We start from the raw sequence: 56818 nt of genomic DNA on the forward strand, positions 1-56818 counted from the left end.
CTGGCGGCGCTGCGGGCGCGCTCGATCGGGTTCGTCTTCCAGCAGTTCTTCCTCCTCGACGGCATGACCGCGCTCGACAACGTCGCGACCGGGCTGCTGTACGCCGACGTCGCGCCGGGCGAGCGGCGGGCGCGGGCCCGCGAGGCGCTGACCGCGGTGGGCCTCGAGCACCGCCTGGACCACTCGCCGTCCAAGCTCTCGGGCGGCGAGCGCCAGCGGGTCGCGATCGCCCGCGCGCTCGTCGGCCGGCCCGCGATCCTGTTCGCCGACGAGCCCACCGGCAACCTCGACAGCCGCACCGGCGCGGGCATCCTCGCGCTGCTGCAGGAGCTGCACGCGGCGGGCTCGACGATCGTCACGATCACGCACGACCACGCGATCGCGGACGCCTTCCCGCGCCGGGTGCAGATCATGGACGGGGTCGTGGCATGACCGCCGCGGACGTCCTCCGGACCGGCGCGCTGGGCCTGCGCACGCGGCGCGCCCGCGCGGCGCTGTCGGCGCTCGGGATCGCGATCGGCGTGGCGTCGATGGTCGCCGTGCTCGGCATCAGCGAGTCCTCGAAGGCCGACCTGCTCGCGCAGCTCGACGAGCTCGGCACGAACCTGCTGCAGGTCGCGCCCGGCCAGTCCTTCCTCGGCGAGGACTCGACGCTGCCCGAGTCCGCGTCGGCGATGCTCCGGCGCGTGAACGGCGTCGAGTCGGTCGCGGCCACCGCCGCCGTCGGCGAGGCGACCGTGCGCCGCAGCCCCGCCATCGACGAGGCCGAGACGGGCGGCATCGGCGTCGTCGCCGCCGACCCGGCGCTGCGGGACGCCGTCGGCGCCAGCGTGCGCCGCGGGCGCTTCCTGGACGCCGCCACCGGCCGTTACCCGGCGGTCGTGCTCGGCGCCCAGACGGCCGCGACGCTCGGCATCGACGACGCCGACTCGCGCGTCTGGCTCGGCGGGCGCTGGTTCACCGTCATCGGCATCCTCGACCCGGTCGCGCTGGCCCCGAGCCTCGACACCGCGGCGCTGATCGGCTTCGCGGCCGCGAAGACGTACTTCGACCTGGACCCGAACCCGAGCACGGTCTTCGTCCGCGCCGACCAGGAGCGCGTCGAAGGCGTCCGCGACCTGCTGGGCGCGACCGCCAACCCGGAGCGGCCGGAGGAGGTCGACGTCTCGCGCCCGTCCGACGCGCTGGAGGCGCGAGCGGCGGCCAAGACCGCGTTCACGTCGCTGTTCCTCGGCCTCGGCGCCGTCGCCCTGCTGGTCGGCGGCGTGGGGATCGCGAACGTGATGGTGATCTCGGTGCTGGAACGCCGGCCGGAGATCGGGCTGCGGCGCGCGCTCGGGGCCACGCGCCGCCACGTCGGCACGCAGTTCCTGACCGAGTCGCTGCTGCTCGCGGGCGCGGGCGGCGTGATCGGGACCGCGCTGGGCGCGGCCGTCACCGCGGGCTACGCGCTCAACGAGGGCTGGATCGTGGCCGTGCCGCTCGTCGCCCTCGGCGGCGGCGTGCTCGTCGCGGTCGTCGCGGGCGGCGTCGCCGGCCTCTACCCGGCCCTGCGCGCCGCCCGCCTCTCGCCCACGGAGGCGCTCCGTTCCTAAAGAGGGACAGTCCCTCTTTAGGTTCAGGGCACGTTTTTGGCTTGTCACCGTCGCTCACCCCGGCGGGTGTTCCTAAAGAGGGACAGTCCCCTTTAGGTTTGGGGGGTGCTCCCGCCCGGGCCGAAGGCTCCCAGCGCGTTCCAGACGATCGAGTGGATCGTGCGGCCGACGCACTTCCTGCGCCAGGCGCAGGCCAAGTACGGCGAGCCGTTCACGATCCGCACGGCGTGGTCGGACGCGCCGATGGTGCTCACGAGCGACCCCGAGGAGATCAAGCGTGCCTACGCGGCGCCGCCCGACGTGCTGCAGGGCGGCGACGCGGCGGACTTCCTCGAGCCGTTCGTGGGCCGCAACAGCCTGCTCGTCCTCCATGGCGACGAGCACCTCAAGCAGCGGCGCCTCGTGCTGCCGCCCTTCCATGGTGAGGCGCTGCGGCGCTGGTCCGACACGATCAGCACGCTCGCCCACGCGCACCTGGACACGTGGCCGACCGGGACGCCCTTCCGCGCGCTCCCGCGGATGCAGGAGCTCACGCTCGAGATCATCCAGCGCGTCATCTTCGGCTCCCAGGACGCCGAGCTCAAGCACGCGCTGCGCTCCGCGCTCGATCTCACGCAGAGCACGCCGAACCTGATCGCGATGTCGCTCGTCCAGCGCGACTTCGGCCCGTACGGGCGCTTCCTGAAGGCCGTCGAGCGCATCGACGAGCTCGTCTACGCGCGCATCGACCAGCCCAGCGAGACCGAGTCGATCCTCGACCTGCTCAAGCAGTCCGGCGCCACCCGCGAAGAGCTGCGCGACCAGCTCGTGACGCTGCTCGCCGCCGGTCACGAGACCACCGCGACCGCGCTCGCGTGGGCGCTGGAGCGGCTCGCGCGTCACCCCGCGGACCTCACCGCCGACCCGCAGCCGTTCATCGACGAGGTGCTCAGAACCCGTCCCGTGCTGTCGATCACCGCCCGCAAGACGCTGCAGCCGTACACGCTCGCGGGCCACACGCTGCCGGAAGGCGTCTACGTCGCGCCCTGCATCTACCTCGCGAACCGCCGCGGCAAGCCGATCCCGTTCGGCGGCGGCACGCGCCGCTGCGTCGGCGCGGCGTTCGCGACGCTCGAGCTGCGCGAGGTGTTACGAGCCGTGAGCGGCCGGTTCCGCCTGCGGCCGCCGCGGGCGCAAGGCGAGCGGATGCGCCGTCGCAGCATCACCCTCGCGCCCGCACGAGGCGCGGAGATCATCGCCGACCCGCTAGCGTGAGTCGGCGCGATGACCGGCTCGTTCTGTCGCCACAACCGGCCCACCAACAAGTGCTCGATCTGCTCGCGGGAGCTCGACGACCGCCTCCGTGAGCAGGCGCCCATCAAGTACGTCACCGTGCGCAAGCCCGGGGCGACGTCCACGCCGCGTTCCCAGCGCGCTTCCGGTGGGAGCTCACGCAGTGCGTCCGCGAAGTCCAGCAGCTCCAACCGCGTCGTCACGCGCAAGCTCGCGCGCGCGGCGGATGACGGCTACCGCAACCCGCTCGTCCCGGGCCTGCGGGCCACGGCCGACGCGGAACGGCTCGCCGGCGCGCTGACGCAGGCGGCCGCGCGGCTCGAGCCGCCGGGGCCGCACCCCGCGATCGCGACCACGCCGGACCTGGACGACGCGACCTGGCTCGCGTTCCTGATCGCGCTCGCGCCCGACCTCGAGGACGTGCTCGTCGAGGCGCAGCCGACCTGGGCCGAGAAGGACCTGTCCGCGCTGCCCGCGGCCAAGCAGAAGACGGCCAACGCCTACCTCGCGTGGGTCGAGCGCGCCGGTGGGCAGCCGCAGGCGTTCACGGGCGAGGAGGTATGGACGCCGCAGCGCCGCTTCGACCGCGTGTTCGAGCGCCTGGCGCTGCCGGGCTTCGGCCGCACCGCCCGCTTCGAGCTGCTCACGACGCTGGGCGCGGCCGGCCGCTACCCGCTCGAGGCGGGCTCGCTGCACTTCATCGAGGACGACGCCGCGACGCTGGCCGCCAAGCGCGCGCTGGTCTCCGGCGACCGGATGCTGCTGGAGCGCCGCGCGAAGGCGCTGGCGGAGGCCGCGGATCTGCCGATCGCGGCGCTCGACCGCGGCCTGGCCGTCTGGGGCACGCCGGGCGAGCACGTGGACCTCACCGCGGACCCGGCCCCGGGCGTCGCCGCCGCCCTCAGTCTCCGGTAAGCGTTGGCGCTGACGCCGCTCTCAGCTCTCGCGCCGAGCGCCTCGCGCGTGCTGGAGCGGCTCGCGCCGCCCCCGGAGGCGATCGACGAGCCGCCCAAGGCACGCCCGTGGAAGCTGCTCATCCTCGCCTGCTTCGCGCTGGCGGGCCTGAGCCTGCTGCTGCCGTCCGTCCCCACCTACGACCCGTGGGCGTGGATCATCTGGGGCCGGGAGATCGCCAACGGCGACCTCGTGACCACCACCGGCCCCAGCTGGAAGCCGCTGCCGGTGATCTTCACGACGCCGTTCAGCTTCGCGGGCGACGACGGCGCGCCGCTGCTGTGGCTCGTGGTCGCGCGCGCCGGTGGCATCCTCGCCTTCGCGATGGCGTTCCGGCTGGCCGCGCGGCTCGCCGGCCCGGTCGCGGGCGTGATCGCCGCGAGCGCGCTGTTCCTCGCCGACGAGTTCATCCGCAACTTCTTCCGCGGCAACTCCGAGGGCATCCTCGTCGCGCTCTGCCTGTGGGCGGTCGAGCGCCACCTCGACGGCCGCCGGCGGGACGCGTTCTGGCTCGGCATCGGCGCGGCGCTGCTGCGGCCCGAGGTATGGCCGTTCATCGCGCTCTACGGCCTGTACCTGCTGGTCGTCGAGCGCAAGCTCTCCACCGTCCTGATCGTCGGCGGCGGCGGGCTCGGCCTCCTGATCCTGTGGTTCCTGCCCGAGTACCTGGGCTCCGGCGACTTCCTGCGGGCCGCCAACCGCGCCCGCCAGCCCAACCCGGACTCGGCCGCGTTCGCGAAGTATCCGTTCCTGGAGGTCTTCAACCGCAGCGCGTCCGTGCTGTCGGTCCCGGTCTACGTCGGCGGGACGATCGCGTTCGTCGTCGCCGCGTTCCGAAGAGACGGGCTCTACCTCGCCATGGCCGCGATCGGCACCGTGCTGATGGTGGCCGTCGCCGCGATGACCCAGGCCGGGTTCGCCGGCAACCTGCGCTACGTCGCGCTGCCCGCCGCCCTCGTGTGCGTGCTCGCCGGTGCGGGGTGGGTGTGGTTGGTCCGTGCGGCCCACGAGCGTGCGGGACGGGTTGTCGCGATCGCGCTCGCCGTCGTGGTCGCCGCGGGCTCGGCGCCGTTCATCATCGAGGACGTGCGCGAGCTCGACGAGGCCGCGTGGCGCATCGACCAGGAGGCCCAGCTCTACGGCACCGTCCCGGAGGCGATCGAGGCCGGCGGCGGCCGCGAGAAGCTGATGTCGTGTGGCACCGTGTACACCGGCGCGTTCCAGACGCAGGCGGTGGCGTGGTACATGCATCTGCACGAGATGGAGTCGGAGATCTTCGCCTTCCCGCCGGGCACGACGATCGCGCCGTCCTACTCCGCGCTGTCGAAGGACCCGCGCTTCCCGACCATCGCCAAGACCCGGAAGTGGGTCATCGGCTCCTCCTGCGCCCGCTGAGCCATGGCCACCTACGCGTCCCGCCCGCCCGCCGTCGCCGCCCTCGCGCGGCGCGTCCGCGACTTCCGGCACGCCTGGATCGCGGTCCCGATCGGGCTTGCCGGGCTGATCGCGCTGTCACTGACGCTGCGCACGTCGCAGCTCGGAATCGGCTTCTGGATCGATGAGGGCCTGTCCGTCGGGATCGCCGACCGCGCGCTGACGGACATCCCGGCCGCGCTGCGCAAGGACGGCTCACCGCCGCTGTACTACATGCTCCTGCACTTCTGGCTCGGGATCGCGGGCGACTCCGAGGAGGGCGTGCGCTCGTTCAGCCTCGCGTGCGCGCTGCTCGCGATCCCCGTCGCGTGGTGGGCGGGCCGGACCGTGTGGGACACGCACAAGGCGGGCTGGATCGCGGCCGCGCTGATGGCCTTCAACCCGTTCCTGAGCCAGTACGCGCAGGAAGCTCGGATGTACGCGATGGTCGCGCTGCTGGCGATCCCGGTCACGGTCTGCTTCCTGCGCGCCTACGCGCTGGACACCGAGCGCCGAAGGCCGTGGGTGATCGGCTTCGCGGTCTCCGAGGCGGTCGCGCTCTACACGCACAACTGGCCGATCTTCTTCGGCGCGTCGGCGGGCGTCGCGTTCCTGGTCCTGCTCGCCCTCAGCGATCGCCGCCGCGAGCTCCTCCGGGACGGCGTGCTCGGCTTCGGCGGCGCCGCCCTGCTGTATCTGCCGTGGGTCCCCACGACGCTCTACCAGGCCCAGCACACCGGCGCCCCGTGGGCCGACGCGCCCGCGTTCAGCTCGCTGCTCGGCGTCCCCGGCGTGATCCTCGGCCGGCTCCCGGAGATCGTCTTCCTGATCTGCGCCGGCGCCGGCCTGATCGCGATCTTCCGCACCCGCCCGCTGAGTGCGCACGGCCGCGCCGCGCTCGCGCTGTTGATCATCGCCGTGCTCACGCCGACGCTTGCCTGGCTGCTCTCCCAGAGCTCACCCGCCTGGGCCAACCGCTACCTCGCGGTCGCGATCCCGCCGTACCTGCTGCTCGCCACCGGCGGCTTCACCTACGCGCGCCGGCTCGGCGTCTTCGGCCTCGTGCTGGTCGTGATCATGTGGGCGCAGGACACGGCGCCGGTGGAGAAGAGCAACGTGCGCGCCGTCGCGCACACGATCGGCCCGAGCCTGGCACCCGGCGACCTCGTCATCTCCACCCAGCCCGAGACGATCCCGCTGCTGAACTACTACCTGCCGGACGGGCTGCGCTACGCGACGCTGACCGGCGAAGAGACCGACTTCGGCGTCTGGGACTGGCGCGACGGCGTCGAGCGGCTGGAGCGCACGAGCGCCGAGGAGAACCTCGCGCCGCTGATCGCCTCGCTGGAGCCGGGCACGCGCGTCGTGCTGGTCGAGCCGATCGTGTGGACGCTCAACCGCTGGCGCGCGCCGTGGACGAAGCTGATCCGGATCCGCTCGAAGGAATGGGCGCAGGCGCTCTCCAACGACCCCACGGTCCCGATCACGTCGATCCAGCCGACGAACTTCACGCCGCCGCGGCCGAATCCGGTGCGGGCGACGGTGATGGTGAAGACGCGCTAGGCCGGCTCACGCAGCACGATTCCGGCGGCCACCGATCACCGCCTGGAGCCACGTGGCGACCGGTCATGGGCCTCCGGCCCACTTCCGGTCACCCCGCGGCCCCAGATCGGCGCCGGTGACCACCGGCGATCGCACGTGCGTGCCCTCGCCGGCCACGGGCAACGTGAACGCGAACTGCGCGCCGTGCTCGGAGTCTTCGAGGACGAGCGTGCCGTTCATGCGCTCGGTCAGCTCGCGGCCGATCGCCAGCCCGAGTCCGAACCCGCTCACCTCGCTGGTCGCCTTGCCGCGGTGGAAGCGCTCGAAGATGTGCTCGCGCTCCTCGGGCGGGACGCCCGGGCCGCGGTCGGCGACGCGCACGATGACCGTGTCGAAGCGGTGGTGGGTGGAGATCAGGATGGGTTCGCCGGCCGGCGCGTAGCGCAGCGCGTTGTCGATCAGGATGCGGACGACGCGCGCGCAGGCCGCCGGGTCGCCGATGCCCCAGCAGGGCCCCGGCGCCTCCACGTCGAGCGCGGTGGCGCGCTCGGACGCGTGCAGCTCGAACTCGGCCGCGACCGCGCGCGCGATCTCGCCCAGCTCGACCGGCTCCGAGCGCAGCTGCACGGCCGCGTCGAGGCGCGACAGGTCCAGCAGCTCGGACGCCAGCACCGACAGCCGCCGCAGCTCGACCCGCGCGCTCGCCACCTGCTCGCGCGCGTCCTCGAGGTCCACGCCGCCCTGCAGGTCCTCGTCGAGCAGCTCCATCGTGCCCGAGAGCATCGTCAGCGGCGTGCGCAGCTCGTGCGAGGCGGTGGAGACGAACGAGCGCCGCGCCGCCTCCTGACGGCGCAGCTCCTCCTGCATCCGGCCGATGGCGCGCGCCAGGTCGCCCACCTCGTCGCGGCCGCGGTCCACCGGCGCGGGCGCCTCCGGGCCCTCCTGCGTGATCCGCAGCGCGGACCGCTGCAGGCGGCCGAGACGGCGGGTGAGCGTGCTCGAGAGCGCGAGCCCCAGGCCGATCGCCACCGCGAGCCCGACGCCCGCGGCCGCCAGGAGCCGGTTGCGCACGAGCGAGGCCGTGCTGGTCGCCTCGGCCAGCGTCCGCTGCGCGACCACGACGCCGATGATCTCGGAGTTGTCGTAGACGGGCATCGCGAACGTGGCCACGTCGTCGCGCAGCCGCAGCTGCGAGACCCCGACGCGGCGCGCCTCCAGCGCGACCGTCATCGGTTCGCGCAGCGAGGTCCGGCCGCCGGTGTCGAACAGGAAGGCGGGTGACTTCGGCGGGTCGTCCGTGTTGGTGAACGAACCGTCGGTGACGAACACGCGCGCGCCGCCCGTCCGGTCACGCAGCTCATAGGCGATCGTGATCAGCTCGCTCTCGCGCCGGTCACGGGCCGCCGCGCCCACATCGACGCGCGGAGCCCTGGGGTCCCGCTTCGCCCGCTCCGCCGCGTCCCGGACATCCTTCGGCGCGCCCAGCTTGAGCTTGTCGCGGAACTCCGCGCGCAGGTCCTCGGTCGTGTCCTCCAGCTGCTGGGTGCCCTGCTCGCGCAGCTGCGACTGCAGCGGGGAGAGCGTGATCGCGGCCGCGACCACCAGCGTCACCGCACTCGTGGCCACGAAGGCGAGCAGCAGCCGCCCTCGGAGCCCGGCGAGTGCGCTGCGGATCATGCCTCTCGGAAGCGGTAACCCTGGCCCGGCACGGTCAGGATGAGGCTCGGCTCCTCCGGCCGGGCCTCGAGCTTCTCGCGCAGGTGGCGGATGTGGACGTCGATCGCGCGCGGATCGCGGTACGCGGAGTCGCCCCAGATCGCGCGCAGCAGCTCCTGGCGGTTGAACGCGTAGCCCGGGCGGCTCATCAGGCACCCGAGCAGCTCGAACTCGCTGAAGGTGAGCCGGACCGGGTTGTCGTCGACGGTCACGCGCCGCAGGTCGCGGTCGAGCGTGACCGGGCCGACGCGCACGTTGCCCTCGACGACGCGGCCCTGCGCGCGCCGCAGCACGGCGCGGATGCGCGAGCGCAGCTCGGCCAGGCCGAAGGGCTTGGTCACGTAGTCGTCGGCGCCGGCTTCCAGGCCTTGGACGGCGTCGGCCTCGCTGTCAAGCGCGGTCAACATGATGATTGGCACCACGTCGCGCCGGGAACGCAAGGTGCGAGCGACGTCGTAACCGGTCGGGCCCGCGCCGAGCGCGACGTCGAGCAGAACCACGTCATAGGCACGTTCGGACGCGGCGTCGAGGGCGGTCTCCCCGTCGCCGACGGCGGTCACGCGGTGGCCCTCGCGCTCGAACGAGCGCGTGAGCATCTCCCGCAGCGGGCGGTCGTCGTCGACCAGCAGGATGTCCAAAGCGCTGCTCGGCTGCACGGCCCGAGAGGTTAGAGCCTGGGCTTAAGGCCTGTTAGCGGCCTTTAGCAAGGCCCGTGAAATCGCGTTGGCGTGGGCATGGTGGGAGCCATGTCCACCGTTGACATCACGCCGGCCGACGCTCCGCGTCGTCCCCGGCCCGAGAAGCCGGTCGCTGTCCTCGGCGGCGGCCCCGCCGGCCTCACGGCCGGATATCTCCTCGCGAAGGAGGGGCGTCCCGTCATCGTGTTCGAGGCGGAGGACATGGTCGGCGGCATCGCCAAGACCGAGGTCCGTGACGGGTACCGCTTCGACCTGGGCGGCCATCGCTTCTTCACCAAGGTCAAGGAGGTCGACGACCTCTGGCACGAGGTGATGAAGGAGGAGTTCCTCAAGCGCCCGCGCCAGTCGCGCATCTACTGGCGCGGCAAGTTCCTCGACTACCCGCTGAACGGCCAGGACGTCATCAAGAAGCTCGGGCCGTTCGAGCTCGCGATGTGTCTGGGTTCCTACATGATCGCGGCGCTCAAGCCGAAGGGTCGTGAGGACAACCTCGAGCAGTGGGTCTCCAACCGCTTCGGCAAGCGGCTCTACAACCACTTCTTCAAGTCCTACACCGAGAAGGTGTGGGGCGTGCCGGCGAACGAGATCCGCGCGGAGTGGGCGGCCCAGCGCATCAAGGGCCTGTCCTTCTTCTCGGCCGCCAAGGCCGCGTTCTTCGGCAACAAGGACAACATCAAGTCGCTCATCAACGAGTTCCACTACCCGCGCTTCGGCCCGGGCCAGATGTGGGAGACGATGGCCGACGAGATCATCGCCAACGGCGGCGAGGTCCGGATGAACACGCCGGTCACCGCGCTCGAGATCCGTGACGGCAAGGTCGTCGCGATCGAGGCCGGGGGCGAGCGCATCGAGCCGTCCGAGGTCATCTCGTCGCTGCCGCTGCGCGCGACCGTCGGCATGGCCGGCGCCGCCGCGACCGGCGCGGTCCAGAGCGCCGCGCAGGGCCTGCGCTACCGCGATTTCCTGACCGTCGCGCTCGTGATCGACGGCGATGACCTGTTCCCGGACAACTGGATCTACATCCACGAGCCCGGTGTCGAGGTCGGCCGCATCCAGAACTTCCGCTCCTGGTCGCCGTGGATGGTCCCGGACCAGTCCAAGGCGTCGATCGGCATGGAGTACTTCTGCTTCAAGGGCGACAAGCTCTGGGAGGCCTCCGACGAGGACCTCGTCGAGATGGCCAAGCGCGAGATCGAGCAGCTGGGCCTGGCCAAGGCCGAGAAGGTCGAGCGCGGCTTCGTCACGCGCGTCCCGAAGGCCTACCCGATGTACGACGCCGACTACGGCGAGCGCGTCGAGGTCATCAAGAACTGGCTCGAGGGCATCGGCAACCTCCAGCAGGTCGGCCGCAACGGCCTGCACCGCTACAACAACTCGGATCACTCGATGCTGACCGCGATGCGCGCGGTGGACAACATCATCGCCGGCACGAACCACGACCTGTGGGCGATCAACGCCGAGTCCGCGTACCACGAGGAGCAGCAGGAGCCCTCGCAGCCGTACAAGCGCGTTCCTACGACGCAGTACGAGCGCGAGCCGCTGGTCGAGTCCTCCAAGGAAGAGGCCGCGGCCTAGTCGCTCGAGGCCAGGGCCGCCGCATGGCGGCCCGGCTCGCGGTACATCGCCTCGGCCGGGCGCATGGCCGCCATCGCCTTCATGGCCCCGCAGCGCCCGCTCCTCCTCCGGCTGGGCGCGCACGTCCTCGAGGTAGCCGTCGTGCAGCACGCCCGCGATGCGCTCGAACGGTGAGTGGCTGACCGCGACCTCGCGGCGCGGCGCTGCGGCGCCGCCATGGGCACCCACCCCCCGATTCGACGCGGCGGTACGGGACGCGGGCTACGAGATCGTCATCGCGGGCGGTCGGATTCAGACCGTCTAGACGCATGTCCGATTGGCCCCTTCTCAGTGCGGTGCCATTCTGAATCCCACGCTTTGGAGGGCGTTCGGACGACAAGCTGCAACCTCACGGAGGGGGAGCGGACGGATTCGCAGAATGACGGCCGTGTCACACGACACGGCCGTTTTTCGTTAAGGATGCGCGCATGTCCATCGCTGATCTCGCCGCGTCCGACGCCGAGCGCCAGAAGCACATCGTCGACGTGTTGGTCGACGCGTTCGCGGACCTGATCGAGCGCGACCCACGCGCCTTCCGCGGCAAGTTCCGCAAGATGGCCGCGGATCCGTTCGCGTTCTACCGCGGCAGCGCGCCGCTGTTCTACTCCGACATGGCGCGGCTCGACGATCCGTGGGTCGACGAGGCCACCTCGCGCGTGTGGATCCAGGGCGACCTGCACGCCGAGAACTACGGCACCTACATGGACTCGGCGGGCGTGCTCGTGTTCGACGTCAACGACTTCGACGAGGCCTACATCGGCCACTACACGTGGGATCTGCAGCGGATGGCGGCGTCGCTGGCGCTGCTCGGGTTCCGCAAGGCGCTCAGCGACACCTCGATCTCCCGCCTGGTCGAGACCTACGCGCGCGCCTACGCCGAGACCGTGCAGCTGTTCGCCACCAGCGAGGTCGACCGCGACTTCCGCCTGACGCTCGACAACACCGATGGCCCGCTGCTGTCGGTGCTGCAGGTCGCGCGGGCCGAGACGCGTGTGCAGCTGCTCAACGCGCTGACCGTGTTCGAGGGGGCCGACCGGCGGCTCGCGTCCGGGGCGGGCGCGCGCGAGCTCGAAGACGCCGAGCGCGAGGCCGTGCTCGCCGCCTACGAGACGTACCTGGACACGATCCCGGAGGCCAAGCGCCAGCAGTCGATCTCGTACGCGGTCAAGGACGTCAAGGGCCGCGCCGGCGTCGGGATCGGCTCGGCCGGGCTGAAGGTCTACACGCTGCTCGTCGAAGGCCGCACGCAGGCGCTCGAGAACGACGTGATCCTGTCGATGAAGCAGGCGGGGACGCCCGCGGTCAGCCGCGTCGTGACCGACGAGAAGATCCGCGCCTACTTCGAGCACGAGGGGCATCGGACGGCGGTCTCCCAGCAGGCGCTGCAGGCCCACGCCGACCCGTGGGTGGGCTGGTGCGAGCTCGACGGCGTCGGCCAGATCATCAAGGAGGTCTCGCCCTACGAGGCCGACCTGGACTGGGACATGGTCACCGAGATCGACGAGATGCGGGCGCTCGTCCACGACCTGGGCCGCGCCACCGCGAAGGTGCACTGCGTGTCCGACGCCGGCTCCGAGCACCCGCTGGTGGACGTCAACGTCGAGGCCAAGATCACCGACGTCATCGGCGGGCGCCACGACGAGTTCGCCCGCGACCTCGCGCGCTTCGGCGCCGAGTACGGCGCGCTCACGCGCGAGGACCACCGGCGCTTCGTCGACGCCTTCCGCAACGGGATGATCCCGGGCGTGGAAGCCGACTAACCGGCGCGCACGGTCTGCCGGACGTCGGCTCCGGGGCCGCGGACCAGCACCGAGATCCGCTTCGCTGTCCCGTAGGCGCGGCGCAGCTTCACCACACGGCCCGGCCCGGGCTGCAGGCGCACGGTCACGCGCCGGAAGCTCGGCGCGCTGATCGTGACCCGGCACGGCTTGTCCGTGCGCAGCGCGATCGAGAGGTAGCGCCGCTTGGCCAGCTGGCGCTGGCCGCTGATGCGCATGGAGACCGTGCACGGGCGGGTGTCGGCGGTGCGCGGGACCGGCGTCGGCGCCGGCGTCGCGGCGGCGGGCTGGACCAGCGGGGACGCGGTCGGCGTCTCGACCGGCTCCTCCGCGGGGGTCTCCGTCGGCACCTCGGTCGGCGTGGGCGTGGGCTCCTCGGGCTCTCCGGGTTCGTCCGCGCACGGCGTCGACTCGCCGTCCGTCAACCGCGACACTGCGCCTTCGAGGCTCACGACGAGCAGCCGCCCGCAGCCGTCCTCGCCGAACGACGACGGCGAGGACACGGGCACGTCGAGCTCCCGGGCGGTGGTCGGATCGGCCAGGTCCACCGCACGCAGCTTCGACTTGCACAGGTCCCCGTAGACGTAGTCGCCGTGCAGGGTCGGCAGCCCGGGGTCGCGGACGACGTAGCCGCCCGTGATCGAGCAGAAGCCGTCGGTCTGCGGGTGCTCGACGGCCGGCATCGCGCTGCCGGTCGCGCAGCCGGCGTCCGGCCGCGGGCCGGTCTGCGAGCCCTCGAAGCACGGCCACCCGTAGTCGGCTGCGAGCCCGACGTTGATCTCCTCGACGGCCTCCTGGCCGACGTCGGCGATGACGATCCGCCCGTCGGGGGCGAACGAGAAGCGCCACGGGTTGCGCAGGCCGCGGCTGACGATCTCGGTCGTGCCCGTCGCCACGTCGATGCGCAGCATCTTGCCCAGGCGCGACGTCAGATCCTGCGCCTGCCGTTCTTCATCGTCTCTACCGCCGCCGTCGCCCGTGCCCGCGTACAGCCGGCCGTCAGGGCCGAACTGCAGCTGCCCGCCGTTGTGGTTGGAGCGCGGGTGCGGGATCGTCACCAGCACGCGCTCGGAGGCGGGATCGGCGCCCGTGTACTCGCGGACCTCGATGTCGCCCGCCCCAGCCGCGGTCACGTAGGCGTAGAACTTGCCGGTCAGCGCGTGGTCGGGCGGGAACGCCAGCGACAGCAGCCCGCGCTCGCCGCCGGCGAGCACTCGCGGGACGGTCATGAACGTCGTCGCCGCGCCGTCGCGGATGACGGCGATCCCCCCGCCCCGCTCGGCGACGAACACGCGCTGCTTGTCGCCCGCCGGCGCGCCGGCCCAGACCGGCGAGTCGAACGCCCCGAGCGGGACGAGCGACGGAGCGGCGCTCGCGGGCGTGGCGAGGGCGGCGAAGGCCGCCGCAGTGGCGAGGAGGCGCCTCATCCGCGAATCCGAACGGTACGAGACTGCGTGCGGGTGTTGCCGGCCGCGTCCACCGCCGAGACCCACAACGCGACGCGCAGCGACTGGTTGCGCCGCAGCGCCGCGCGCACCTTTCGCAGCCCGCGCGAGGTGAGCCGCACGCGCGCGACGCTGCGCTTGCCGGCCGCGACGTCCACGGTGGTCGAGCGGAACTGCGCGACGCCCTTGATCGACGCCCGCACGCGCACGCGGCACGTCTCGTTCGTGCGCAGCGAGAGCGAGAAGCGCTTCAGCCGTCGCACACTGCGGGTGCCGCTCGCGCTCGCCCGGATCGTGCACGCGCGCGTGTCGGGCGTGACGGCGGGCGGCGCCGGAGGCGCGGGCGGGACGGGCGGCGCCGGGCACGCCGAAGGGGCGCCGTCGACGAGCCGGTAGACCGGCCCGCTCAAGGACACGACGAACAGCCGCCCGCACATGTCCTCGCCGAACGAGCTCAGTTGCGGGACCTCGAGGCCGACCGGCGCGTCGGAGGCTGGGTTCGTGATGTCGAAGGAGCGCAGCTCCGGGCTGACGAAGTCGCCGTAGAGGTAGCGGCCGACCAGCGTCGGCAGGCCCGGATCGCGCACGACGTAGCCGCCGGTGATGGAGCGGAACGCGCTGGTGTTGCGGTCCTGCTCGAGCGCGGGAGCGGCCGACCCGGTGTCGCAGCGCGGATCGCTCGTCCCGGTCGTCAGGGTGCCCTCGCGGCACGGCCAGCCGTAGTTGGCCGCGAGGCCGACGTTGACCTCCTCACGGGCGGCGTTGCCGACGTCGGCGATCACGATCTGCCCCGTCGCGCGGTCGAACGAGAACCGCCACGGGTTGCGCAGCCCGGACGCGGCGATGGCCGGCGTGCCGGAGTTGACGTCGAGCTTGATGATCTTGCCGAGCAGCGAAGCCGGGTCCTGCGCGGCGAGCGGCGTGTTGCCTCCGTCGCCGGTCGCGACCCACAGCAGCCCGTCCGGCCCGAACTGCAGCTGGCCGCCGTTGTGGTTGGTGGCGCCGGCGGGGCGCGGGATGCTGAGCAGCACGCGGGCACTCGCGGGATCGGCGGCGTCCGCGCTCGCCCGCCGGTACTCGCGGACCTGGAAGTCGCCCCCGCCCGCCACGGTCAGGAACACGAAGAAGCGGCCCGAGGTGGCGTAGTCGGGCGCGAACGCCATCGAGAGCAGCCCCTGCTCGGAGCCGTCGGCGACCTCCGCCGACACGTCGAGGAACGTCGCCGCGCCGACTTTCACGCGCCCTGCCTTCTCGACCACGAACACCCGGTCAGGGTCGCCGGGCGCACCCGTCGCGTAGACCGGTTGCGCGAAGTCCCCGACCTTGAGCAGCGACGGCGCGGCCTCAGCCGAGGCCGGTGCCGCGCACAGCGCAGCGATCAGTGATCCGCGACATACCCGCCGTCGGGTTCGAGCGGCAAGCCCTGCGCCTTCCATTCCAGCACGCCTCCGGTCATGTTGAACGCCTCGTAGCCCGCGCGCTCGAAGGCGTTCGCGGCCATGGCCGAGCGTCCCCCTACCCGGCAATAGAAGACGACAGGCGTCTCACGATGGATCGTGTCGGCCTGGGCGGCCACCTGACCGAGTTCGAGGTGCCGTGCGCCCGGGATGCGGCCCGCGTCCCACTCGTAGTCCTCGCGGACGTCGATCAGCTGCACCTTGCCCTCACGGACGAGCTCCGCGACCTGCCTCGGCTCGATGTCCATCGCCCGGACGGTAGCGTCCGCGGCTATGGAGTGGGTCAATTGGTCGGGCTCGCAGCGCTGCACCCCCGCGCGCTTCGTGGCGCCCCGCACGCGTGTGGAGCTCGCGCGGGCGATCGTCGAAGGCCCGGCGCCCGTGCGCGTCGCGGGCGCGGGGCACTCGTTCAGCGCCGGCGTGGTCACCGAGGGCACGCTCATCAGCCTCGACCATCTCGCGCGGGTGCTCGACGCCGACGCGGCCACGGGGCTCGTGCGCGTGGAGGCGGGCATCCGCCTGCACCAGCTCTCGCAGGAGTTGCACGCGCGCGGCCTGGCGATGCCGAACCTCGGCGACATCGACGCGCAGTCGTTGGCGGGCGCGATCACGACCGGCACGCACGGCACCGGCCTGGCTCACGCGAACCTCGCCGCGCAGGTGGAGTCGGTCGAGTTGATCTGCGCCGACGGCCGTGAGCGCACGATCGCCGATGGCGATCTGCTGCGCGCCACGCGCGTGAGCCTCGGCGCGCTCGGCGTGATCGTGGCCCTGACGATCCGCTGCGTGCCGGCCTTCAGGCTGCGCATCGTCGATCATCCCGAGCCGCTCGCCGCCGTGTTGGAGGGGCTGCACGAGCGCGCGGCGGCGCACGACCACTTCGAGTTCTGGTCGTTCCCGCACGCGGAGGCGGCGCTCGTCCGCACCCTCGACGAGACCGACGAGAGCCCGCACGGGCCCGGGCGCGCACGCGCGTACGCGAGCGACGTGCTGATGGACAACCACGCGTTTCGCGCCGTCAGCGAGGTCGCCAAGCGCTTCCCGAGCCAGATTCCGCGCCTGAACCGCTTCATGTCCGCGGCGGCCTCCCAGCGCGAGCGCGTCGACTGGTCCTACCGCATCTTCGCCTCGCAGCGGCTCGTGCGCTTCGAGGAGATGGAGTACGCGCTGCCGCGCGAGCACGCGCTCGACGCGCTGCGCGCGGCCCGGGCGGCGCTCGAGCGCCATCCGGTGAGCTTCCCGATCGAGCTGCGCTTCAGCGCCGGCGACGACGCGCTGCTCTCGCCCGCGCACGCGCGCGAGTCCGTGTTCGTCGCCGTTCACGTGTTCCGCTCGATGGCGTACGAGCCGGCGTTCCGTGACGTCGAGGCGGCCCTGGGCGAGCTCGGCGGGCGCCCGCACTGGGGCAAGCGCACCTTCCTGGGGGCCACCGAGCTCGCCCCGCGCTACCCGGAGTGGGACACGTTCCGGCGGTTCCGGCGCGAGCTCGACCCGGAGGGCCGCTTCGCCAACGCGTGGCTGAAGAACGTGCTGGGATAGCGCGATGAAGTCCTTCAACGTCCACGAGGCGACGTTCCAGTACGACGACGAGGAGCCGGAGGGCTACAGGTCCGGCTACCACCGCTTCGGGCCCGAGCTCGACGGGTCGCGCCTCGGCGCGACCGTGTACGAGATCCCGCCCGGCCAGGCCGTGTGCCCGTACCACTGGGAGACCGAGGAGGAGTGGCTGCTGGTCCTCGCCGGTGAGATCACCGTCCGCCACCCCGACGGCGTGGAGGTGCTCAAGCCGGGGGACGTCGTCGCGTTCGCCGACGACGAGAGCGGCGCCCACAAGACCTCCAACGAGGGCAGCGAGGTCGCGCGGCTGATGATGTGGTCGACCAAGGACCGCGCGGGGTACTGCATCTATCCCGACTCGGACAAGGTCTTCCTGTTCCGTGAGGGCGGCAAGGGCCGCCGCCATCGGCTCGGTCCGGAGCTCGACTACTACGACGGAGAGCTCGGTTAGAGGAAGGTCTTGCCCTCGCCGCGGTAGGTCGGGACCGTGTCGACGAGCTCGCCGCCCTGCACGAGGTGCACGACGTCGAAGCGTTCGCACAGCTCGCCGGCCTTCGCGTGGCGGAACCACACCTGGTCGCCGACGCGCAGCCCGGCGGCGGCGCTCCCGAGCAGCGGTGTCTGGACCTCGCCCGCGGCTTCCAGCGCGTCGAGCTTGAGGCCGTGCGGGAGCACGGGGCGCGGCAGCCGGTCCCGGCCGGGCGCGCCCGAGGCGACGTAGCCGCCGCCGAGCGCGGTCGCCAGCTTCGGCGAGGGCTTGCGCACCACCGGCAGCACGAAGAACGCGGCGGGCGCGGGGCGGAACGCGCGGTAGGTGTCGAACAGCGTCGGGCCGAACAGCCCCGACCCGGCGGCCACCTCGGTCACGGCCGGCTCGGCCGCGGTGCGCTCGACCGAGCCCGTCCCACCGCCGTTGACGAACCGCAGCGGCGCGACCGAGCGCACCGCGTCGACGATCTCGGCGCGCCGGCGCGCGAGCTCCCGCGCACTCAGCCCTTGCACGATCGGCAGCGCCAGCCGCATCAGCGGCCGCCCCGGCGGCTTGTCGCCGACGCCCGCGATCTGTCCCTCGTAGGCCATCAGCCCGTCGAGCTCGAGGTACTCGCGTGCCACCACCTCGCGCGCGAACGCGCCCACCTGCACCGGATCGTGCAGCGGCGAGCGCTTGGCGCCGAGCGTCATAAGACCGCCGAGCGGACGCCAGCCGGCGTCCACGTCGATGCACACCTTCACCCGGCCCGCGGGCTCGGCGGCCGCGATCAGGTCCAGGTGCTCGGCGCAGTCCACCATCACCGTCACGCGCTCGCGCGCGGGGCCGCGCACCAGCTCGCGCAGGGCGGCGCGGTCCACCGTGGGATAGCCCACCACCAGGTCGTCCCATCCGTGGGACGCGAGCCACAGCGCCTCCGGCAGCGTGAAGGCCAGCACACCGGCGAAGCCCGCATTCAGCGCACGCTCTTGCAGAGCGCGCACACGCAGGGACTTCGACGCGAGCCGCAGCGGAACGCCGCGCGCGCGACGCTTCAGATCGGCGGCGTTGAAATCGAAGGCGTCGAGGTCGATGACCGCAAACGGCGCATCCAAGCCAAATGTGGCGGATATGAGCGTGCTTTGGATTGGTCTCTGGAGCAAGTTCATCCGAATCGGGGACGCTATCCGCTGCGAGATGAGCTAGAGTGCCGCGCGGAACACGGGACATAACGCCGAACCCGGCGACGGCTCAGGTCGTGCTGGGGCGGGGGAACCAAGGTTTGGGGCAGGGGTCACTGCCCCGGGGGCGAATCGCCGTACTATGCGGCGTAGCGCGACGCTTTCCGCGCGAGCCCGACAGCTAACCCCGTAGGCGATCAGAAAGAGGAGATCGTCTTGTCACGCTGTCGCACGCTTTGCGTGGGCTTGCTCATAGCTGTATTCGGGTTACCGGTTGCGACCGCCGACGCGCGGCGCATCACGTTCGGTGAGCGGGATCTCCGTCAGGGAATGAAGGGCACCGACGTCCGGGTCCTGCAGGGCTTCCTCACGAAGGCCGGCATCAAGACCGCGGTCGACGGCCGCTACGGGCCGAAGACGACGTCGAACGTCCGTCGCTGGGAGCGCAGGGCCAACCTGCCGATCGACGGGCGCATGCCGAAGACCGAAGCCGCGACGCTGCGCATGCAGGTCGAGCAGGGCGTCGCCGGCACGCAATCCGTCCCCGCCCCCGCACCGACTGCGAACGCCACACTGGGGGCCGACGGGAAGGCGATCGCGCCGGTGGGCGCGCCGCCTGAGGTGGTCGCGGTCATCGCGGCCGCCAATGAGATCGTGGGCAAGCCGTACAAGTACGGCGGCGGCCACGGGGACTGGGAAGACTCGGGCTACGACTGCTCGGGCTCCGAGTCCTACGCCCTCCACGGCGCCGACCTGGTCAGTCGGCCGTTGAACTCGAGCGAGTTCATGTCGTGGGGAGAGCCGGGCGAGGGGCAGTGGATCACCAGCTACGCGCACGGTGGTCACTCCTTCCTCGTGGTCGCCGGCCTGCGATTCGACACGGGCTACAACGACTCTTCGAGCTCGGGCCCGAAGTGGTCGACGAAGATGCGCCCGACGGACGGCTTCACCGTCCGCCATCCGCAGGGCCTCTAGTAGTACTCGCGATCCCGCGTCACCGGGCGTTCCTCGACGACCGTCCGGTGACGCGCGCGCCATCCGCCCAGGAAGAACAGGGTGATGATCAGCCCGATGATCCCGATGACCATCAGGATGATCCCGACGGTCGAAATCTCGATGCCCGAGACGTCGGCGTCGATGGCGAAGTAGAGGATCGCGCCGACGGCGATCAGAAAGAGTGAGGATCCGATTCCCATGTCGGGTCATGGATCCCCGCGGCCACGGCGCGCCAAACTAGGTGGCCATGCCGCCGACAACTGACGTTGACACCTACGCGCTGACCCAGGACCAGCTGGAGTTCCGGGACATGATCCGCCAGATCGTGCGTGAGCGGGTCGCTCCGCGCGCGGCGGAGATCGACGCGAAGGCCGAGTACCCGTGGGACATCCGCAAGCTGTTCGCCGAGCAGGACCTGCTCGGGCTCCCGTTCGACGAGGAGTACGGCGGGACGGGCACGGGCGCGCTGATGCTCAGCGTCGCGATCGAGGAGGTCGCGAAGGCGTGCGCCTCCTCCGCGCTGATCCTGATGCTGCAGGACCTCGGCACGCTGCCGATCAAGCTCTTCGGCTCCGACGAGCTCAAGCAGCGCTTCCTCCCGAAGTGCGCGTCGGGTGAGTGGTCGCCGGCGTTCGCGCTGTCCGAGCCCGAGGCCGGCTCTGACCCGGGCGGGATGATCACCCGCGCGGTCAAGGACGGCGACGAGTGGGTCATCAACGGCTCCAAGAACTGGATCTCGAACCTGGGGATCGCCGACTTCTACATCGTCTTCGCCAAGACGGACCCGAGCGCGGGTCGCTCGCGCGGCATCAGCGCCTTCGTCGTGGAGGCCGACCGCTCCGGGTTCTCCGTCGGCAAGCTCGAGCACAAGCTCGGCATCAAGGGCTCGCCGACCGGCCAGCCGATCTTCGACGACGTCCGCGTGCCCGCCGCGAACCTGATCGGCACGGAGAACAAGGGCATGAACGTCGCGCTCGGCACGCTCGACCACTCGCGGCTCGGGGTCGCCGCGCAGGCCGTCGGCATCGCCCAGGGCGCGACCGACCACGCCGTCGCCTACGCCAACGAGCGCAAGCAGTTCGGCCAGGCGATCGCGGAGTTCCAGGGCATCCAGTTCAAGCTCGCCGACATGGAGACGCGCACGGCGGCCGCGCGCGAGCTGCTGTATCGCGCCAGCTCGAAGATCGATCGTCACGAGGCGGACGCTGGCAAGTACTCCGCGATGGCCAAGCTGTTCGCGTCGGACACGGCGATGGCCGTCACCGTCGAAGCCGTGCAGGTGCTGGGCGGATACGGGTACGTGAACGAGTATCCGGTCGAGCGCTACATGCGCGACGCCAAGATCACGCAGATCTACGAGGGCACGAACGAGATCCAGCGTCTCGTGATCGCGCGCACCCTCAGGTAGCCTCAGAGCATGCTCTCACGTTGGCCTGCCGGGCGACGGCTCGCTCTCTCCCTCGTCCTGTGCCTCGCGCTCGCGCTGTCGTTCGCGGCGTTGACGCAGGGGCTGTCGCAGCAGGGCTGGCTGCGTGCGCTGGAGGTGATCGCGCTCGTGATCAGCGCGGGCGCGCTCGCCGCGATCGTCATCGGGCTGATCGTCTCGCGGCTGGCCAACTACCAGGACCCGGAGAGCGAGGCCGAGTTCGAGCGGATCGTGATCCGGTCCGAGCGGCTCGCGCGCGAGAACCTCGCGGCCGAGCCCGACGAGGGCGAGTTCATGGAGCTGGACCCGTTCAACCCCGTGGACTTCGAGACGCTGGTCCAGGAGGCGCTGGACGACCTCCCGGACCTGCTGATCAAGGCGCTCGAGCGGGTGCCGGTCGTGATCTCCGACAAGGGCCGTAAGGCGCGCGCGTACGGGCTCTACCAGGGCGACACGGTCGCGCGCGACAACTACCACGACCGCATCATCATCTTCCGGGACACACTGCTGCGCGACTTCGGGCACGACCCGGACCTGCTGCGCGACCAGGTGACGCGCACGGTGCGCCACGAGCTGGCCCACCACCTCGGCGCTGACGAGCTCGGAGTTCGTGAGTTGGGTCTCTAGCTAGCGGTACGATGGACGTCGAACATGCACTTCGACGAGCCTGAACTCGAGGCGGTTTCCCTGGCGGTGATGATGGCCGCGCTCAGCGACCCGGTGCGGGTCGCGATCGTGCGCGAGCTGGCCTGCCGGGGCGAGGCCACGTGCGGCGCGTTCGACGTCGGCGTGTCGAAGGCGACCCGGTCGCATCACTTCAAGGTGCTGCGCGAGGCAGGGCTCACGCGCACGCGGGCCGAGGGCACGCACCGCCACGTGACGCTGCGCCGTGAAGAGGTCGACGCGCGCTTCCCCGGGCTGCTGGGCGCCGTGCTCGCCGCTGCCGACCGCGAGTCCGCGGTCCCCGCCTAGAAGGCCCCTGAAGAACACCGGCACATCTCCTGCGGCACATCCGCGGCGCCTCGCGCCACCCACGACGTTCACGTGCCAGAGGCACGCATCACTCGTCGCGGGCGGCCCGAGGCATCCCCGGCTGCACCACATGAGGCGCACCGCACGTTCTTCAGCGACCTTCTAGCGCTGCCAGAACGCGTGGTCCTGCTCGCCCAGCGGCGTGCTGGGCGGCGCGCTCTCCCAGTACTCGGAGCCGAGCGCGTTCCAGTCGGCTTCCGCGCGCACGTCGCCGAGCGTCGTGAACACGAGGCTCTCCATGCGGCGGATGAGCAGCGCCTGCGGGGGAATCGTCTGGCGGCGCATCTGCGCGAAGTACGGCGAGCGCGGTGACGAGCCCTCCTCGATCAGCGCGGCCACGTCGGCCGAGGTGAGCCGGCGCCGGCCGGGATCCAGGTACCAGGAGGCCGCCATCCGCAGCTGGCCGAGCAGCGCCTCGGCCTCGAACTCGTCGGGCTTGGGCAGGTAGCCGAGCCGGGCGAGATCCGCTTTGACGGCCCGGGCGTCGTTGCGCATGATGGCCTGCGCGAGCTCGCGCTCGCCCTGCAGATAGTCGGCGTCGACGACGCGCATCAGACCGAAGTCGAGGAAGCCGACGCGGCCGTCCTCGAGGTAGAGGTAGTTGCCCGGGTGCGGGTCGCCGGCCGCGCGGCGCAGGTGCGTGAGGGTGCCGAAGAAGAAGCGGAAGACGATCTCGCCGAAGCGGTCGCGCTCGGTGTCCGGCAGCGTCTTGACGACGTCGAAGCGGCGGCCGCGCATGAGCTCGGTGACGAGCACCCGGCGGTGGCTGAGCTGCGTGTCCACGGGCGGGATGAACACGAACGGGTGGCCGCGCCAGCCGCGCTCCATCGCGCGGTGGTGCTGGGCCTCCACCTCGTAGTCGAGCTCCTCGCCGATGCGCTCGCGCAGCTCGCCCGCGAGCGCCTTGACGTCGAGCCCGGGGGCGAGGCGGCGGACCAGCGGGAACAGCATCTGGAGGTTGCGCAGGTCGGTCTCGACGGCCTCCGCGATCCCGGGGTACTGGACCTTGACCGCGACCTCGCGGCCGTCCTTGGTGATGGCGCGGTGCACCTGGCCGATCGAGGCCGCGGCGAACGCCTCGCGCTCGAACTCGCTGAACGCGCTCGCGGCCGGCGTGCCGAGCTCCTCCTTGAGCAGCTTCTCGATCGCCTTGAACGGCAACGGCGGGACGTCGTCGCGCAGGGTCGCGAGCGTGTTCTTGAACTCCTCGCGCTCGGACTCGGGGATCGCGGTGAACTCGACGGTCGAGAGCACCTGCCCGATCTTCATCGCCGCCCCGCGCATCTGGCCGAGCTGCTTGACGAGCTCGTTGGCGGTCGCGGCGGCGCGTTCGCCGGTGGCCGCGTCCGCCGCCTCCTCGCTGCGCAGGGCGTTGGCCGCGCGCGTGCCGGCCCAGCGCAGGCCCTGGCCGGCGACCAGGCCGCCGAAGCGGCGTGTGCGGGCGATGCGGGAGGTGGGCGGCTGCTCGGACATGGGTGCTCAGGAGGGTACGCAAGCCGACCTGCGTACAGACCACCTTGACAAGGGAGACTATCGCGATATATCTTTGACGCATCGGAACACATCGAAGAAGGGAATGAGAACCCATGTACGCAGCATCTGCTTCCGACTGGTGCGGTCCTCGGGGCCGCCATCACCACCACCGCCATTCCCGAGGAGGGCGCGGGCTGGAGGAGCTCCTCCAGTTCATGGCCAGCGGTGGCCGCGGCGGCCCGCCCTGGGCCGATCCCCGCATGTTCAAGGCGCTGTTCTACGGCGGCCCGGGTGGCCCGGGCGGTCACCGCGGCGGTCCCCATCGGCGCGGCGGACGTGCCCGTCGCGGCGACGTGCGCGCGGCGCTCCTGCTCCTGATCGAGGGCGGGCCGCAGAACGGCTACCAGCTGATCCAGGAGATCGAGCGGCGCACGGACGGCCTGTGGAAGCCGAGCCCCGGCTCGGTCTACCCGGCCCTCCAGCAGCTCGAGGACGAGGGCCTGGTCCGCGCCGTCGAGTTCGAGGGCAAGCGCGCCTTCGAGCTCACCGACGAGGGCCGGTCGTACGTCGAGACCAACCGCGAGGAGCTCGGCGACCCGTTCGCCGCCGCGACGGGCGACGTCGACGAGAACGTCATGGACCTGAGGGGCCTGATGTTCCAGGTCGGCGCCGCCGCCATGCAGGTTGTCGCCGCCGGCCACACCGAAGAGGCCAAGAAGATCCTGGCCGAGACCCGCCGGCAGCTCTACAAGATCCTCGCCGAGGACGAGCCCATCGAGGGCGAAGCCGACGAGCAGCGCTAGCTGAGTGCGGCGCACTCCCCCGGCCGGCCCGCGCATGTCCCCCGCGGGCCGGCCGGCGCCGCGCGGCTAACGTGCTCGGCGTGCGCGTCGACCCTGAAGTTCAAGCGGCGCTCGCGGCCGGACAGCCGGTCGTGGCGCTGGAGAGCACGATCATCGCCCACGGCCTTCCGCGGCCGGACAACCTGCGCGTCGCGCGGGAGATCGAGGCCACGGTGCGCGAGCACGGGGCCGTGCCCGCGACGATCGCGATCCTCGCCGGCGAGGTCCGCATCGGGCTCGACGAAGACGCGCTGGAGGCGCTCGCCTACTCCGGCGAAGTCGCCAAGTGCGGCGTGCGCGACCTGCCCGCCGTGCTCGCGCGCGGGGAGGACGGGGCGACGACCGTCGCGGCCACCTCGCATCTCGCCGACCGGGCCGGCATCCGCGTGTTCGCCACGGGCGGGCTCGGCGGCGTGCACCGCGGCGCGGTCGAGACGTTCGACGAGTCCGCGGACCTCGGCACGCTCGCCCGCACCGGCATCTGCGTCGTGTGCGCGGGCGTGAAGTCGATTCTCGACATCCGCGCGACGCTGGAGCGGCTGGAGACGCTCAACGTCACGGTGCTCGGCTATCGCACGGACACCTTCCCGGCCTTCTACCTCGCGTCGAGCGGCGTGCCGATCACCTGGCGCGTCGAGTCGCCGGAGGAGGCGGCGTCCGTGCTGCGCGCGCGGGACGAGGTGGGCGCGCCCGGCGGCGTCGTGGTCGCGAACCCGCTCGACGAGCCGATGGACGCCGAGCTCCACGACCGCGTGCTGGCCGAGGGCCTGGAGGCCGCGGCCGCCGAGGGGATCTCCGGCCGCGACGTGACGCCGTTCCTGCTCGAGCGCTTCCACTCGCAGACGGAGGGCGAGAGCCTGCGCGCGAACGTGCGCCTGGTGCTGCGCAACGCGGCGCTGGCCGCGCAGATCGCGGCGGCGCTGTGACGAAGGTCCTGGTCCTCGGGGACGTGAACGTGGACATCGTCGCGGTGCAGGAGACGTCGCTGGCGGTCGACAGCGACACGCCGGCCAGCATCTCGCTGCGCGGCGGCGGTGGCGGCGCCAACGTGGCCGCGTGGCTGGCGAGGCTGGGCGTCGAGACGACGCTGATCGGCCGCGTGGGGGCCGACCCGCTGGCCGAGGTCGCGCTCAGCGGGCTCGACGGCGTGCGGCTGGAGGTCGTACGCGACCCGGTCCGCGTCACCGGCACCTGCATCGTGCTCGTCGCGCCCGGCGGCGAGCGGACGATGCTCCCGGACCCGGGCGCCAACGACGCGCTCGCGGCCGAGGACCTCCCGCCGCTCGAGGGCGACATCCTGCACGTGTCCGGCTACGCGCTGATGCGACCGGGCTCCCGGCTGGCCGCGATGACCGCGATCGAGCGCGCCCGGGAGGCCGGCATGCGCATCAGCATCGACCCGGCGTCCGCCGCGCCGCTCGCCAACGACCCGATCTTCCTGCAGCGGGTCGCCCCGGTCGACCTGCTGCTCCCCAACGCGGACGAGGCCGAGGTGCTCGGCCCGCAGATCGATGCGCCCGAGGTCGTGACCAAACGCGGCGCGGGCGGCGCGACCTGGACCGACGGGGCGCAGACGGTGACGGGCCCGGCGGTCCCGGTGGACGACGTCGTCGACACCACGGGCGCCGGCGACGCGTTCGCGGCCGGCTTTCTGTCCGCGTGGCTCGGCGGGGACGTCACGGCTGCGCTGGCGGCGGGCGCCCGATGCGCGGCCGACGCGATCGCCCGCGTAGGATCGCGGCCGGCATGACCCGGATCCTGTTCGTCTGCATGGGCAACATCTGCCGCTCGCCCACGGCGGAGGGCGTGATGCGCTCGCTCGTGCGCGAGGCCGGGCTCGAGGACGAGATCGTCATCGACAGCGCGGGGACGGGTGGCTGGCACGCCGGCGACCCGCCGGACCGGCGCGCCACCGCGGCCGCCCGGGCGCGCGGGATCACGCTGGAGGGCGCCGCGCGCCAGCTCACGGTCGACGACTTCGACGACTTCGACCTCCTGCTCGCCATGGACCGTGAGAACCTCGCGGGCATCCGCGCCGTCGCGCCGTCGCAGGAGGCGGCCGCGAAGGCGCGGCTGCTGCGCGAGTTCGACCCTGCGAGCGCGGGCGCCCCCGACCTCGACGTCCCCGATCCCTACTACGGCGGCCCGCAGGGCTTCGAGACCGTGCTCGACCAGGTCGAGGCCGCGTGCCGGGGCCTGCTCGATGCGATCCGCGATTGAGGCCGCGACGGGCCGCACGGTCCGCTCGCTCACGCCCGTCCGCGGCGGCGACATCAACGTCGCCTACAAAGTCCAGTTCGGCGACGAGTCGTTCGGCTTCGTCAAGACCCGTGCCGGCGTCCAGCCCGGTGAGTACGTCGCCGAGGCCGCCGGGCTGCGCTGGCTCGCCGAGCCGGGCGCCCTGCGCGTTCCTAAGGTCCTCGGCGTCTCCGACGAGGTGCTCGTGCTCGACTGGGTCGACGAGGGCACGCGCGGCGACGGGGCCGCGTTCGGCGCGGGTTTGGCGGCCGTCCACGCGGCGGGCGCGGACGACTGGGGCACGACGCCGCCGGAGGTGAGAGGCGACGCCGCGCCGTCGCCGGGCCGCATCGCGGGGCGTCCGCCGCTGCGCATCGGGCCGCTGCGCGTGCCCAACGATCCGTGTCCGGACTGGCCCACGTTCTACGCCGAGCGGCGCCTGCGGCCGCTGCTCGCGCGCGCCGGCCTGTCCGCGCGCGGCCTCCGCGCGGTCGAGTCCGTCTGCGACCGGATCGCGGAGCTCGCGGGCCCGCCGGAGCCGCCCGCGCGTCTGCACGGCGACCTCTGGAGCGGGAACGTGCACTGGGATCGGCGCGGGCGGGCCTGGCTGATCGACCCGGCCGCGCACGGCGGGCACCGCGAAGTCGACCTGGCGATGCTCACCCTCTTCGGCGACCCTGGCCGGCAGTTCTTCGCCGCGTACGAGGATCGGCACCCGTTGGCGCCCGGCTGGCAGGAGCGTGTGCCGCTCTACCAGCTGTTCCCGCTGCTCGTGCACGCCGCGCTGTTCGGCGGCGGCTACGCGGCCTCAGTGGAGCGCGCCGCGAGCGCCTACGTCTGAGTCGCGCGCCACGAGCGAGGCGTACCGGCCGCCGAGTGCGAGCAGCTCCTCGTGGGCGCCGCGCTCGGCGACCCGGCCACGGTCGAGCACGACGATCTGGTCGGCGTCGCGCACCGTGGAGAGGCGGTGCGCGATGACGATGGTCGTCCGGCCCTCGGCGAGGGACTCGAGCGCCTCCCCGACGGCGCGCTCGGTCTGCACGTCGAGGGCCGACGTGGCCTCGTCGAGCACGAGCACGGGCGGGTTGCGCAGGATCGTGCGGGCGATCGCGATGCGCTGCTTCTCGCCGCCGGAGAAGCGGAAGCCGCGCTCGCCGACGACCGTCTCGTAGCCCTCGGGCAGGGCGGCGATCGTGTCGTGGATCTGCGCCGCGCGGGCCGCCGCCTCGATCTCCTCGTCGCTCGCGGACGGCTTGGCGAAGCGCAGGTTCTCGCGCACCGACGCGTGGAACAGGTAGGTCTCCTGGGAGACGACGCCGACGGCGTCTGCGAGCGCCTCGAAGCTCAGCTCGCGCAGGTCGGTCCCGTCGATCGTGACCGCGCCGCGCTCGGGGTCGTACAGCCGCGCCGCGAGGTAGCCGAGCGACGTCTTGCCCGCGCCGGTCTCGCCGACCAGCGCGGTGCGCGTGCCGGCCGGGACCGTGAGGTCGACGTCCTGCAGCGTCCACTCGTCGCCGTAGCGGAACCAGAGGTGCTCGAAGCGGACCTCGCCCTTGACGTCGCCGAGCGTCTTCGTGCCGGGCTCGATGTCCACGTGCAGGTCCAGGTACTCGAAGACGCGCTCGAACAGCGCGGTGGACGTCTGGATGTCCACGGCCACGCTCAGCAGCGACTGGACGGGGAAGAACAGCCGCGTCTGCAGCGTCGTGAAGGCGACGATCGTGCCGATCGAGGCCGCGCCCGGCGCGAGCCCCGCGAACAGGTAGACGAGCGCGGGCATCACGGCGAAGCTGGTCTGGATCGCGCTCATCATCCAGCGCCCGGCCATGCGCGACTTGACCTCGAGGTCGGCCAGGTTCTCGGACTCGCGGTCGAAGCGCGACGCGAGCTCCTCGCCGCGTCCCATCGTCTTGCCGAGCAGGACGCCGCTCACGGAGAGCGACTCCTGCACGAGGGCGGAGATGTCGGCCATCGCGCCCTGCTTGACGGTCGTGATCTTGCGCCGCTCGTTGCCGACCCGGCGCGCGAGGTAGACGAAGAACGGCAGCAGCGCGAGGCTGAACAGCGCCAGGCGCCAGTCGAGCAGGAACATCGCGACCACGGACGCGATGACCGTCGTCACGTTGCCGACGATCGACGCCGCGGTGCTCGTGACCACGGACTGCACGCCGCCGATGTCGTTGGCGATCCGGGACTGGATCTCGCCCGTGCGGGTCTTGGTGAAGAACGCGAGCGAGAGGCGCTGCAGGTGGCGGTAGACCTGCGTGCGCAGGTCGTGCATCACGCGCTGGCCGACGACGTTCGTCAGCCACGTCTGCCCGACGCCCAGGATCGCGGTGACGACGGCGATCGCGATCATCCCGCCGACGAGCACGCCGAGCAGGCCGTCGCGGTTCTCGGGGATCGCGACGTCGAGGATGTCGCGCAGCAGGAACGGGGTCACCATCCCCAGCGCCGCGCTGAACGCGATCAGCGCCAGGACGGTGAACAGCCGGCCGCGATAGGGCCGGAAGAGCTTGATGATCCGGCGGTTGAGCCCGGGCATCCGGGGCCCCTCCGGCGGGGGGAGGGGTTGGCGGCGGCGCCCTCCCACGGGTTCGCCGCCGCCTTCTCCATAGCGCCGGAAGGCTGCCGTCACACAGCCACCGTATTCGGCGCAGGCTCCAGGGCCAGCTCGAGCACCTCGTCGATGCTCACGACCGGGTGGAAGCTCATCGCCTCGCGGACGTCCTTCGGGACGTCGTCGAGGTCACCGCGGTTGCGCTCGGGGAGGATCACGGTCGTCAGGCCCGCGGCGTGCGCGGCCAGGACCTTCTGCTTGAGGCCGCCGATCGGGAGCACGCGGCCCTGCAGGGTGACCTCGCCGGTCATGCCCACGGTGTGCTTGACGGGGCGCCCGGAGAGCAGGCTCGCCAGCGCCGTGACCATCGTCACGCCGGCGGACGGGCCGTCCTTCGGGATCGCGCCCGCGGGCACGTGCACGTGGAACTCGCGGTTCTCGAACGCGTCCTCGGGGATGTGCAGCTCGTCGGCGTGGCCGCGGACGTAGGAGAGCGCGATCCGCGCCGACTCCTTCATCACGTCGCCCAGCTGGCCGGTGAGCACGAGGCCGTCCTTGCCCTTCATGGCCGTGGCCTCGATGAACAGGACGTCGCCTCCGATCCCGGTCACCGCGAGGCCCGTGGCCACGCCCGGGACGGCCGTGCGCAGCGCCGCCTCCTGCCAGACCTTCTGGCGGCCGAGCGCGTCGCGGATCAGCGGCTCGCTGATCGCCACGGGCGCCTCCACCTTCCCGGACGCGATCTGCGTCGCGGTCTTGCGCAGGATGGTGCCGAGCTCGCGCTCGAGGTTGCGGACGCCGGCCTCACGCGTGTACTCCATGACGACCTGCGTCAGGAGCTCGTCGGTGATCGAGACCTCCTCCTCGAGCAGGCCGTTGCGCTCGCGCTGGCGCGGCCACAGGTAGCCGCGGGCGATGGCGGTCTTCTCAGCCACGGTGTAGCCGTCGAAGCGGATGACCTCCATACGGTCCAGGAGCGGTCCGGGGATCGATTCCGCGACGTTCGCGGTGGCGATGAACATGACCTGCGAGAGGTCGAGCTCCACGTCCAGGTAGTGGTCGCGGAAGCTGTGGTTCTGCGCCGGGTCGAGCACCTCGAGCAGGGCCGCGCTCGGGTCGCCGCGCCAGTCGGCGCCGACCTTGTCGACCTCGTCGAGCATGATCACCGGGTTCATGGTCCCCGCGTCGCGCAGCGCGCGCACCAGGCGGCCCGGGAGCGCGCCGATGTACGTGCGGCGGTGGCCGCGGATCTCGGCCTCGTCGCGGACGCCGCCGAGGCTCATGCGCACGAACTCGCGGCCGGTCGCGCGGGCGATCGACTCGCCGATCGAGGTCTTGCCGGTGCCGGGCGGGCCGATCAGCGTGAGGATGGCGCCGGAGCGCTTGTCCTCCTTGATGCCGCGCTCCTCGCGCAGCTTCTTGACCGCCAGGTACTCCGTGATGCGGTCCTTGACGTCCTCGAGCCCCGCGTGGTCGGCGTCGAGCACCTCGCGCGCGGCCTCGGGGTCGAGCTTCTCGTCGGAGGTCTTGCTCCACGGCACCGCGATCAGCCAGTCGAGGTACGTGCGGATCATCGACGCCTCGCCGGACTGCTCGCCCATGCGCTCCAGGCGCGCGAGCTCCTTCTCGGCCTGCTCCTTGACGGAGTCGGGCATGCCGGCTTCGGCGATCTTGCGGCGGTACTCCTCGGCGACCGAGGCGCCGTCCTCACCCAGCTCGCGCTGGATGGACTCCATCTGCTTGCGCAGCACGTACTCGCGCTGCTGCTTGTCCGCGCCGGACTGCACGTCCTCGCGGATCTTCTTGCGCAACTGGAGATCGACCAGGCGCTCGCGCTGGAGGTCGACCACGAGCTGGAGGCGCTCGGTCACGTCGAGCGTCTCGAGGGCCTTGAGCTTGTCCTCGAAGGAGACGTCGGGCGCGTAGCCGATGGTGTCGGCGAGCGGGCCGGGATCGCCGATGGCCCGCAGGAACTCGGCGATGCGCGCGTCGGCGCCGCGCAGCTCGAGGATCTCCTCGATGATCGCGCGGTACTCGCGCTCGAGGTTGCGCGTCGCGCCGTCGACCGGCACGTCGTCGTAGTGCTCTTCGACCTCGACCATGAGGCGGCCGAGCGAATCGGTGTGGGCGGCGCCGGCGACGCCGCGACCCACGCCGGAGAGGGAGACGGCGCGGCCGCCACCCGGAAGTCGGACGTGATCGGTGACCTCGGCGATGGTGCCGACCTTCGCGAACTCGCCCTCGTGGCGCGGAACGAGCAGCACGCGCTCCTCGTCGCCCACGCGGACGGGAAGCGTCACATCCATGGTGGGGAAGACCACCGTGTCGTCCAGCGGGACGAGCAGGAGCGATGTCATGGCGTGTGGCTTCACTTTCTGTAGCAACTTACCTTGGGTAGGTGACTGCAAGAGTACCAGGCTCACACGGGGGCCACAACAAGATCTCAGTCCGGCAAGCTCAAATCTAGCGAGCCAAGTACTGGGTTGCGTCGACACCGAAATCGAGAGACACTGCTCGGCCCGCAGGGGGGAGAACTTTTCGATGGAGGGCCTATGCAGGGCATGATTCGCCGGACTTGCGTGCTGCCGCTGATGCTTGCGGCGTGCCTGTGTGGGATGAGCGATGTAGCGGGAGCCGCGGACCCGCCGGGCACGTACGTCGTCTCAATGTGCTCGACGGAGAGAGGACCGGTCCCGCTGAGCGGTTGGCGCAAGTCGCGGAACGCCGACTGGATGTTCGCGGACACATGCGGGACGGCTGGTGGTTCATTTGGCCTCACCGCCGACGGGATGCGGCTCGGCGGTCTACCGTTCGTCGTGTCGTGGCTGTGGGACGCACCTGAGGACTTGACCGTCGCGGCGCTGCGCTCGTACGGGTTCGTCGCGGGCAGCGGCTTCTGGGGCGGGTGGCGGGTTGATGGGCATCTCAAGGGTTTCGGTCCCGTGGTGTGGATCAACCCCCGCTAACGGGTTCCAATGGAGAGAGCTGACGAACCTCAACGGGTCTCATCTCGGCTTCGAATTGAGATGTGGGGAGGAAACCGAGGGCGAGTGCCACCCCGAAACAACGACCACAGCGGCTGTCGAGCGGCTCGACGTGGTGCTTCGAGACGTGTGGATGCCGACGGTGACACGCTCGGATCTCTCGACGATTGGTCCGACCCGGCCGCTTTCCGGGAGCTTGAGCGTGTCGGCCGACTTTGTCGACCGTGGAGGCGGAGTTCAGGGTGCAGAACTGCTGGTCGACGGCGTGGTCCATCGGCGCGTCGACGTGGGTGACCTCGCCTGCGTGAAGCCTCACGTCGCGCCGGTTCCATGTCCCACCACGGGTCGTGTCATGGTCCCCGTCGATACGCGAGCATTCGCGGACGGTGCGCATAACCTCGAGCTCCGGCTCGTCGACGTCGCCGGGAACCGAACCAGCGTCGGGCCGGTTGCAGTTGTTACCAAGAACCACCAGTCCACGGAGCGTCGTACCGTCCCGGGACGGGTGTCCTTGCGCAAGGCAACCCTACAAGTCGTCTACGGAGCAAGAGCTCACCTCGAAGGCAGTGTGGACGGCCTTGACGACGCTCCTCTCCCGGATGCTGCCGTCGAAGTCGCATGGCGCGTCAACGCAGACGGGACGACGTTCACCCAGCTCGAAACGGCAGTCACTGACTCCTCAGGACGCTTCTCGGTTCCGGTGGGACCCGGGCCGTCTCGCGTCTACCGGATCCGGTACGGGGCCTCCGAGGCGATCGCCGAGGTCAACGTGCGTGCGCCCTTGAGGCTGCGCGCGACGCCGTCGAAGACGCGCAACGGGCGATCCGTCAAGTTCCGCGGCTCCATCCCCGGGGCGACGGCGCCTGGTGTGCGCGTCGAGCTACAGGCGCGTGCGGGACGCAAGTGGGTGCCGTTCCGCACCGCCGCCTTGCGGCGAGGCCGGTTCGCCGCGAGCTACCGCTTCACCAACACCAGTGTGAGAACCCGCTACCGGTTCCGCGCGGTCGTGCGGGCCGATCCCGACCTCCCGTATGCCCCGGGGACCTCAAAGATCGTCGAGGTGCTCGTACGGCCTTAACGAGGTGGCATGCGGAGGGCACCGTCGATGCGGATGACCTCGCCGTTGAGCATCTGGTTCTCGACGATGTGCAGCGCGAGCGCGGCGTACTCGTCCGGGCGGCCGAGCCGCGAGGGGAACGGGACGCCCGCTTCGAGCGCGAGGCGCGCCTCCTCCGGCAGTCCGGCGAGCAGCGGGGTGTCGAACAGGCCCGGGGCGATCGCGCACACGCGGATGCCGCTCTGCGCGAGGTCGCGGGCGGCGGGGAGGGTGAGGCCGACGATCCCGCCCTTGGAGGCCGAGTAGGCGGTCTGGCCGATCTGGCCGTCGTAGGCGGCGATCGAGGCCGTGCTGATGTGGACGCCGCGCTCGCCCCGCTCGTCGGGCTCGTTGGCCAGCATCGTGTTGGCGGCGAGCCGGAGCACGTTGAAGGTGCCGATCAGGTTCACGCGGATCACGCGCTCGAACGCGTCCAGCGCGTGCGCGCCCTTGCGGCCCGCGACCTTCTCGGCGTGGCCGATGCCGGCGCAGACGACGCTGATGCGCAGGCCGTCGGGGATCGCGGCCTCGACCTGGGCGGCGTCGGTCACGTCGGCGCGCACGAATCGCGCGCCCAGTTCGTCGGCGAGCGCCTGGCCGACGTCCGCGTTCAGATCGGCGATGGTGACGTTCGCGCCCCTGGCGTGCAGCGCGCGGGCGGTCGCGGCGCCCAGGCCCGACGCCCCGCCCGCGACGAGTGCGTTCACTCCCTCTATGTCCATCCGCTGGACGCTAGCCCAGGCGGGCGGTGCGGCCGGGCGCCGAGCGTGACGAGAGCACTTCGTTGCCCTCGAACTTCGCGACCAGGCGGACGCGGCTCGAGACGCGCGTGCGGAAGCGCACCGTCACGGCGTAGTCGCATGTGCGGGTGAGGGGAGTGCGGGTCGTTGAGACGGTCTTCGAGCCGCGCTTGGCCGAGATGACGACGCGGCCGGTGCAGCCCTGGGACGGCGCGACCACGCCGGGGCGCCGCAGCGAGCCCGTGGCGCGGAAGGAGTACGGCGCGCGCCGGTCGCGGCTCGGGCGCAGCGAGAGGCTGAGTGCCGCCGGGGTGAACCGCCGCACGGTCACCGGCCGCACGACGCTCGTCGTCTGGCCGGCCGTGTCGACGGCGATCGCGATCAGCGTGTTGCGACCGACGTCCCCGCCGCGCGGCTGGAACGCGCACTCGAACGGAGCCGCGAAGTCCTCACAGATGAGCCGGTCGTCGTCGAGGAACTGCACCTTCGCCAGTCCCCGGTCGTCGGACGCGTCCACGCGCAGCGTCGTGGCCCGGTTCGGGTTCAGCGCGGCGGCGGTCTCCGGCGCCGACCACGTGACGCCCGGCGCGCGGTCGTCGAACGGCCCGCCGGGCGAGGCCTGCACGGAGACGTTCTCGCACCCGGGCGCGACGAGGTCGAGCGTGTCGGCGAGCACGGTGTCGACGCCGCCGGCGCAGATCACGGTGTCGGGCGAGCTGTCGCGGGCGTTGATGGTGTCGTCGGACGCGCCACCCTCGAGGACGTCGGGGCCTTCGTTCCCGACGAGCACGCCCCGGCCGGCAGTGACCTCGAGATGGTTCGCGCGACCGTCGCCGGTGATCGCGACGACGCCGTTGTTGCGAGCGGAGCCTTCGACATTCTCGACGTCGACACCGATCAGATCGTTCTCGTTCGGCTCACCGTCATTCGCCTGGGCGTCCAGCGTGAAGGTCGGGACGTCGCGAAGGCCATAGGTCACGGAGTCGATGCCTTCGCCGCCGCTGACCCCGTCCGTGCCGGTGTTCGGCGCGAGCGCGTCATTGCCGTCGCCGCCACGCAACACGTCGTTGCCCGGCCCAGAATCGATCTCGTCGTCGCCGAGGCCACCGTCGACGGTGTCGTTGCCGAAGCCCGTGTCGATGGCGTCGCTGCCCTCGCCGCCGGTCACCGTCATTGGCACGAGGACGTTCAGTCCCACGGGGCTGTCGGTGGTCGCCGTGACGCGGTCGCTCCGGTCACCGAGCTCAAAGGCCAGCCGCACGATCGAGAAACACGTGATCTCGGTGTCCGTCGACGGCGAGCACGCGGAGTTCGTGACCAACGCGTCGTCGTCCTGTGGGCCACGCCTGATCGTGACCGACGACCCGGACTGGGTGATCGTCACGTTGCTCACCGTCCCGGCCTGCGCCACGTAACGGAGCTCGCCGCCCGTCACGGTGAGCGTCGCCGCGTGCGCGGCCGAAGGGGCCGCGAGCGAAAGCAGCATCAACACCAGTACCCGCCGCACCATCGACCTCCGAATTTAGCGAGCGAACGCGTAACGCAGGAACAGTTCGTCCTCGCTGCGCAGGATCCAACGCAGTGAGAACCGGGCGAGATCCGGCAGCCGGCCGCCGCTGACGATCGACAGCTCGGCCTCGTCACCGGTGATCACCGGCGTCAACGTGAGGAACAGCTCGTCGACCAGCTGGTCGACGAGCAGGGACCGAAACAGCGTCGGGCCGCCCTCGCTGAGCAGCGCGCGGACGCCCCGTGCGCGCAGGTCCGCGAGCGCGCGGGCGGGCGTGCATTCGTCCAGCCGGACGACCTCGACCGGCGCGGCGATCCCCGCCGGCGGTTCGCCCGCGTCGGCCGGGCCGTAGACGATCACGGGCTGGTCGGCGGCCGCGAACAGCCCCGCTTCCCACGGGATGTCGAAGCGGCGGGAGAGCAGGACGGCCGGGGGCGAGGTCGGCCGCCGCTTGGGCCCGACGAGCCGCCCGTAGCCCTCGGCGCGCACGGTGCCCGGGCCGATCAGCACGGCGTCGGCGGCGGCGCGCAACGAGAGCAGCATCTCGAGGTCGGCCGGGCCGCCGAGCGGCTTCGTGGACCCGTCCAGCGCGGCGCGCCCGTCCAGCGTCCCGACGAAGTTGAAGAACACGTGCGGCCGCTCGGAGCGCGCGAGCGACCCGAGGTCCGCCGCGGCCAGCCACGAGGACGCCTCCCGCGGCGCGCCCGCCGCGTCAAGCCGCTGGAACACAGCAGCCTTCGATGTGGTCGTCGACCAGCCCGCACGCCTGCATCAGCGCGTAGGCGGTGGTCGGCCCGACGAACTTGAAGCCGCGCCGCTTGAGCTCCTTCGCCATCGCCGTGGACTCGTCGGTCAGGGCGGGAACGGAGGCGCGATCGGTCGGCCGGGGCCGAGCGGGAGGCGCGAACGACCACAGCAGCTCGCCCAGGTCGACGGTCAGCGCGGCGCGCGCGTTGACGATCGCCGCCTCGATCTTCGCGCGGTTGCGGACGATGCCCGCGTCGGCCATCAGCCGCGCCACGTCCTCATCGCCGAACTCAGCCACCACCGCCGGATCGAACCCGGCGAACGCCGCGCGGAAACTCTCGCGCTTGCGCAGGATCGTGATCCAGGACAGCCCGGACTGGAACGCCTCCAGGCACAGCTTCTCGTACAGCGCGCGGCTGTCCCGCACGGGCCGGCCCCACTCGTCGTCGTGGTAGGCGACGTACTCCGGCGAGGACGCGCCCCACCAGCAGCGCAGCCGCCCGTCAGGCCCTTCAGCGAGCGCATCGTTCACGCGGCGGCAGGCTATAGCCTCCGGCGCATGGCCTCCCCTCGCGATGACATGCCGCCGGACCGCAACCTCGCGCTCGAGCTCGTGCGCGTCACCGAGGCCGCCGCGCTGCAGGCCGCGCGCTTCGTCGGGATGGGCGACAAGGAGGCGGCCGACCAGGCGGCCGTGGACGGCATGCACGCCGTCCTGCACACGATCCACATGGACGGGATCGTGGTGATCGGCGAGGGGGAGAAGGACGAGGCGCCGATGCTCGCCAACGGCGAGGTCGTCGGCGACGGCACGCCGCCGCACGTGGACATCGCGGTCGACCCGCTCGACGGCACGCGCCTGACCGCCCAGGGCCGCCCGAACGCGGTGTCGGTGATCGCGCTGTCCGAGCGCGGGACGATGTTCGATCCCGGCCCCGTCTTCTACATGGAGAAGATGGCCGGCCGCGACGAGATCGTGGACCTGCTCGACCTCGACCGCCCGCTCGGCAAGACGGTCGAGCTCGTGGCCGAGCGCCGGGGCGTGGAGGTGCGCGACGTGATGGTCGTCGTGCTCGACCGCCCGCGCCACGAGGAGGGCATCCAGGCCATCCGCGAGGCGGGCGCGCGCGTGCGCCTGATCACCGACGGCGATGTCGCCGGAGCGCTGCTCGCGGCCGACCCGAACCGGCCCGTCGACCTGCTGTGGGGCATCGGCGGCACGCCCGAGGGCGTGATCACCGCGGCCGCACTGAAGTGCTACGGCGGCGGCATGATCGGCCGCCTGTGGCCGAACAGTGACGAAGAGCGCAGTAAGGCCGAAACGGCGGGGTACGACGTCACCAAGGTGATGACCCACGACGACCTCGTCAAGGGCGAGAACTGCTTCTTCTCGGCCACCGGCGTGACGGATGGCGACGTGCTGCGCGGCGTGCACTACGAGGGCGCGCGCGGCGCGACCACGGAGTCGCTGGTGATGCGCTCGCGCTCGGGCACGGTGCGGCGGATCGCCTCCCGCCACGACCGCGACAAGCTGCGCGCCCTGACGGGCTACCGCTACGGGTGATCGACGACCGCATCGAAGCCGCGATCGCGGCGCGCCTGGGGCGCTTGCCCGCGCGCGTACAGCGGCGGTTGTCGGGCAAGCCGCCCGTCGTCATCGACGGCCAGCGGCTCGAGGCCGACGTGCAGCTCATGCTGTCGCTGCGCCCGATCCTCGGCGAGCCGGTCTATGACGAGCGGCTGAGCGTCGAGAAGGCGCGCCGGCTCACCCGCGAGGAGGCGGCGACCGCGGGCGGGCCGCGCAAGGTCCCGGTCGCGGCGGTCGAGGAGCTGCGCGTGGCCGGGCTGCCGGCGCGCCGGTACGTGAACGCCGAGCCCGGTGAGAAGCCGACGCTGCTGTACCTGCACGGCGGAGGCTTCGTGGTCGGCGACCTCGACACGCACGACCAGCCGTGCCGCGTGCTCTGCCGCCACGCGGGCGTGGACGTGCTCAGCGTCGAGTACCGCAAGGCGCCCGAGCACCCGTTCCCGGCCTACGTCGACGACGCGCGGCGCGCGTACGAGTGGGCGGCGGAGCGCCACGACCGGCTCGCGGTGGGCGGCGACAGCGCGGGCGGCAACCTCGCCGCGACGCTGGCGATCGAGTACGACCCCGAGCTCGCGCTGCTCATCTACCCGGTGGTGGACGTCACGCGCGAGCGCGAGTCCCGGCGCCTGTTCGGCAAGGGCTTCTTCCTCACCGACGAACTGATGACCTGGTACGCGGGTCACTTCCTGCCCGAGGGCGCCGATCCGGCGAACCCGCTGCACTCGCCGATCCTGTCGCCGCGGCTGCACGAGTCCAGCCGTGCGCTGGTCATCACCGCCGGCTTCGACCCGCTGCGCGACGAAGGCGAGGCCTACGCGGACGCGCTGCGGGCCGCGGGCGTGGACGTGCTCGCCCACCGCTTCCGCGGGCTCTTCCACGGCTTCATCAACTCCATCGGCGCCAGCCCTTCTTCGCACGCCGCGCTCGTCGAGACAGCAGGTATGACGAGAGCCCTCCTACAAGCAGCGTGAGCACCGCGACGCCCTGCCACGGGGTGTCGCCGACGTTGGTCGGCTTGGAGTCGGCGTAGGAGCCGACGACGGACTCCTCGAGCTCCAGCCTGGCGAGCGAGCGCAGAAAGCCGTGCGTGACGAGCACGTGGATGCGCGACTGGGTGTTGACGTAGACCCAGCGCGCGACCCAGGTGGCGATCGACGGGTAAAAGTTCGCGATCTCGACCTCGACGTGGATGCGCGCGTAGCCCGGCCGGTCGGACTCGATGCGGCGGACGTCGATCTCCAGGTAGCCCTCGTTGCGCTGCGCGACGAGCAGCCCGTCCTGGATCTGCCACTGCACGATCCCGCGCCCGTCGGCGATCTCGTATTCGGGCGCCTGGAACCGCAGCAGCACGAACGGGCGCCCGATGACGACGACCAGCCGTTCGGACTCGGTGTAGGTGACGCGGATGATCCCGAGCGTCACCCGGCTCAGGTACTTCCAGTAGGTGCGGGCGAGCCGCTCGAGGTTGATCGGCTTCCACAGCGCGAGCAGCTCGTCCTCGGGCATCTCGACGTTCGCCGCCTGGATCGAGCGGACCGCGCCCGTCTCGTCCATCACGGTGTGCTCTTCGGGGTCGGCGATGACCGCGTTCGCGATCCGCCGCTCGTCCTGGCGGTTGAGCAGCTTCATCGCTTCAGCGCTACACGTACCGCGTCCTCGAAGCCGAGCGGGTCGTCGTTGATTCCGGGCGGCGGCGCCTGCTCGACGACCATCTCGGCGCCAAGTCCGTCCACGAGCGGTTTGACGAGCCCTGTCTCGACCGGGGTGACAAGGGCGACCCAGTAGGACGACAGACGGGGCGTGAGCACGGGGACGCGGATGACGAGCGGGGGTCTGCGCCCCATCAGCGGGGCGGCGCGGCGCATCATCTCACGATAGGTCAACACGTCGGCGCCGCCGAGCTGGACCTCCTCGGGAGGGTCCTCCGTGTGCGCCAGGTCGGCGAGCGCGGAGATCACGTCCTGCAGGGCGACCGGCTGCGTCTTGGTGTCCAGCCACTTCGGGACGATCATCACCGGCAGGCGCTTGACGAGGTGCTCGAGGATGTCGTAGGACGCGCTGCCGGGGCCGATGATCATCGCCGCGCGCACGTACACGACCTTGTGCCCCAGGCGTGCCCGCAGCAGCTTCGCAACCTCGTGGCGCGAGCGCAGGTGCTCGGAGTTCTCCGAGCCCAGCCCGCCGAGGTAGATCACGCGCTCGACGCCCGCGGACGCCGCCGCCTCGGCGAAGTTGACGGCCGCCTCGCGGTCCTTGGCCGCGAAGTTGCCGCCCTTGCCGCCCATCGAGTGCACGAGGTAGTACGCGACGTCCACGCCCTCGAGCGCCTCCGGCAGGCCCTGGCCCGACAGCACGTCGCCCTTGCGCGCGTCGCCCTTGCCCGCGCCGCGGCGGCTGAGCGTGCGCACTTGCTCACCGCGTTGAAGGAGTTCGTCGACAAGCTGTGAACCGACGTACCCGGTGGCTCCAGTGACAAGGATCATCGGGCAACGAGCTACCCGGCTGGTCCATGGAGAATCCGTATCGGGCGCGCGTCCGTAGCTTGTCGGGGAATGACCTCTTGAAGAAGCTCGCGATCAAGGACGTGGCGGAACAGACCGGCGTGGCCGCCGGGACCATCCGCATGTGGGAGCAACGCTACGGCTTTCCGGAGCCAGGCCGGACCGCGTCCGGGTACCGCGTGTACTCCGAGGACGACGTCGCCGCCATCAAGCGCGTCATCGCCTTCCGCGACCGCGGCCTGTCCGTCCCGGCTGCTCTGGAGCGCGTCCGCTCCCTGGAGGGCACCACCGACTCCCCGTCGATCTTCGGCGCGCTGATCGCCGCCGATCACCCGGTTCGCCCGCAGCGCCTGAGCAAGCGCACGCTCGTCGCGCTCTCGCGGTCGATCGAGGAGGAGACGATCGCCCGCGCCGCCGGCCCGGTCGTGATCGGCTCCTTCCAGGACGAGCACAACTACCGCGCGGTCGAGCATCGCTATCGCCGCATCGCGCGCGTCGCCGACGCCGTGGGCGTGTTCGCCACCTTCGACGACGTCCGGCTGGGCCAGGAGGACGAGCCCGTCGAGATCCCCGTCGGTCACGCCGACGCCCTCGGCCACGAGTGGGCGGTGGTGGTCGACGCGCCAGGCTTCTCCGCCGCGCTGGTCGCGTGGGAGACGCCCGACCAGGAGGCGCGCATCTTCGAGGCGATCTGGACCATGGACCCGGTGGTCGTGCGCCGCGCGGCCCAGGTCGGCGGGCAACTCGCTTCCCGGCGGGTGCCGGAGTGGTCAGCGCGGGTCCTGGGGTTGCTGGCGGATCGGCCGCTGGCCGTGGAGACGCCGACGCCGGCGTTGACGGCGCTGACGAACCGGATGCTCACGCACCTCGATCAGCGCTGAGCACGTCGACAACCCCCCGCGCACAGGGCGCGATCGAGCTGGCCCGCGCTCGGGCGCGCCGGCGCCAGCCGGCCTGACCAGCCCAAGAGCGCGCACGCCGCCGCGGGTCAAGCAATCCCCGACCACCGCAGCGTGCATTCCGGCGCCGGGGCATGAATTGCTTGACGCGTGGCCAGCGGGTGTGCTCGCCGAACCCGGCAACGCCCGCCACGCGCGCCCGAGCTGCACTTCTAGCGCGGGCGCGGCAACCGGTCGAGCGTCCGCTTCAAGACCTTCCCGCCCACGACGAAGCCGATCTGCGCCAACTCGCCCGTGGCACGGATCGCCGTGGTCACGAGCTCGGTGCCCTTGGGCGCGCCGAGCGGCTCGGGCGGAGGATGGACCGCGTGGCGCGGCTCGAGCTCCGGCGCCGCGGCCCGCACGGCGCGCGGCTTCGCGGCACGCGCGCGGCGCCGCTCCGAGCCCGTGTGACGCGGCCCGCCGAGCCGATCCGGGCGCGAATGGGGCAGCGCACCGAGGACGCCGTTCTCGTTCGCTCGGGCCTTCGCCTTCGCTTTCGTGGTCCTGTCCGGCATCGACGCACCGAGTGTACGCGTGGACACGGCGTCAGTGCGGACTATCATTCGCAGCAGTCCCACACCCCCGCCTTACGCGCAGCGCAGCGCAGGCCGGAAATGCGACCGGCGACAACTGCGGGTGGAAGTCGGCAAAAGCAGCGCCTAGACTCAGCCGCAACGGCAGCGCCGGGGAGGTGTTCTACCCCTGTAGCCGCCGCGAGGCACATCATCCAGAAAGGCCGGCTCTCCCAGGAGCCTCGCTAGAACGGGACCTCCATGTCAGTTGTGGATCTGCAGGAACTCGAAGAAGTCAAGGGACTGATCCTCAAGGGCCAGCAGGTAGGCGTCCTGACGTTCGCCGAGATTACGTCCGCGGTCTCCGAGATGGACCTGGACGAGTCGGACGTCGAGGAGCTGCACGCCTTCCTTGAGAAGTCAGAGATCGAGCTCGTCGAAGAGATCGATCCCGCCCTTGCCGCCGGACAGGAGGACCGCGCTCCTGACAAGCGCGGCCGGCGCAAGTCGAAGACGACGATCGACTTGAAGCCGGACATGACCACCGACTCCCTTCAGCTGTTCCTGAAGGACATCGGCAAGGTCCGCCTGCTCACGGCGCAGGAAGAGGTCGACCTCGCCCGCCGGATCGAGCGCGGCGATCTCGACGCCAAGCAGAAGATGGTCGAGTCCAACCTGCGGCTCGTCGTCTCCATCGCGAAGAACTACCGCAACCAAGGCCTGCCGTTCCTGGACCTGATCCAGGAGGGGACGCTCGGTCTCGTTCGCGCGGCGGAGAAGTTCGACTACCGCAAGGGCTTCAAGTTCTCGACCTACGCCACGTGGTGGATCCGCCAGGCGATCGCCCGCGCGCTGGCCGACAAGGCGCGCACGATCCGCATCCCGGTCCACGTGGTGGAGAAGCTGAACAAGATCGGCCGCGCCGAGCGCAAGCTCGTGACGGAGCTCGGCCGTGAACCCACCCCGGAGGAGATCGCCGAAGTCACCGGCATCGATCCCGAGGAAGTCGATTCGATCAAGCGCTCCGCCCAGGCGCCGGTCTCGCTCGAGAAGCCGGTCGGCGACGAGGAGGAGTCCGAGTTCGGCCAGTTCATTGCCGACGAGCGTGCGGAGTCCCCGTACGAGCGCGCGGCGGAGATCCTCACCAAGGAAGCCCTGCGTGAGGCGCTGGAGAACCTGTCCTACCGCGAGCGGCGCGTGCTCGAGCTGCGGTACGGCCTCGGCGGGGAGCACCCGCGCACGCTCGACGAGGTCGGGCGCACGTTCAACGTGACGCGCGAGCGCATCCGCCAGATCGAGAATCAGTCGCTGAAGAAGCTGCAGAGCCTCGCCGAGGCGCAAAAGCTTCGCGACGTCGCGTAAACGAAATCGGGGCAGCCCCACCGCCCCACCCCGATCATCCGACCTATTCGGTGGTGAACGGGGCGTAGCAGTCGTAGGTCGCGTGACGGAAGATCCTTCCGTCACGCACCTGCGTGAACGTGGCGATGTGCGCCGTGAGCTCCTGCCCGTTCGCGGCCAACGTCCCGCGCCAGGTCACGCGGGCGGCGATCGTGTCGCCGGCCTCGACCACCTCGTGCACGTCGTAGCTCTGGCGCGCCAGTAGGCCTTTGCCGCGCGCGAACGCCTCACGCGCCGCCGTGACGTCGCGCTCGCTCCCGTTGCGGTTGATCGCGTTCGGCATCTCGGAGATCCGCGCCTCGGGGTGCAGCACGCGCGCCAGCGCGTCCTCGTCGAACGTCTCGGCCGCCGCAAAGAAGTCGTCGAGTATCATGCGATCATGGTTACACAACTAGGGTTACATGACAACGATCTCGTGCTCTGGGTGCAGCTGCTGGCCGAGACGCTCAACGCCGAGCTGCTCGCGACGTTGCAGGCTGACCATCCCGACCTGCGCTACGCCCACGGCTTCCTGTTCCAGCAGCTCGTCGAGCGCCCGCGCGCCGTCGGCGAGGTGGCCGAGAACCTCGGCGTCACCTCTCAGGCGATCTCCAAGGCGGTCCGGGAGCTCGCGGCGCTCGGCTACGTCGAACGCACGCCGAGCCCGGATGACGCCCGTGTGCGGCTGCTCGCCCTCAGCGAGCGCGGACGCGCCGCCGTCGAGGCGAGCCGCGCCGCCCGCCGCAGCGTCAACGCCGAGCTCGCCGCCGCGCTCGGCGAGGATCGAGTGCGGGAGGCCGCCACAACGTTGCAAGCCGCCCTTGAATCAAGGAACGCGATGCAAGCGGTCACGTCCAGACGGGTACGCAGTGCTCAAGGCCTTCTCGGGGAGGGCCGATGAAACCCCACGTATGGCTTTCGATCTCGACCACGCGCTGCGCTATCTCATCGCGGCTGAAGGATCGGACCTCCACCTCAAGGTCCCCTCGTACCCGCTGATCCGCCTGCACGGCCACCTGGAGCCGATCGCGGGCACGGAGCGCCTCTACCCCGAGGACACGCGCCAGGCCCTCGCGCAGATGCTGCTCGATCCCGAGAAGGTCGCGGAGTTCGAGGCCGAGAACGAGGTCGACTTCTCCTACTCGGTCGAAGGGCTCGGCCGGTTCCGCGTCAACGCCTTCCTGCAGCGCGGCAGCGTGTCGATCGTGATGCGCGCGATCCCGGTCGTGATCAAGTCCGTCGACGAGCTCGGGCTCCCTGAGGCGGTCACGACGCTGGCCAACCAGGAGCGCGGGATCATCCTGCTCACCGGCACGACGGGCTCCGGCAAGTCGACGACGCTCGCGGCGATGATCGACCACATGAACCGGACGATGAAGAAGCACATCGTCACGATCGAGGACCCGATCGAGTTCCTGCACCGCGACCGCAACTGCATCATCAACCAGCGTGAGGTCGGGCAGGACACGGCGTCGTTCAAGCGCGCCCTGCGGCGCGTGCTGCGCCAGGACCCGGACGTGATCCTGGTCGGCGAGATGCGCGACGAGGAGACGGTCCACACCGCGCTGTCCGCGGCGGAGACCGGCCACCTCGTGCTCAGCACGCTGCACACGGTCGACGCGCCGGAGACGGTCAACCGCATCATCGACTTCTTCCCGCCCCATCAGCAGCAGCAGGCGCGCGCGATGATCGCCGGCACGCTGAAGGGCATCGTCTCCCAGCGCCTCGTGCGCACCGTCGACGGCCAGGGCCGCGTCGCGTGCTGCGAGATCATGGTCATGACCGGCCGCGTCCACGACATGATCCTGGACCCGAAGCTCACGGGTCAGCTCCCCGAGGTCGTCGCCGAGGGCGGCTACTACGGGATGCAGACCTTCGACCAGCACCTGCTCAAGCACCTGCGCGCCGGCCGGATCACCTACCAGGAGGCCATGCAGTCGGCCACCTCGCCGCACGACTTCAAGCTGATGGTCGCGGCCGAGGGTCCGCTGTCGGAGCACATCGTCGCGCAGCCCGCGTCCGAGCCGGAACCGGCCCCGGTCGCGGTGCCCGCGTCGGCGTCGCCGTCCGCGCCGCCGCCGCCGAGCGCACCTCCGCCTGGCGTCCGTTACTGAGTACGGCTACCCGCCACTCGCACGGGCGCAGGTCGCTTAGGCTTGCGCCCATGCAGACCACGCTCGGGCAGTTCAATGAGACGCAATCGCAGGACGCCTTCGCGCTTCAGAACTCGAAGCTCCTGAAAGTTCGCCTTGAAGCGGTCACCATTCAGGCCAAGCTCGGCTCGATGGTCGCCTACCAGGGTGATGTCACGTTCGAGCACGCCGGCTCGGGTGGCCTCGGGCGCATGCTCAAGAAGGCCGTCACCGGCGAAGGCGTGCAGCTGATGAAGGTCACGGGCCGGGGCGAGGTGTTCCTGGCCGATCAGGCGCAGGACATCCACCTGATCTACCTCGAGAACGACATGATCACGGTCAACGGCCCGAACCTGCTCGCGTTCGACACCGGGATCGACTGGGACATCCGCCGCGTCGAGGGCGCGGGCTCGATGATGGGCGGTCAGGGCATGTACAACCTCGCCCTGCACGGGACGGGCTGGGTCGCGATCCTCTCCGACGGCCCGCCGGTGCTGCTCAACGTCGCAGCTGCGCCGACGTTCGCCGACGCGCAGGCCGCGATCACGTGGTCCAGCGGCGTCCAGACCGGCATCCGCACCGACTTCAAGATGAAGAACCTGATCGGCCGCGGCTCGGGCGAGACGTTCCAGATGGCGTTCTCCGGCCAGGGCTGGGTGCTCGTGCAGCCGTCGGAGGGCCAGGTGCAGGGCGTGGCGCAGCAGCAGGGCCAGCAGGGCGGCCTGGGCGGCCTCCTGAACTCCTGACCCCGGGGTTCCGTCGCATGTAGGAACCCAGAAGACACTTCACCGACTGGTCACGTGTGGCGCGCGGGCGTCCGTTTGGATCGCCCGCGTGCTGAAACGGACTCTCACACTCGCCGCGGCGCTCGCGCTGCTGGCGCCGCCGCTGGCGGTCGCCGCAGACCAAGTCGCGCTGATCGACAAGACCGAGCCGGTCGGACCGGGCATCACGCTCCGTCATTTGAAGACGGTCGATGCCTCGGGTTGGTTCGACCACCAGATCCTCACCGTCGACCTCTCCAACCCGGTGGTGAAGTCGGACTCGCTCACCGCTGGGCCGAAGATCACCGACACCGGGCCGCTGACGACGGCCGCGAACCGCGTCGGGGCGGTCGCCGGCGTCAACGCCGACTTCTTCGACATCGGCAACTCCGGGGCGCCGCACGGCGGCCAGATCCTCGGCGGGACGCTGCTCAAGACGGCCGACATCGCCCGCCCGTGGCACCACGCCGGCGTCAGCAAGGACGGCATCGGCCGCCTGGTCGACATGACGCTCGAGGCCAGCGCGTCGCTGAAGGGCACGCCGTACACGGTGCAGACGCTCAACGCGTCCAACCACCTCGGCGTCCCCGCCGACTCGATGCACGCCTACACGAGCGCGTGGGGCACGTACTCGCGCGGCCGCGGCTTCGCCGGCGTCTCGAACGTCGCCGAGGTCCTGGTGGAGGACAACAAGGTCGTCTCGGTCGCCACCGCTCCCGGCGCGGGTGAGATCCCCGAGGGCGCGTTCGTGCTGATCGGGCGCGACGCGGCCGCCGACGCGATCAAGGCGCTCGCGCCCGGCGACGCCGTCACGCTGACGTACGGCCTCAAGGACGAAGTCGCCCGCAACCTGCAGTTCGCGGTCGGCGGCAGCGCGCCGCTGGTGCTCAACGGCGCGGTCATCCCGGGCCCGAACCCGAACGACATCGCCCCGCGCACGGCGATCGGCTTCAAGGACGGCGGCAAGACGATGCTGCTGGTCACCGCCGACGGCCGCCAGTCGCCGGTACTCGGCGTGGACCTCAACCGTCTCGCCCGCACGTTCGTCGAGCTGGGAGCCGACACCGCGCTCAACCTCGACGGCGGCGGCTCGACCACGATGGTCGCCCGTGCGCTCGGCGACGAGGGCGTCACCGTCCGCAACTCGCCCTCGGACGGCTTCGAGCGCCACGATCCGAACGGCGTCGGCGTCTTCGTCACGCCCGGCAACGGCGCCGTGGACGAGCTGATCGTCACCCCGGAGGAGCCGCGCGTGTTCCCAGGCCTGCGCCGCACGCTGAAGGTCAAGGCCGTCGACAACCACGACACGCCCGTCGCCGCCGGCGACGTGAGCTGGACCGGCGCGACCAACGGCGTCGTCACCGCGCCCGCCGACGCGACCGGCACGGTTTCCGCGACGGCGACCTCCGGCACGGTCTCCGAGACCAAGGACATCCGCGTCCTGGGCACGCTGGACACGCTGGAGCTGTCCTCGGCCCGCATGTCGTTCGCCGAGGCCGGCGCGTCCTTCGCGCGCACGCTGCGCGTCCAGGGCCGCGACCGTGAGGGCTTCACGGCGCCGATCGAGCTCGCCGACCTCGACCTCGGCTATGACGACACGCTGCTCGAGATCGAGCAGGCCGGCGACCTGCTGCGCGTCACGCCGCTCAAGCCGGGCGCGACGATGCTGGTGGTCAAGGTCGCGGGCAAGGAAGTCAAGCTCCCGATCACGGTCGGCGTCGTCACGCAGACCGTCCACACCTTCGACCGCCCGAACGAGCCGTCTTTCTGGACGCCCAACGGCACCGCGCCGGCCACGCAGCAGCTGTCGATGCAGGACGGTCGCCTGAAGCTGACGTACGAGGGTCGCCGCAACATGGGCATCACGATCCGTCTGGACCTCACGCCGGGTCGCATCCCGCTCCCGGGTCAGCCGCTGCGCATGCGGCTGCGCCTGTGGTCCGAGCACGACATCTCCCTTTCCTACCTCGGCTACTTCGACCGTGACGGCGGCGCCAACGGCCCGCTCGGGTCACCGATCAAGAAGGGCTGGAACGACCTGGTCTGGACGTTCCCGGCCACGACGAAGTTCCCAGTGCGAATCAACTCGTTCCAGGTCATCGAGACCAACGTGGCCGCGCAGAAGAACGGCTCGGTCATCTTCGACAGGATCGAGATCGACTCGTCGGCCGAGATCGAGAGCCCGCCGGTCGCGCCGCTGCGCGAGGACCCGCTGGTCTCGGTCGACGGCTCGGCCGACGGCGACTGGTCGTTCGCGACGCTGTCGGACATCCAGTTCACGGCCGCCCAGCCCGACCTGGCCAAGACCGGCATCGCCGCGCTCAACCGCATCCGCAAGTCCGACGCGGAGCTGGTCGTCCTCAACGGCGACATCACGGACCTCGGCGGCGTCGACGACCTCAAGCTCGCGCGTCAGACGCTCGAGACGGGCGGCTGCGACCTGGTCAAGGCCGGCGGCTCCGAGGACACCGATCCGAATACGATCCCGTGCTACTACGTTCCGGGCAACCACGAGTCCTACACGGCTTCGGGCCAGGGCACGCTGGACAACTGGATCGCGGAGTTCGGTGCCCCGCACCGCTTCTTCGACCACAAGGGCACGCGCTTCATCCTGCTCAACTCGGCGTACGGCAATTTCCGCTCGTCGGGGTTCGCGCAGCTGCCGATGCTCCAGCAGGCGCTCGACACCGCGGTCGCCGATGACGCGGTCGACAACGTGATGGTGTTCGCGCACCACCCGACGAACGACCCGGGTGACCTGGACGCTTCTCAGCTCACCGATCGCACCGAGGTGCAGCTGATCGAGAAGCTGCTGACGGACTTCCGCGAGGAGTCCGACAAGGGCGTCGCGATGGTCGGCTCGCACGCGCAGATCGCGCACGTCGAGCGCCAGCAAGGTGTGGCCTACATCGTGCACCCGTCGTCCGGCAAGGCGCCGTACGGCACGCCGGATCGCGGCGGCTTCACGGGTTGGATGCGCTGGAGCGTAGACCGGGACGCGCCGGCGTCCGAGCAGTGGCTGACGGCTGACGTGCGGGCGTTCGCGCAGTCGGCGACGATCGTCGCGCCGGACGCCGTCGAGGTCGGCGACTCGGCGCAGATCGAGGGTTCGATCGTGCAGCCATCGGGTGTGTTGCCGGGTTCGCGCGTGGTGCCGCTGCGGTACCCGATGTCGGTCCGCTGGGGCGGGTCGGAGAATCTGGCGATCGGTACTGACGAGGCGGCGGCGAAGGCCGCGGGCAAGGCGGCGATCTTCGATCCGGCGACGCGCAGGTTCACGGCGCTCAAGTCGGGTGAGGTGACGCTGTCGGTCGAGGTGGACTCGATGCGCGAGTACACGGGCACCGAGTCGATGGCGCCGATCACGACCTCGCGCGTGATCAAGACCCAGGTCACCTCGGTCGACGAGGACGCGCCGATCGGCGGCTCGGTCCCGGCGACGCTCGCGCTGACGATGGGTCCGGCGGTCGACTTCGGCGCGTTCACGCCGGGTGTCACCAAGACCTACGAGCGGACCACGACGGCGACCGTGATCTCCACGGCCGGCGACGCGGCGCTGTCGGTCTCGAACCCGGGGCACCTGACCAACGGCGCGTTCAAGCTGGCGCAACCGCTGCAGGTCTCCGGGCTCCCGAAGACCTACTCCGGCCCGGTCACCAACGACGTGGCGACGGTCGGCTTCAAGCAGGAGATCAACGAGCGCGATCCGCTGCGCACCGGCGCCTACGCGACCACGCTGACGTTCACGCTGTCCACGACGCAGCCGTAACCCGGTGCTGGGGCCGCCGTCTCGCGAGACGGCGGCCTCGCCCACTTCAGTTCGTGAAGCTTTGGGCTAGACTGGGAGACGCATGCCTGACCCCAGTTGTCCCGTCTGTCGCACCGCCGAGATCGTCTGCGGGAAGTGGACGCTGCTGATCGTGCGCGATCTGTCCGAGGGCCGGTCACGCTTCTGCGAGCTCGAGCGCTCGCTCGGCGGGATCTCGCCGCGGACCCTCTCGCTGCGCCTGCGCGCGCTGGAAGAGGAGGGCATCGTGCACCGGACGACCTACCCCGAGGTCCCGCCGCGCGTCGAGTACGCGCTGACGGAGAAGGGTCGCGCGCTCGTGCCGATCATCGACTCCATGCGGGTCTACGGCAGCGAGTGGCTGGGCGCGGAAGGCTCGTGCGCTGAGGCGCCCGAGGCGCCTGAAGTCGTCGCCGCATAATTCCGTCCGGGGCGTTTGCTGCAATAGCGCGTTCGCCCTGGAGGAGCGCGTGAGCGTGCGACGAAACGCTGCGCCATGCACAACCGGGCGCTGCGTGACTCACTTGCGGCCTTCGTCCAGGAGGCGGCCTGGCAGCTTGCGGAAGAGGTGTCGGGAGGGGCGGAGATCCCGTTCGAGCTCGACGCCACGCCGACGCGCAGCGCTCCGCTGTACTGCTACCGGCCGCTGACCGGGCAATTCATCGGCCAGCGGGCCGGGATGCTGACGCGGCTGCCGAGCTATCTGCCGGCGACCAAGGGGCTGGCGGCGCTGCCCGACCTGCCCGCCTACCTGGCCAAGCGCGGCCGGCGGGCGCCCGCGCACGAGCTGGCCGACGCGGCGCTGCAGGCCTTTCTCGGCGCGGTCTGGGAGGACGTGACCGACTTCGTCTTCGACGAGCCGCGCTTCGACGCCGCCTACGCCGAGCTGGAGGAGATCGCCTACGACGGCTGCGCGCTCAGCGTCGTGATCACGCCGGTCGAAGGGCTCGTGATCGAGTCCGACGAGGTCGCACTCGGAAACGGGCTGACCCTCGCGCGCGCGACGACGCTCACCGACGCGCCGCACGGCCTGCCCGAGGACCCGCACGCCACCGTGGCCGTGCTGGCGCTCGAGTCCAAGGACGGGCGGGCGCTCGAGCAGGCGGGCCGGCGGCTGCGGCGCCTGCAGACCGCGCTGCGCCTGTGGGACGACGCCGAGCCGGCGCTCGGCCCGACCGCGCACGCGCGCACGGACGGCGCATCCTGGATGACGATCCCGCTCGCGACCGGCATCCGGCGCCCGAGCGGCGACTGCCTGCTCGGCGAGGACGAGGAGGACCCGCTGCGCGCATTCTGCGGGCTGGTCTCGCGCCGCACGCCGCGGGCCGGCGAACTGGCCTGGGCGCTGCGCCGCTTCGAGCTCGGTTGCGAGCGCGGCAGTGCCGTCGAGGCGCTCACGGACTGGCTGCTGGCCGCCCGCGCGCTGCTCGCCAATCGCGGCGCCGAAGGCTACGAAGGTGTCGCCGAGCGCCTGGCGGCGATCTGCGCCGAAGCGCCGGACCGGCCCGCGCTGGAGGCCCGCGTGCGCGAGGCGGTCTCGCTCGAGCGCGCCGCCGTGGTGGGGTTCGTCAAGCCGTCGCCGGAGGTGGAGGCGCTCGTCTGCGAGCTCGGCGGCTGCCTGCGCGCGGTGCTGCGCGACGTGCTCTGCGGCCATCTGGACCCGCAGCTGCGCAAGGTGGCCGACGAGCTGCGCACCCCGTCAGTCGAAGAGGTGCGCGCGGACGGCCGCCAGGCCGTCTAGGTCGTGCACGTCCTCGTCGAGCTCGGGGACGATCAGCGTCGGCGGGTCGCGCAGCTCGGCCTGCAGGATCGCCACGTTGGCGGCATCGCGGGAGGCCAGCGCGCCCAGCTGCTGCGCCGCGGCCTGGACGCGCTCGGCCAGCGCGGGCCCGAGCAGGTCGGTCACGTCGTCCGGTAGGCCGTCGTCGGGCGGCTGGTGAACGCGATTGACGATCAGCCCGCCGAACGGCATTCCCGCCTCGCGCAGCTTGCGGTGGAAGAAGATCGCCTCCTCGACCGGGTCGTGGCGCGGCGCGGTCACGATCAGGAACGTCGTCGCGGGGTCCTTGAGCAGCGCGCCGACGCGCCGCGCGCGCTCGGTGAAGCCGTCGATCATCCCGCCGAGTGAGCGGAAGAAGCCGCTCAGGTCCTGCAGCAGGTCGACGCCCGTGACCCTGCGCATGACGCCGAACATGATCCCGGTGCCGCGGCCGAACAGGCCCGCAGGCTTGAGGAACATCCGGATCGCGCGGCCCTGGAAGAAGCGCGTCAGCCGGCCGGGCGCGTCGAGGAAGTCCAGCGCGTTGCGCGCGGGCGGCGTGTCCAACACGAGCACGTCGAACGCGCCCGACTGATCGAGCTCGTAGAGCTTCGCGATCGCCGTGAACTCCTGGGAGCCGGCCACCGCGCTCGAGAGCTGCTGGTAGATGCGGTTGCCGTAGACCTCGTCGCGGGTGCGCTCGTCGGGCGCGAGCCGCTCGATCAGCTCGTCGAACGTGCGCTTGGCGTCGAGCATCATCGCCCACAGCTCACCCTCGACCTCCGCCTCGATCCGGTGCGGCTCGTTGCCGAGCGTGTCGAGCCCGAGCGCGGTCGCCAGCCGCTTGGCCGGATCGATGGTCACCACGGCGACCTTCAGGCCCTTCTCGGCGAGCCCGAGCCCGACCGCCGCGGCGGCCGTCGTCTTGCCCACGCCCCCCGAGCCGGCGCAGATGACCATGCGCTTGCCCTCGAGCAGCGGCTCGAGGGAGGTCAGCATAAAGACTTCAGATCAGGCCCTCACGCACCGCGAACGCGACCGCTTGCGAGCGCGAGCGGGCGTTCAACTTCGTCACGACGTCGTGCAGGACGTTCTTCACGGTGCGTTCGGAATAGCAGAGCGTCTGGGCCACCTCGCGCGTCGGATGTCCGTCTGCGATCAGCGCCAGCACCTGCTGCTCGCGGTCGGTCAGCTTGGCCGCGACGGGCCGGGCGGCGGCCGCCTCGGCGTTGGACTGGTGGTTGGCGAGCAGGTGCTCGAGCAGGTCCGGCGTGACCACGCCCGTGCCGTTCGCGGCGGCCTTGACGGCGCTCGCCAGCGTGTCCGGCGTGAGCTCCTCCTTGCGCAGATAGCCGACTGCACCGGCCTGCAGCGCGCCGACGACCGCTTCCTGGCCGCCGTCGGAGGAGCACACGATCACGCGCGCGCCGGTCGCCTCGCGGACGGCCGGCAGGAAATCGCTGCCGCCGGGGAGCTTGGGATCGAGCAGGACGATGTCGGACTCGAAGAGCGCCGGGTGCTCCCAGGCGTCGCGGACGGACTCCGCGCCGGCGACCGACTCGACGTCTTCGAGCAGGTCAAGACACGCCACCAGCCCCCGCCGGTAGATCGTATGAGTGTCGAGGACGAAGAGTTTCACCCTTGTGGGTGGTTGCCCGCGGTCAAATCCATGGCGATACTACGACCGGTGCCTCAATACGGTCAAACAGGGGATTGCAGGGATGCCTGAGGTCATGAAGACGGTCGGTCGCTACGAGATCCTCCGCGAGGTGGGTCGCGGCGGCATGGCCATGGTGTACCTCGCGCGGCAGACCGACCTGGACCGCTTCGTCGCGCTCAAGGAGCTGGGCGCCTTCCACGCGTCCGATCCGTCGTTCGCCCAGCGCTTCCTGCGCGAGTCCCGTGTGGCCGGCTCGCTGTCGCATCCCAATGTTGTGACGGTTCACGACTACTTCGAGCACGAGGGCACACCGTACATCGCGATGGAGTACGTCGAGCGCGGTTCGCTGCGCCCGTATGTCGGCCGCCTGACGATGGCGCAGATCGGCGGGGTGCTCGAAGGCCTGCTCGCCGGCCTGACGCACGCCGAGGCGAACGAGATCGTCCACCGCGACCTCAAGCCCGAGAACCTCATGGTCACGGCCGACGGGCGCGTGAAGATCGCGGACTTCGGCATCGCCAAGGCGACCACGAAGATGCAGACGGGCGCGTTCCTGACCGCGACCGGCACCACGGTCGGCACGCCCACGTACATGGCGCCCGAGCAGGCCATGGCCCAGGACATCGGGCCCTGGACCGACCTGTACTCGGTCGGCTGCATGGCCTTCGAGCTGTTCACGGGCAACGTCCCGTTCCACGACTCGGACGCGCCGATGGCGATCCTGCTCCGCCACGTCAACGAGCCGATCCCGCCCGTGAAGTCGATCCGGCCGGAGGTCGACCAGCGCATCTCGGACTGGATCGAGCGCCTGCTGGTCAAGGAGCCCGACGGCCGCACGCAGAACGCGCAGGACGCGTGGGACGACTTCGAGGAGATCCTGCTCGGGCTGCTCGGGCCGCGCTGGCGCCGTGAGGCGCGCCTGGTCGAGCGCCGCACGGACACCGGCGGCGGCGCCAAGCCGCTGACGCCCGCGCCGTTCCAGGGCACGAGCGTCAACGGCGCCGAGGCCTCCGAGGAGTTCAAGTCCTTCGCCTGGGGCGCCCCGGCGGACACCGGCGGCTCGCCCCCGCCGATGTGGACGCCGCCGCCGTCGGCGGCCACGCCCGCGATCCCGGAGCCGGTCGTCGGCCCGCCGACGCCGATGCCCTCCCAGGCCATCCCCGCGCCGACCCCGGTCGACGAGGAGCCCACCGGCACCACCGGCTTCGTGACCTTCAGCGCGCCCGCTCCTGCGCCGCCGAGCGACGTCCTGCTGCCGCAGCCCGACGCGCCGAAGCCGGACGAGAGCTTCGAGACCTACATCGCGCCGCCGCCGTCGAGACCGCCGACGAACCAGCCCGCGACGCCGCCGGCGCCGCCCGCGCCTACGCCGTCCAACCTGGCCGGCGCGACGCCCTCCGCGCCCAGCAAGGCCGACGCCACGCCGCCGGCCCCGGCCGCGCCCGCCAAGGCCGCTTCCGGCAACGGCGCGCCGCCGGTCACACCCACGCCGCGCAAGGACGAAAAGCCCGCCGGGCGCAAGGCCGCCGGCGCCGCCGCCCTCGCGGGCAGTGCCGCCGCCGGCGCGGCCGCCGCGCAGGGCAAGACGGTCGAGCCGCTGCCCGCGGGCGTGGCCGACACGATGATGCCGTCCAAGGCGACGCCGCCTCCGGCGCCGCCGAAGCCGCCGCGCGAGCGGTCCGGCGACGGCAGGCGCCCGAGCTGGGTGCTGCCGGCCGCGATCGTCGGCGGTGTCGCCGTCATCGGCGTGGGCGCTGCGCTCGCGCTCGGCGGTGGCGGGGACGACCCCGATCCGGCCGCGGCCAAGGGGACGGCGACGCCGGCCCCGACCGAGGTCGCCACGCTCCCGGCGTCCGCGAACGGCATCGGCCTGTCCGTGCCCGCCGGCTGGTCCGACGGCCCTGCGGCCGAGATCCCCGGCTTCGACGAGAACGCCGTGACGATGGGCGGCGGCAACGGCGGCACGATCGTCTTCGGCTACGCGGACGAGACGGCCGCGAACCCGACGCTGCTGGCCGACGGCCTGCGCGGCGACACGACGCCGACCATGGAGACCGCGGAGATCAGCGACGGCCTGCAGGCCGCCAAGTACGCACAGCTGCCGATCGGCTCCCAGAAGGGCGACGTGTACGCGGTCCCGACCGACAAGGGCGTCGCCACGCTCGTCTGCGTCGCGAAGGGCGACACCTGCGACACGATCGGGGCCTCGCTGAAGATCACCGAGGGCAACGCCTTCCCGGTCGGCCCCAACGACGAGTACAAGACGAGCGTCGAGAAGATCCTCGGCCGCCTCGACAAGTCCGAGAAGTCCGCGGCGCGTGACCTCAACAACGCCAACCGCCGCACCACGCAGGCCGCTGCCGCGAGCGAGCTCGGCAGCGCGTACCTCACGGCGGCCACGAAGCTCGGCAAGCTCGACGTGAGCCCGGCCGACGCCGCCGGCAACGCCGAGCTGGCCAAGTCCTTCAAGACCGTCGGCAACGCCTTCAAGAAGGCCGCCTCGGAGGGCCGCGACAAGGACCGCAACGGCTTCAGGCGCCAGGGCGCCGCGGCCGCCGCCGGCAGCAAGGACATCGACGCCGCCTTCCGCACCATCGGCGAGGCGGGCTACGAGTTCGACTCGTCCGCCGTCGAGCGCGCCGCCGACGTGCCGAAGCTGCCGACGCTCAAGAAGGACCCGAAGAAGAAGCAGCCGTCATCGGGGGGCACGCCCGGCGCGGGCGCCTCCAACTCCGGCGGGTCCGACGCGACGACGCCGCAGAACGGCGGCACGACCCCCGTCCAGCCCGTCACGCCCAGCCCGGGCGGGACCGGCGGCGGCACGGGGGGCGGCACCGGCGGCGGCACCGGCGGGTCCGGCGGCAGCAAGACCGGCGGCGGTGGCAACAAGACCGGCGGCGGCGGTGGCGGCGGCGACGAAGGCCTCTCCGGCGGCGGCGAGGGCTGATCGAGGCTGAGGACCGCCGGTGGCTGCAGGCAGTCACCGGCGGGCAAGTCGGCCGCGTCGAGCGGCTGACGACTCGCCCGCGAAGACGGTCGAGGGACGCGCGCGCCTCGAGGTCTACGCCAGGAGCTTGCGCGCCTCTTCCAGCCGCAGCTGGTAGCGGTAGCGGTACTGCTCGGCCGGCCGCTCGGTGTCGGCGATCCACTCGCCCCACTTCGCCGGGTCCTTGCCGAAGTCGGCGTTGCCGCCCGCGATCGCCTTGCGCTTGACCGCGAGCGCCGTGTCGATGAACCACTTGGCCTGGAGCTCGGGCTTGGTGGCGAACCCCTTGTAGGCGCCCTGGTCCCAGATGCCGACGCGCATCTGGAAGAAGCCGACCGAGTCCGCGTCGCCGTAGTTGAGGTTCTTGACCCCGGACTCGACGAGCGCCGCCATGACCGGCAGCTCGGGCGGGAGCCCGGCGGCCTCGGCCTGCTTGGCGAGCCACTTCGCGAGCTCCTCCTGCGACGCGTCGT

The 56818-nt window shown here is 71.5% G+C and carries 51 protein-coding genes, 1 pseudogene and 1 riboswitch (2 of these 53 cut by a window edge); of the genes and pseudogenes, 31 read left to right on the forward strand and 21 right to left on the reverse strand.

Annotated elements, in window-relative coordinates; all coding sequences use genetic code 11:
• The 6 genes from OJ962_RS16845 to OJ962_RS16870 all read left to right on the forward strand — a co-directional run.
• Positions 1–432: the 3' portion of an ABC transporter ATP-binding protein gene (locus OJ962_RS16845; RefSeq protein WP_202956708.1), read on the forward strand. It extends 276 nt beyond the left edge of the window; the window shows 432 of its 708 coding nt (coding positions 277–708); the start codon falls outside the window, past its left edge; the stop codon is at positions 430–432.
• A complete protein-coding gene (locus OJ962_RS16850) occupies positions 429–1595 on the forward strand; it encodes an ABC transporter permease (protein WP_202956709.1) in 1167 nt (388 codons plus the stop codon). Before OJ962_RS16845 ends, OJ962_RS16850 begins: the two co-directional genes overlap by 4 nt.
• 105 nt (positions 1596–1700) lie before the next feature.
• Complete coding sequence (locus tag OJ962_RS16855) at positions 1701–2849, forward strand: cytochrome P450 (RefSeq protein WP_202956710.1); 1149 nt, start codon at positions 1701–1703, stop codon at positions 2847–2849.
• Positions 2850–2858: 9 nt separating this feature from the next.
• Positions 2859–3782 carry an alpha-glutamyl/putrescinyl thymine pyrophosphorylase clade 3 protein gene (locus OJ962_RS16860; RefSeq protein ID WP_202956711.1) on the forward strand — a complete coding sequence of 308 codons (924 nt, stop codon included), beginning with the start codon at positions 2859–2861 and terminating at the stop codon, positions 3780–3782.
• 3 nt (positions 3783–3785) lie between these two features.
• Positions 3786–5216, forward strand: a complete 1431-nt coding sequence (locus OJ962_RS16865) for a hypothetical protein (protein WP_202956712.1) — start codon at positions 3786–3788, stop codon at positions 5214–5216.
• Between the two features lie 3 nt (positions 5217–5219).
• On the forward strand, positions 5220–6797 hold the full coding sequence (locus tag OJ962_RS16870) for a glycosyltransferase family 39 protein (protein ID WP_202956713.1): 1578 nt from the start codon (positions 5220–5222) through the stop codon (positions 6795–6797).
• Positions 6798–6860: 63 nt separating this feature from the next.
• Here OJ962_RS16870 and OJ962_RS16875 read toward each other — a convergent pair whose 3' ends face one another.
• Together OJ962_RS16875 and OJ962_RS16880 are read right to left on the reverse strand one after the other, a co-directional pair.
• Positions 6861–8453, reverse strand: coding sequence for a sensor histidine kinase (locus tag OJ962_RS16875; RefSeq protein WP_202956714.1), 1593 nt, complete (start codon positions 8451–8453; stop codon positions 6861–6863).
• Positions 8450–9148, reverse strand: a complete 699-nt coding sequence (locus OJ962_RS16880) for a response regulator transcription factor (protein WP_270006488.1) — start codon at positions 9146–9148, stop codon at positions 8450–8452. Before OJ962_RS16880 ends, OJ962_RS16875 begins: the two co-directional genes overlap by 4 nt.
• Before the next feature lie 90 nt (positions 9149–9238).
• Between OJ962_RS16880 and OJ962_RS16885 the strand changes: the two genes are divergently transcribed.
• Together OJ962_RS16885 and OJ962_RS16890 are read left to right on the forward strand one after the other, a co-directional pair.
• On the forward strand, positions 9239–10765 hold the full coding sequence (locus OJ962_RS16885; protein ID WP_202956715.1) for an NAD(P)/FAD-dependent oxidoreductase: 1527 nt from the start codon (positions 9239–9241) through the stop codon (positions 10763–10765).
• A gap of 467 nt (positions 10766–11232) precedes the next feature.
• Positions 11233–12564: a DUF2252 domain-containing protein gene (locus OJ962_RS16890; RefSeq protein WP_202956717.1), complete on the forward strand. Its 1332-nt coding sequence runs from the start codon at positions 11233–11235 to the stop codon at positions 12562–12564.
• On the opposite strand, the gene OJ962_RS16895 is transcribed toward OJ962_RS16890, so the two are convergent.
• From OJ962_RS16895 to OJ962_RS16905, 3 genes are all read right to left on the reverse strand, one after another.
• Complete coding sequence (locus OJ962_RS16895; RefSeq protein WP_202956718.1) at positions 12561–14009, reverse strand: PQQ-dependent sugar dehydrogenase; 1449 nt, start codon at positions 14007–14009, stop codon at positions 12561–12563. The genes OJ962_RS16890 and OJ962_RS16895 overlap by 4 nt on opposite strands.
• Entirely contained in the window at positions 14006–15292 is a 1287-nt protein-coding gene (locus tag OJ962_RS16900) for a PQQ-dependent sugar dehydrogenase (protein WP_270006489.1), read from the reverse strand. Before OJ962_RS16900 ends, OJ962_RS16895 begins: the two co-directional genes overlap by 4 nt.
• Before the next feature lie 113 nt (positions 15293–15405).
• Positions 15406–15732: a rhodanese-like domain-containing protein gene (locus OJ962_RS16905; RefSeq protein WP_202956720.1), complete on the reverse strand. Its 327-nt coding sequence runs from the start codon at positions 15730–15732 to the stop codon at positions 15406–15408.
• 25 nt (positions 15733–15757) lie between these two features.
• Between OJ962_RS16905 and OJ962_RS16910 the strand changes: the two genes are divergently transcribed.
• Together OJ962_RS16910 and OJ962_RS16915 are read left to right on the forward strand one after the other, a co-directional pair.
• Positions 15758–17023, forward strand: coding sequence for a D-arabinono-1,4-lactone oxidase (locus tag OJ962_RS16910; protein ID WP_202956721.1), 1266 nt, complete (start codon positions 15758–15760; stop codon positions 17021–17023).
• A 4-nt stretch (positions 17024–17027) separates the two neighbouring features.
• Positions 17028–17492 (forward strand): cupin domain-containing protein, encoded by a 465-nt coding sequence (locus OJ962_RS16915; RefSeq protein ID WP_202956722.1) that lies wholly within the window; start codon positions 17028–17030, stop codon positions 17490–17492.
• On the opposite strand, the gene OJ962_RS16920 is transcribed toward OJ962_RS16915, so the two are convergent.
• A complete protein-coding gene (locus OJ962_RS16920) occupies positions 17489–18679 on the reverse strand; it encodes an amino acid deaminase/aldolase (RefSeq protein ID WP_202956723.1) in 1191 nt (396 codons plus the stop codon). The genes OJ962_RS16915 and OJ962_RS16920 overlap by 4 nt on opposite strands.
• A gap of 53 nt (positions 18680–18732) precedes the next feature.
• Positions 18733–18903: riboswitch (cyclic di-AMP (ydaO/yuaA leader) on the forward strand.
• 118 nt (positions 18904–19021) lie between these two features.
• Here OJ962_RS16920 and OJ962_RS16925 point away from each other — a divergent pair.
• Complete coding sequence (locus OJ962_RS16925) at positions 19022–19666, forward strand: peptidoglycan-binding domain-containing protein (RefSeq protein ID WP_270006490.1); 645 nt, start codon at positions 19022–19024, stop codon at positions 19664–19666.
• Here the strand turns inward: OJ962_RS16925 and OJ962_RS16930 are convergent.
• A complete protein-coding gene (locus OJ962_RS16930; RefSeq protein ID WP_202956725.1) occupies positions 19663–19887 on the reverse strand; it encodes a DUF6458 family protein in 225 nt (74 codons plus the stop codon). The genes OJ962_RS16925 and OJ962_RS16930 overlap by 4 nt on opposite strands.
• Before the next feature lie 47 nt (positions 19888–19934).
• Here OJ962_RS16930 and OJ962_RS16935 point away from each other — a divergent pair, with 47 nt between their 5' ends.
• Genes OJ962_RS16935 through OJ962_RS16945 form a run of 3 tightly spaced genes read left to right on the forward strand, consistent with a single transcriptional unit; the run spans position 19935 to position 22085 of the window.
• Positions 19935–21095 (forward strand): acyl-CoA dehydrogenase family protein, encoded by a 1161-nt coding sequence (locus OJ962_RS16935; protein ID WP_202956726.1) that lies wholly within the window; start codon positions 19935–19937, stop codon positions 21093–21095.
• A gap of 9 nt (positions 21096–21104) precedes the next feature.
• Positions 21105–21740 (forward strand): metallopeptidase family protein, encoded by a 636-nt coding sequence (locus OJ962_RS16940; RefSeq protein WP_202956727.1) that lies wholly within the window; start codon positions 21105–21107, stop codon positions 21738–21740.
• Between the two features lie 24 nt (positions 21741–21764).
• Positions 21765–22085 carry an ArsR/SmtB family transcription factor gene (locus OJ962_RS16945; protein WP_202956728.1) on the forward strand — a complete coding sequence of 107 codons (321 nt, stop codon included), beginning with the start codon at positions 21765–21767 and terminating at the stop codon, positions 22083–22085.
• Between the two features lie 162 nt (positions 22086–22247).
• Here OJ962_RS16945 and OJ962_RS16950 read toward each other — a convergent pair whose 3' ends face one another.
• Positions 22248–23618 (reverse strand): ABC1 kinase family protein, encoded by a 1371-nt coding sequence (locus OJ962_RS16950; RefSeq protein ID WP_202956729.1) that lies wholly within the window; start codon positions 23616–23618, stop codon positions 22248–22250.
• Positions 23619–23833: 215 nt separating this feature from the next.
• Between OJ962_RS16950 and OJ962_RS16955 the strand changes: the two genes are divergently transcribed.
• The 5 genes from OJ962_RS16955 (at position 23834) to OJ962_RS16975 (ending at position 27539) form a co-directional block, all read left to right on the forward strand.
• Positions 23834–24421: a PadR family transcriptional regulator gene (locus tag OJ962_RS16955; protein ID WP_202956730.1), complete on the forward strand. Its 588-nt coding sequence runs from the start codon at positions 23834–23836 to the stop codon at positions 24419–24421.
• Positions 24422–24492: 71 nt separating this feature from the next.
• Positions 24493–25386, forward strand: coding sequence for a pseudouridine-5'-phosphate glycosidase (locus tag OJ962_RS16960; RefSeq protein ID WP_407697516.1), 894 nt, complete (start codon positions 24493–24495; stop codon positions 25384–25386).
• Positions 25383–26210, forward strand: coding sequence for a carbohydrate kinase family protein (locus OJ962_RS16965; RefSeq protein ID WP_202956732.1), 828 nt, complete (start codon positions 25383–25385; stop codon positions 26208–26210). Before OJ962_RS16960 ends, OJ962_RS16965 begins: the two co-directional genes overlap by 4 nt.
• On the forward strand, positions 26207–26680 hold the full coding sequence (locus OJ962_RS16970) for a low molecular weight protein-tyrosine-phosphatase (protein ID WP_202956733.1): 474 nt from the start codon (positions 26207–26209) through the stop codon (positions 26678–26680). The genes OJ962_RS16965 and OJ962_RS16970 overlap by 4 nt, the downstream gene beginning before the upstream one ends.
• Complete coding sequence (locus tag OJ962_RS16975; RefSeq protein WP_202956734.1) at positions 26664–27539, forward strand: fructosamine kinase family protein; 876 nt, start codon at positions 26664–26666, stop codon at positions 27537–27539. The genes OJ962_RS16970 and OJ962_RS16975 overlap by 17 nt, the downstream gene beginning before the upstream one ends.
• Here the strand turns inward: OJ962_RS16975 and OJ962_RS16980 are convergent.
• Positions 27507–29243, reverse strand: coding sequence for an ABC transporter ATP-binding protein (locus OJ962_RS16980; RefSeq protein WP_202956735.1), 1737 nt, complete (start codon positions 29241–29243; stop codon positions 27507–27509). The two genes, OJ962_RS16975 and OJ962_RS16980, sit on opposite strands and share 33 nt — an antisense overlap.
• Positions 29244–29332: 89 nt before the next feature.
• A complete protein-coding gene (gene lon / locus OJ962_RS16985; protein ID WP_202956736.1) occupies positions 29333–31615 on the reverse strand; it encodes an endopeptidase La in 2283 nt (760 codons plus the stop codon).
• A gap of 559 nt (positions 31616–32174) precedes the next feature.
• Between lon and OJ962_RS16990 the strand changes: the two genes are divergently transcribed.
• Positions 32175–33320, forward strand: a complete 1146-nt coding sequence (locus OJ962_RS16990) for a hypothetical protein (RefSeq protein WP_270006491.1) — start codon at positions 32175–32177, stop codon at positions 33318–33320.
• On the opposite strand, the gene OJ962_RS16995 is transcribed toward OJ962_RS16990, so the two are convergent.
• From OJ962_RS16995 to OJ962_RS17010, 4 genes are read right to left on the reverse strand one after another with little or no spacing between them, the layout of a single operon-like run.
• Positions 33317–34060: an SDR family oxidoreductase gene (locus OJ962_RS16995; RefSeq protein WP_202956739.1), complete on the reverse strand. Its 744-nt coding sequence runs from the start codon at positions 34058–34060 to the stop codon at positions 33317–33319. The two genes, OJ962_RS16990 and OJ962_RS16995, sit on opposite strands and share 4 nt — an antisense overlap.
• Before the next feature lie 10 nt (positions 34061–34070).
• Positions 34071–35588 carry an Ig-like domain-containing protein gene (locus tag OJ962_RS17000; RefSeq protein ID WP_270006492.1) on the reverse strand — a complete coding sequence of 506 codons (1518 nt, stop codon included), beginning with the start codon at positions 35586–35588 and terminating at the stop codon, positions 34071–34073.
• Positions 35589–35600: 12 nt separating this feature from the next.
• Positions 35601–36317, reverse strand: a complete 717-nt coding sequence (locus tag OJ962_RS17005) for a RibD family protein (RefSeq protein WP_202956741.1) — start codon at positions 36315–36317, stop codon at positions 35601–35603.
• Positions 36301–36867: a DNA-3-methyladenine glycosylase I gene (locus OJ962_RS17010; RefSeq protein ID WP_202956742.1), complete on the reverse strand. Its 567-nt coding sequence runs from the start codon at positions 36865–36867 to the stop codon at positions 36301–36303. The genes OJ962_RS17005 and OJ962_RS17010 overlap by 17 nt, the downstream gene beginning before the upstream one ends.
• A gap of 27 nt (positions 36868–36894) precedes the next feature.
• Between OJ962_RS17010 and glpX the strand changes: the two genes are divergently transcribed.
• Together glpX and OJ962_RS17020 are read left to right on the forward strand one after the other, a co-directional pair.
• Entirely contained in the window at positions 36895–37899 is a 1005-nt protein-coding gene (glpX, locus tag OJ962_RS17015; protein ID WP_202956743.1) for a class II fructose-bisphosphatase, read from the forward strand.
• Positions 37896–38894, forward strand: a complete 999-nt coding sequence (locus OJ962_RS17020) for an alpha/beta hydrolase (protein ID WP_202956744.1) — start codon at positions 37896–37898, stop codon at positions 38892–38894. Before glpX ends, OJ962_RS17020 begins: the two co-directional genes overlap by 4 nt.
• Here the strand turns inward: OJ962_RS17020 and OJ962_RS17025 are convergent.
• Both OJ962_RS17025 and OJ962_RS17030 read right to left on the reverse strand, forming a co-directional pair.
• A complete protein-coding gene (locus tag OJ962_RS17025) occupies positions 38809–39552 on the reverse strand; it encodes a hypothetical protein (RefSeq protein ID WP_202956745.1) in 744 nt (247 codons plus the stop codon). The genes OJ962_RS17020 and OJ962_RS17025 overlap by 86 nt on opposite strands.
• Positions 39549–40406: an NAD(P)H-binding protein gene (locus OJ962_RS17030; protein WP_202956746.1), complete on the reverse strand. Its 858-nt coding sequence runs from the start codon at positions 40404–40406 to the stop codon at positions 39549–39551. The genes OJ962_RS17025 and OJ962_RS17030 overlap by 4 nt, the downstream gene beginning before the upstream one ends.
• Positions 40407–40483: 77 nt before the next feature.
• On the opposite strand from OJ962_RS17030, the gene OJ962_RS17035 reads away from it, so the two are divergent.
• Positions 40484–41305: a DICT sensory domain-containing protein gene (locus OJ962_RS17035; RefSeq protein ID WP_202956747.1), complete on the forward strand. Its 822-nt coding sequence runs from the start codon at positions 40484–40486 to the stop codon at positions 41303–41305.
• A 230-nt stretch (positions 41306–41535) separates the two neighbouring features.
• Here OJ962_RS17035 and OJ962_RS17040 read toward each other — a convergent pair whose 3' ends face one another.
• Positions 41536–41880 (reverse strand): hypothetical protein, encoded by a 345-nt coding sequence (locus OJ962_RS17040; protein ID WP_202956748.1) that lies wholly within the window; start codon positions 41878–41880, stop codon positions 41536–41538.
• Positions 41881–42138: 258 nt separating this feature from the next.
• On the opposite strand from OJ962_RS17040, the gene OJ962_RS17045 reads away from it, so the two are divergent.
• On the forward strand, positions 42139–43239 hold the full coding sequence (locus OJ962_RS17045) for a sigma-70 family RNA polymerase sigma factor (protein ID WP_202956749.1): 1101 nt from the start codon (positions 42139–42141) through the stop codon (positions 43237–43239).
• Between the two features lie 43 nt (positions 43240–43282).
• Here the strand turns inward: OJ962_RS17045 and OJ962_RS17050 are convergent, their stop codons facing one another.
• Positions 43283–43651 carry a nuclear transport factor 2 family protein gene (locus tag OJ962_RS17050; RefSeq protein ID WP_202956750.1) on the reverse strand — a complete coding sequence of 123 codons (369 nt, stop codon included), beginning with the start codon at positions 43649–43651 and terminating at the stop codon, positions 43283–43285.
• Between the two features lie 6 nt (positions 43652–43657).
• Between OJ962_RS17050 and OJ962_RS17055 the strand changes: the two genes are divergently transcribed.
• From OJ962_RS17055 to OJ962_RS17080, 6 genes are all read left to right on the forward strand, one after another.
• Positions 43658–44158 carry a MarR family winged helix-turn-helix transcriptional regulator gene (locus OJ962_RS17055; protein WP_238932062.1) on the forward strand — a complete coding sequence of 167 codons (501 nt, stop codon included), beginning with the start codon at positions 43658–43660 and terminating at the stop codon, positions 44156–44158.
• A 10-nt stretch (positions 44159–44168) separates the two neighbouring features.
• Positions 44169–45371 carry a type IV pilus twitching motility protein PilT gene (locus OJ962_RS17060; RefSeq protein ID WP_202956752.1) on the forward strand — a complete coding sequence of 401 codons (1203 nt, stop codon included), beginning with the start codon at positions 44169–44171 and terminating at the stop codon, positions 45369–45371.
• A gap of 50 nt (positions 45372–45421) precedes the next feature.
• A complete protein-coding gene (locus tag OJ962_RS17065; protein WP_202956753.1) occupies positions 45422–46135 on the forward strand; it encodes an AIM24 family protein in 714 nt (237 codons plus the stop codon).
• Between the two features lie 88 nt (positions 46136–46223).
• Complete coding sequence (locus tag OJ962_RS17070) at positions 46224–49922, forward strand: phosphodiester glycosidase family protein (RefSeq protein WP_202956754.1); 3699 nt, start codon at positions 46224–46226, stop codon at positions 49920–49922.
• Between the two features lie 82 nt (positions 49923–50004).
• Positions 50005–50361, forward strand: a complete 357-nt coding sequence (locus OJ962_RS17075) for a winged helix-turn-helix transcriptional regulator (RefSeq protein WP_202956755.1) — start codon at positions 50005–50007, stop codon at positions 50359–50361.
• Positions 50362–50436: 75 nt separating this feature from the next.
• On the forward strand, positions 50437–51681 hold the full coding sequence (locus OJ962_RS17080) for a hypothetical protein (protein ID WP_202956756.1): 1245 nt from the start codon (positions 50437–50439) through the stop codon (positions 51679–51681).
• Here OJ962_RS17080 and OJ962_RS17085 read toward each other — a convergent pair.
• Together OJ962_RS17085 and OJ962_RS17090 are read right to left on the reverse strand one after the other, a co-directional pair.
• A complete protein-coding gene (locus OJ962_RS17085) occupies positions 51640–52698 on the reverse strand; it encodes an ArsA family ATPase (RefSeq protein WP_202956757.1) in 1059 nt (352 codons plus the stop codon). The two genes, OJ962_RS17080 and OJ962_RS17085, sit on opposite strands and share 42 nt — an antisense overlap.
• A 7-nt stretch (positions 52699–52705) precedes the next feature.
• Positions 52706–53338 (reverse strand): LuxR C-terminal-related transcriptional regulator, encoded by a 633-nt coding sequence (locus OJ962_RS17090; protein WP_202956758.1) that lies wholly within the window; start codon positions 53336–53338, stop codon positions 52706–52708.
• An 82-nt stretch (positions 53339–53420) separates the two neighbouring features.
• On the opposite strand from OJ962_RS17090, the gene OJ962_RS17095 reads away from it, so the two are divergent.
• Entirely contained in the window at positions 53421–56306 is a 2886-nt protein-coding gene (locus OJ962_RS17095) for a serine/threonine protein kinase (RefSeq protein WP_202956759.1), read from the forward strand.
• Between the two features lie 114 nt (positions 56307–56420).
• Here the strand turns inward: OJ962_RS17095 and OJ962_RS17100 are convergent.
• Positions 56421–56818 (reverse strand): annotated as a pseudogene (locus OJ962_RS17100) (hypothetical protein); its annotated part runs 152 nt beyond the window's last position; the annotation flags it as partial.

The organism is Solirubrobacter deserti, assembly GCF_027587175.1.
Classification (GTDB): Bacteria; Actinomycetota; Thermoleophilia; order Solirubrobacterales; family Solirubrobacteraceae; genus Solirubrobacter; species Solirubrobacter deserti.

Coding starts and splice junctions, on each gene's coding strand:
- OJ962_RS16850 (WP_202956709.1), top strand. CDS start 429: ATGACCGCCGCGGACGTCCTCCGGACCGGCGCGCTGGGCCTGCGCACG.
- OJ962_RS16860 (WP_202956711.1), top strand. CDS start 2,859: ATGACCGGCTCGTTCTGTCGCCACAACCGGCCCACCAACAAGTGCTCG.
- OJ962_RS16870 (WP_202956713.1), top strand. CDS start 5,220: ATGGCCACCTACGCGTCCCGCCCGCCCGCCGTCGCCGCCCTCGCGCGG.
- OJ962_RS16875 (WP_202956714.1), bottom strand. CDS start 8,453: ATGATCCGCAGCGCACTCGCCGGGCTCCGAGGGCGGCTGCTGCTCGCC.
- OJ962_RS16885 (WP_202956715.1), top strand. CDS start 9,239: ATGTCCACCGTTGACATCACGCCGGCCGACGCTCCGCGTCGTCCCCGG.
- OJ962_RS16890 (WP_202956717.1), top strand. CDS start 11,233: ATGTCCATCGCTGATCTCGCCGCGTCCGACGCCGAGCGCCAGAAGCAC.
- OJ962_RS16895 (WP_202956718.1), bottom strand. CDS start 14,009: ATGAGGCGCCTCCTCGCCACTGCGGCGGCCTTCGCCGCCCTCGCCACG.
- OJ962_RS16905 (WP_202956720.1), bottom strand. CDS start 15,732: ATGGACATCGAGCCGAGGCAGGTCGCGGAGCTCGTCCGTGAGGGCAAG.
- OJ962_RS16910 (WP_202956721.1), top strand. CDS start 15,758: ATGGAGTGGGTCAATTGGTCGGGCTCGCAGCGCTGCACCCCCGCGCGC.
- OJ962_RS16915 (WP_202956722.1), top strand. CDS start 17,028: ATGAAGTCCTTCAACGTCCACGAGGCGACGTTCCAGTACGACGACGAG.
- OJ962_RS16920 (WP_202956723.1), bottom strand. CDS start 18,679: ATGAACTTGCTCCAGAGACCAATCCAAAGCACGCTCATATCCGCCACA.
- OJ962_RS16925 (WP_270006490.1), top strand. CDS start 19,022: ATGAAGGGCACCGACGTCCGGGTCCTGCAGGGCTTCCTCACGAAGGCC.
- OJ962_RS16930 (WP_202956725.1), bottom strand. CDS start 19,887: ATGGGAATCGGATCCTCACTCTTTCTGATCGCCGTCGGCGCGATCCTC.
- OJ962_RS16935 (WP_202956726.1), top strand. CDS start 19,935: ATGCCGCCGACAACTGACGTTGACACCTACGCGCTGACCCAGGACCAG.
- OJ962_RS16940 (WP_202956727.1), top strand. CDS start 21,105: ATGCTCTCACGTTGGCCTGCCGGGCGACGGCTCGCTCTCTCCCTCGTC.
- OJ962_RS16945 (WP_202956728.1), top strand. CDS start 21,765: ATGCACTTCGACGAGCCTGAACTCGAGGCGGTTTCCCTGGCGGTGATG.
- OJ962_RS16950 (WP_202956729.1), bottom strand. CDS start 23,618: ATGTCCGAGCAGCCGCCCACCTCCCGCATCGCCCGCACACGCCGCTTC.
- OJ962_RS16955 (WP_202956730.1), top strand. CDS start 23,834: ATGGCCAGCGGTGGCCGCGGCGGCCCGCCCTGGGCCGATCCCCGCATG.
- OJ962_RS16970 (WP_202956733.1), top strand. CDS start 26,207: ATGACCCGGATCCTGTTCGTCTGCATGGGCAACATCTGCCGCTCGCCC.
- OJ962_RS16975 (WP_202956734.1), top strand. CDS start 26,664: ATGCGATCCGCGATTGAGGCCGCGACGGGCCGCACGGTCCGCTCGCTC.
- OJ962_RS16980 (WP_202956735.1), bottom strand. CDS start 29,243: ATGCCCGGGCTCAACCGCCGGATCATCAAGCTCTTCCGGCCCTATCGC.
- lon (WP_202956736.1), bottom strand. CDS start 31,615: ATGACATCGCTCCTGCTCGTCCCGCTGGACGACACGGTGGTCTTCCCC.
- OJ962_RS16990 (WP_270006491.1), top strand. CDS start 32,175: ATGGGCATCTCAAGGGTTTCGGTCCCGTGGTGTGGATCAACCCCCGCT.
- OJ962_RS16995 (WP_202956739.1), bottom strand. CDS start 34,060: ATGGACATAGAGGGAGTGAACGCACTCGTCGCGGGCGGGGCGTCGGGC.
- OJ962_RS17000 (WP_270006492.1), bottom strand. CDS start 35,588: ATGGTGCGGCGGGTACTGGTGTTGATGCTGCTTTCGCTCGCGGCCCCT.
- glpX (WP_202956743.1), top strand. CDS start 36,895: ATGGCCTCCCCTCGCGATGACATGCCGCCGGACCGCAACCTCGCGCTC.
- OJ962_RS17025 (WP_202956745.1), bottom strand. CDS start 39,552: ATGAAGCTGCTCAACCGCCAGGACGAGCGGCGGATCGCGAACGCGGTC.
- OJ962_RS17030 (WP_202956746.1), bottom strand. CDS start 40,406: ATGATCCTTGTCACTGGAGCCACCGGGTACGTCGGTTCACAGCTTGTC.
- OJ962_RS17040 (WP_202956748.1), bottom strand. CDS start 41,880: ATGCCGGACAGGACCACGAAAGCGAAGGCGAAGGCCCGAGCGAACGAG.
- OJ962_RS17045 (WP_202956749.1), top strand. CDS start 42,139: ATGTCAGTTGTGGATCTGCAGGAACTCGAAGAAGTCAAGGGACTGATC.
- OJ962_RS17050 (WP_202956750.1), bottom strand. CDS start 43,651: ATGATACTCGACGACTTCTTTGCGGCGGCCGAGACGTTCGACGAGGAC.
- OJ962_RS17055 (WP_238932062.1), top strand. CDS start 43,658: ATGGTTACACAACTAGGGTTACATGACAACGATCTCGTGCTCTGGGTG.
- OJ962_RS17060 (WP_202956752.1), top strand. CDS start 44,169: ATGGCTTTCGATCTCGACCACGCGCTGCGCTATCTCATCGCGGCTGAA.
- OJ962_RS17065 (WP_202956753.1), top strand. CDS start 45,422: ATGCAGACCACGCTCGGGCAGTTCAATGAGACGCAATCGCAGGACGCC.
- OJ962_RS17075 (WP_202956755.1), top strand. CDS start 50,005: ATGCCTGACCCCAGTTGTCCCGTCTGTCGCACCGCCGAGATCGTCTGC.
- OJ962_RS17080 (WP_202956756.1), top strand. CDS start 50,437: ATGCACAACCGGGCGCTGCGTGACTCACTTGCGGCCTTCGTCCAGGAG.
- OJ962_RS17085 (WP_202956757.1), bottom strand. CDS start 52,698: ATGCTGACCTCCCTCGAGCCGCTGCTCGAGGGCAAGCGCATGGTCATC.
- OJ962_RS17095 (WP_202956759.1), top strand. CDS start 53,421: ATGCCTGAGGTCATGAAGACGGTCGGTCGCTACGAGATCCTCCGCGAG.